The organism is Pseudoalteromonas sp. SR45-4, assembly GCF_014163535.1.
Lineage (GTDB): Bacteria > Pseudomonadota > Gammaproteobacteria > Enterobacterales > Alteromonadaceae > Pseudoalteromonas > Pseudoalteromonas nigrifaciens.
The window spans coordinates 115,343-173,013 of sequence record NZ_JACJDO010000002.1 but is presented as its reverse complement, the minus strand read 5'-3'; the positions used below and the strand labels follow the sequence as shown (position 1 = coordinate 173,013).

Annotated in this window: 54 protein-coding genes (1 of these 54 cut by a window edge); 17 read left to right on the top strand and 37 right to left on the bottom strand. The window is 37.7% G+C overall.

The window, feature by feature from the left end; genetic code table 11:
- Positions 1-66: 66 nt before the first annotated feature.
- A complete protein-coding gene (gene fabA, locus H5058_RS01950) occupies positions 67-582 on the bottom strand; it encodes a bifunctional 3-hydroxydecanoyl-ACP dehydratase/trans-2-decenoyl-ACP isomerase (protein ID WP_011328171.1) in 516 nt (171 codons plus the stop codon).
- A gap of 203 nt (positions 583-785) precedes the next feature.
- Here fabA and H5058_RS01945 point away from each other — a divergent pair, with 203 nt between their 5' ends.
- The 3 genes from H5058_RS01945 to H5058_RS01935 are packed head-to-tail and all read left to right on the top strand — an operon-like array spanning position 786 to position 2,894.
- The gene (locus tag H5058_RS01945; RefSeq protein WP_011328173.1) at positions 786-1,643 is read left to right on the top strand and encodes a 6-carboxytetrahydropterin synthase; all 858 of its coding nucleotides are present in this window, start codon (positions 786-788) and stop codon (positions 1,641-1,643) included.
- On the top strand, positions 1,636-2,454 hold the full coding sequence (locus H5058_RS01940; protein ID WP_182676700.1) for a M23 family metallopeptidase: 819 nt from the start codon (positions 1,636-1,638) through the stop codon (positions 2,452-2,454). The genes H5058_RS01945 and H5058_RS01940 overlap by 8 nt, the downstream gene beginning before the upstream one ends.
- 5 nt (positions 2,455-2,459) lie before the next feature.
- Positions 2,460-2,894, top strand: coding sequence for an acyl-CoA thioesterase (locus H5058_RS01935; protein WP_011328175.1), 435 nt, complete (start codon positions 2,460-2,462; stop codon positions 2,892-2,894).
- Between the two features lie 198 nt (positions 2,895-3,092).
- Here the strand turns inward: H5058_RS01935 and H5058_RS01930 are convergent, their stop codons facing one another.
- From H5058_RS01930 to H5058_RS01910, 5 genes are read right to left on the bottom strand one after another with little or no spacing between them, the layout of a single operon-like run.
- Entirely contained in the window at positions 3,093-4,415 is a 1,323-nt protein-coding gene (locus tag H5058_RS01930; RefSeq protein WP_041454421.1) for a Na+/H+ antiporter family protein, read from the bottom strand.
- A complete protein-coding gene (locus H5058_RS01925) occupies positions 4,412-6,394 on the bottom strand; it encodes a DUF3488 and transglutaminase-like domain-containing protein (protein WP_182676698.1) in 1,983 nt (660 codons plus the stop codon). The genes H5058_RS01930 and H5058_RS01925 overlap by 4 nt, the downstream gene beginning before the upstream one ends.
- Complete coding sequence (locus tag H5058_RS01920; RefSeq protein ID WP_182676695.1) at positions 6,391-7,380, bottom strand: DUF58 domain-containing protein; 990 nt, start codon at positions 7,378-7,380, stop codon at positions 6,391-6,393. Before H5058_RS01920 ends, H5058_RS01925 begins: the two co-directional genes overlap by 4 nt.
- 5 nt (positions 7,381-7,385) lie before the next feature.
- Positions 7,386-8,291: a MoxR family ATPase gene (locus H5058_RS01915; protein ID WP_182676693.1), complete on the bottom strand. Its 906-nt coding sequence runs from the start codon at positions 8,289-8,291 to the stop codon at positions 7,386-7,388.
- A gap of 13 nt (positions 8,292-8,304) precedes the next feature.
- Positions 8,305-8,688, bottom strand: coding sequence for a response regulator (locus H5058_RS01910; RefSeq protein WP_086994129.1), 384 nt, complete (start codon positions 8,686-8,688; stop codon positions 8,305-8,307).
- A gap of 425 nt (positions 8,689-9,113) precedes the next feature.
- Between H5058_RS01910 and H5058_RS01905 the strand changes: the two genes are divergently transcribed.
- Together H5058_RS01905 and H5058_RS01900 are read left to right on the top strand one after the other, a co-directional pair.
- Positions 9,114-9,857 carry a hypothetical protein gene (locus H5058_RS01905; protein WP_182676691.1) on the top strand — a complete coding sequence of 248 codons (744 nt, stop codon included), beginning with the start codon at positions 9,114-9,116 and terminating at the stop codon, positions 9,855-9,857.
- Positions 9,858-10,094: 237 nt separating this feature from the next.
- The gene (locus tag H5058_RS01900; protein ID WP_182676689.1) at positions 10,095-11,054 is read left to right on the top strand and encodes a sugar-binding transcriptional regulator; all 960 of its coding nucleotides are present in this window, start codon (positions 10,095-10,097) and stop codon (positions 11,052-11,054) included.
- Positions 11,055-12,711: 1,657 nt separating this feature from the next.
- Here the strand turns inward: H5058_RS01900 and H5058_RS01895 are convergent.
- The 4 genes from H5058_RS01895 to H5058_RS01880 all read right to left on the bottom strand — a co-directional run bounded on the left by H5058_RS01895 (position 12,712) and on the right by H5058_RS01880 (position 14,878).
- A complete protein-coding gene (locus H5058_RS01895; RefSeq protein ID WP_220485770.1) occupies positions 12,712-13,095 on the bottom strand; it encodes a DUF1090 domain-containing protein in 384 nt (127 codons plus the stop codon).
- A gap of 107 nt (positions 13,096-13,202) precedes the next feature.
- Positions 13,203-13,775, bottom strand: a complete 573-nt coding sequence (locus tag H5058_RS01890) for a tRNA-(ms[2]io[6]A)-hydroxylase (protein WP_011328238.1) — start codon at positions 13,773-13,775, stop codon at positions 13,203-13,205.
- Positions 13,776-13,862: 87 nt separating this feature from the next.
- Positions 13,863-14,495 (bottom strand): sulfotransferase, encoded by a 633-nt coding sequence (locus H5058_RS01885; RefSeq protein WP_182676687.1) that lies wholly within the window; start codon positions 14,493-14,495, stop codon positions 13,863-13,865.
- An 8-nt stretch (positions 14,496-14,503) separates the two neighbouring features.
- Positions 14,504-14,878, bottom strand: coding sequence for an MAPEG family protein (locus H5058_RS01880; RefSeq protein ID WP_182676685.1), 375 nt, complete (start codon positions 14,876-14,878; stop codon positions 14,504-14,506).
- 121 nt (positions 14,879-14,999) lie between these two features.
- Between H5058_RS01880 and H5058_RS01875 the strand changes: the two genes are divergently transcribed.
- Positions 15,000-16,346 (top strand): DUF2254 domain-containing protein, encoded by a 1,347-nt coding sequence (locus tag H5058_RS01875; protein ID WP_086996944.1) that lies wholly within the window; start codon positions 15,000-15,002, stop codon positions 16,344-16,346.
- Positions 16,347-16,355: 9 nt separating this feature from the next.
- Here H5058_RS01875 and H5058_RS01870 read toward each other — a convergent pair whose 3' ends face one another.
- From H5058_RS01870 to ggt, 3 genes are all read right to left on the bottom strand, one after another.
- Entirely contained in the window at positions 16,356-17,066 is a 711-nt protein-coding gene (locus H5058_RS01870; RefSeq protein WP_011328242.1) for an SIMPL domain-containing protein, read from the bottom strand.
- Between the two features lie 217 nt (positions 17,067-17,283).
- Positions 17,284-18,978 (bottom strand): NAD-dependent malic enzyme, encoded by a 1,695-nt coding sequence (locus H5058_RS01865; RefSeq protein ID WP_182676683.1) that lies wholly within the window; start codon positions 18,976-18,978, stop codon positions 17,284-17,286.
- Between the two features lie 151 nt (positions 18,979-19,129).
- A complete protein-coding gene (gene ggt, locus H5058_RS01860) occupies positions 19,130-20,908 on the bottom strand; it encodes a gamma-glutamyltransferase (RefSeq protein WP_089368318.1) in 1,779 nt (592 codons plus the stop codon).
- Positions 20,909-21,002: 94 nt separating this feature from the next.
- On the opposite strand from ggt, the gene rrtA reads away from it, so the two are divergent.
- Positions 21,003-21,587: a rhombosortase gene (gene rrtA / locus H5058_RS01855; protein WP_086996953.1), complete on the top strand. Its 585-nt coding sequence runs from the start codon at positions 21,003-21,005 to the stop codon at positions 21,585-21,587.
- Between the two features lie 54 nt (positions 21,588-21,641).
- On the opposite strand, the gene H5058_RS01850 is transcribed toward rrtA, so the two are convergent.
- The 7 genes from H5058_RS01850 to H5058_RS01820 form a co-directional block, all read right to left on the bottom strand.
- Positions 21,642-24,146: a prolyl oligopeptidase family serine peptidase gene (locus H5058_RS01850; RefSeq protein WP_179807046.1), complete on the bottom strand. Its 2,505-nt coding sequence runs from the start codon at positions 24,144-24,146 to the stop codon at positions 21,642-21,644.
- A gap of 102 nt (positions 24,147-24,248) precedes the next feature.
- A complete protein-coding gene (locus H5058_RS01845; RefSeq protein ID WP_179807045.1) occupies positions 24,249-25,421 on the bottom strand; it encodes an endonuclease/exonuclease/phosphatase family protein in 1,173 nt (390 codons plus the stop codon).
- Complete coding sequence (locus H5058_RS01840; RefSeq protein ID WP_011328248.1) at positions 25,421-26,347, bottom strand: YeiH family protein; 927 nt, start codon at positions 26,345-26,347, stop codon at positions 25,421-25,423. The genes H5058_RS01845 and H5058_RS01840 overlap by 1 nt, the downstream gene beginning before the upstream one ends.
- A gap of 6 nt (positions 26,348-26,353) precedes the next feature.
- Positions 26,354-26,578 (bottom strand): DUF2798 domain-containing protein, encoded by a 225-nt coding sequence (locus tag H5058_RS01835; protein WP_011328249.1) that lies wholly within the window; start codon positions 26,576-26,578, stop codon positions 26,354-26,356.
- A 57-nt stretch (positions 26,579-26,635) separates the two neighbouring features.
- Positions 26,636-27,784: a 5-(carboxyamino)imidazole ribonucleotide synthase gene (locus H5058_RS01830; RefSeq protein WP_182676681.1), complete on the bottom strand. Its 1,149-nt coding sequence runs from the start codon at positions 27,782-27,784 to the stop codon at positions 26,636-26,638.
- A 2-nt stretch (positions 27,785-27,786) separates the two neighbouring features.
- Positions 27,787-28,269, bottom strand: a complete 483-nt coding sequence (gene purE / locus H5058_RS01825) for a 5-(carboxyamino)imidazole ribonucleotide mutase (RefSeq protein ID WP_011328251.1) — start codon at positions 28,267-28,269, stop codon at positions 27,787-27,789.
- 151 nt (positions 28,270-28,420) lie between these two features.
- Positions 28,421-30,010 carry an ABC-F family ATPase gene (locus tag H5058_RS01820; RefSeq protein WP_080516828.1) on the bottom strand — a complete coding sequence of 530 codons (1,590 nt, stop codon included), beginning with the start codon at positions 30,008-30,010 and terminating at the stop codon, positions 28,421-28,423.
- 717 nt (positions 30,011-30,727) lie between these two features.
- Between H5058_RS01820 and H5058_RS01815 the strand changes: the two genes are divergently transcribed.
- Positions 30,728-31,939, top strand: coding sequence for a porin (locus H5058_RS01815; RefSeq protein ID WP_182676679.1), 1,212 nt, complete (start codon positions 30,728-30,730; stop codon positions 31,937-31,939).
- A gap of 334 nt (positions 31,940-32,273) precedes the next feature.
- Here the strand turns inward: H5058_RS01815 and H5058_RS01810 are convergent, their stop codons facing one another.
- Together H5058_RS01810 and H5058_RS01805 are read right to left on the bottom strand one after the other, a co-directional pair.
- Positions 32,274-32,444, bottom strand: coding sequence for a hypothetical protein (locus tag H5058_RS01810; protein WP_157696005.1), 171 nt, complete (start codon positions 32,442-32,444; stop codon positions 32,274-32,276).
- Between the two features lie 297 nt (positions 32,445-32,741).
- A complete protein-coding gene (locus H5058_RS01805) occupies positions 32,742-33,242 on the bottom strand; it encodes a GNAT family N-acetyltransferase (RefSeq protein ID WP_089368320.1) in 501 nt (166 codons plus the stop codon).
- Positions 33,243-33,393: 151 nt separating this feature from the next.
- Between H5058_RS01805 and H5058_RS01800 the strand changes: the two genes are divergently transcribed.
- Positions 33,394-33,597, top strand: a complete 204-nt coding sequence (locus H5058_RS01800) for a hypothetical protein (protein WP_011328256.1) — start codon at positions 33,394-33,396, stop codon at positions 33,595-33,597.
- Between the two features lie 89 nt (positions 33,598-33,686).
- Here the strand turns inward: H5058_RS01800 and H5058_RS01795 are convergent, their stop codons facing one another.
- Entirely contained in the window at positions 33,687-33,884 is a 198-nt protein-coding gene (locus H5058_RS01795) for a CPXCG motif-containing cysteine-rich protein (RefSeq protein WP_011328257.1), read from the bottom strand.
- Positions 33,885-34,332: 448 nt separating this feature from the next.
- Here H5058_RS01795 and H5058_RS01790 point away from each other — a divergent pair, with 448 nt between their 5' ends.
- Complete coding sequence (locus H5058_RS01790) at positions 34,333-34,854, top strand: TetR/AcrR family transcriptional regulator (protein WP_041454430.1); 522 nt, start codon at positions 34,333-34,335, stop codon at positions 34,852-34,854.
- Between the two features lie 772 nt (positions 34,855-35,626).
- Positions 35,627-36,226, top strand: a complete 600-nt coding sequence (gene msrA, locus H5058_RS01785) for a peptide-methionine (S)-S-oxide reductase MsrA (RefSeq protein WP_179807041.1) — start codon at positions 35,627-35,629, stop codon at positions 36,224-36,226.
- Positions 36,227-36,323: 97 nt separating this feature from the next.
- On the opposite strand, the gene H5058_RS01780 is transcribed toward msrA, so the two are convergent.
- Positions 36,324-38,435, bottom strand: coding sequence for a TonB-dependent siderophore receptor (locus tag H5058_RS01780; RefSeq protein ID WP_182676676.1), 2,112 nt, complete (start codon positions 38,433-38,435; stop codon positions 36,324-36,326).
- A 799-nt stretch (positions 38,436-39,234) separates the two neighbouring features.
- A complete protein-coding gene (locus H5058_RS01775) occupies positions 39,235-40,155 on the bottom strand; it encodes a transposase (protein ID WP_089368322.1) in 921 nt (306 codons plus the stop codon).
- Positions 40,156-40,523: 368 nt separating this feature from the next.
- On the opposite strand from H5058_RS01775, the gene H5058_RS01770 reads away from it, so the two are divergent.
- The 3 genes from H5058_RS01770 to H5058_RS01760 all read left to right on the top strand — a co-directional run bounded on the left by H5058_RS01770 (position 40,524) and on the right by H5058_RS01760 (position 44,302).
- Positions 40,524-41,717 carry an acetyl-CoA C-acyltransferase family protein gene (locus tag H5058_RS01770; RefSeq protein ID WP_182676674.1) on the top strand — a complete coding sequence of 398 codons (1,194 nt, stop codon included), beginning with the start codon at positions 40,524-40,526 and terminating at the stop codon, positions 41,715-41,717.
- A 367-nt stretch (positions 41,718-42,084) separates the two neighbouring features.
- Positions 42,085-42,714, top strand: a complete 630-nt coding sequence (locus H5058_RS01765) for a response regulator transcription factor (RefSeq protein WP_089368324.1) — start codon at positions 42,085-42,087, stop codon at positions 42,712-42,714.
- Positions 42,701-44,302, top strand: a complete 1,602-nt coding sequence (locus H5058_RS01760; protein ID WP_011328270.1) for an MASE1 domain-containing protein — start codon at positions 42,701-42,703, stop codon at positions 44,300-44,302. The genes H5058_RS01765 and H5058_RS01760 overlap by 14 nt, the downstream gene beginning before the upstream one ends.
- A gap of 28 nt (positions 44,303-44,330) precedes the next feature.
- On the opposite strand, the gene H5058_RS01755 is transcribed toward H5058_RS01760, so the two are convergent.
- The gene (locus tag H5058_RS01755) at positions 44,331-44,873 is read right to left on the bottom strand and encodes a hypothetical protein (protein ID WP_011328271.1); all 543 of its coding nucleotides are present in this window, start codon (positions 44,871-44,873) and stop codon (positions 44,331-44,333) included.
- Between the two features lie 227 nt (positions 44,874-45,100).
- On the opposite strand from H5058_RS01755, the gene H5058_RS01750 reads away from it, so the two are divergent.
- Positions 45,101-45,817, top strand: a complete 717-nt coding sequence (locus H5058_RS01750; protein WP_182676672.1) for a metal-dependent hydrolase — start codon at positions 45,101-45,103, stop codon at positions 45,815-45,817.
- Positions 45,818-46,116: 299 nt separating this feature from the next.
- On the opposite strand, the gene H5058_RS01745 is transcribed toward H5058_RS01750, so the two are convergent.
- The 4 genes from H5058_RS01745 to H5058_RS01730 form a co-directional block, all read right to left on the bottom strand.
- Positions 46,117-46,776 (bottom strand): hypothetical protein, encoded by a 660-nt coding sequence (locus H5058_RS01745; RefSeq protein WP_220485769.1) that lies wholly within the window; start codon positions 46,774-46,776, stop codon positions 46,117-46,119.
- Positions 46,763-47,341 carry a biosynthetic peptidoglycan transglycosylase gene (locus tag H5058_RS01740; RefSeq protein ID WP_182676670.1) on the bottom strand — a complete coding sequence of 193 codons (579 nt, stop codon included), beginning with the start codon at positions 47,339-47,341 and terminating at the stop codon, positions 46,763-46,765. Before H5058_RS01740 ends, H5058_RS01745 begins: the two co-directional genes overlap by 14 nt.
- A 119-nt stretch (positions 47,342-47,460) precedes the next feature.
- The gene (locus H5058_RS01735) at positions 47,461-49,194 is read right to left on the bottom strand and encodes an anti-phage dCTP deaminase (RefSeq protein WP_182676668.1); all 1,734 of its coding nucleotides are present in this window, start codon (positions 49,192-49,194) and stop codon (positions 47,461-47,463) included.
- Positions 49,195-49,478: 284 nt separating this feature from the next.
- Entirely contained in the window at positions 49,479-50,090 is a 612-nt protein-coding gene (locus H5058_RS01730; RefSeq protein ID WP_182676666.1) for an excalibur calcium-binding domain-containing protein, read from the bottom strand.
- A gap of 289 nt (positions 50,091-50,379) precedes the next feature.
- Here H5058_RS01730 and gloA point away from each other — a divergent pair, with 289 nt between their 5' ends.
- Positions 50,380-50,907, top strand: a complete 528-nt coding sequence (gene gloA / locus H5058_RS01725) for a lactoylglutathione lyase (protein ID WP_182676664.1) — start codon at positions 50,380-50,382, stop codon at positions 50,905-50,907.
- Between the two features lie 86 nt (positions 50,908-50,993).
- Here gloA and H5058_RS01720 read toward each other — a convergent pair whose 3' ends face one another.
- From H5058_RS01720 to bioB, 7 genes are all read right to left on the bottom strand, one after another.
- A complete protein-coding gene (locus H5058_RS01720; protein ID WP_182676662.1) occupies positions 50,994-51,656 on the bottom strand; it encodes an NADPH-dependent FMN reductase in 663 nt (220 codons plus the stop codon).
- 49 nt (positions 51,657-51,705) lie between these two features.
- Positions 51,706-52,158 (bottom strand): DUF302 domain-containing protein, encoded by a 453-nt coding sequence (locus tag H5058_RS01715; protein WP_182676660.1) that lies wholly within the window; start codon positions 52,156-52,158, stop codon positions 51,706-51,708.
- A gap of 116 nt (positions 52,159-52,274) precedes the next feature.
- Entirely contained in the window at positions 52,275-53,144 is an 870-nt protein-coding gene (gene htpX / locus H5058_RS01710) for a protease HtpX (protein WP_089368331.1), read from the bottom strand.
- Between the two features lie 154 nt (positions 53,145-53,298).
- The gene (bioD, locus tag H5058_RS01705; RefSeq protein WP_089368332.1) at positions 53,299-53,982 is read right to left on the bottom strand and encodes a dethiobiotin synthase; all 684 of its coding nucleotides are present in this window, start codon (positions 53,980-53,982) and stop codon (positions 53,299-53,301) included.
- Positions 53,983-54,019: 37 nt separating this feature from the next.
- Positions 54,020-54,916 (bottom strand): methyltransferase domain-containing protein, encoded by an 897-nt coding sequence (locus tag H5058_RS01700; protein WP_089368333.1) that lies wholly within the window; start codon positions 54,914-54,916, stop codon positions 54,020-54,022.
- The gene (locus tag H5058_RS01695) at positions 54,913-56,064 is read right to left on the bottom strand and encodes an 8-amino-7-oxononanoate synthase (RefSeq protein WP_182676658.1); all 1,152 of its coding nucleotides are present in this window, start codon (positions 56,062-56,064) and stop codon (positions 54,913-54,915) included. Before H5058_RS01695 ends, H5058_RS01700 begins: the two co-directional genes overlap by 4 nt.
- Positions 56,065-56,122: 58 nt before the next feature.
- Positions 56,123-57,163: a biotin synthase BioB gene (gene bioB / locus H5058_RS01690; protein ID WP_182676656.1), complete on the bottom strand. Its 1,041-nt coding sequence runs from the start codon at positions 57,161-57,163 to the stop codon at positions 56,123-56,125.
- Positions 57,164-57,262: 99 nt separating this feature from the next.
- On the opposite strand from bioB, the gene bioA reads away from it, so the two are divergent.
- Positions 57,263-57,671: the beginning of an adenosylmethionine--8-amino-7-oxononanoate transaminase gene (gene bioA, locus H5058_RS01685; RefSeq protein WP_182676654.1), read on the top strand. 893 nt of this gene lie beyond the right edge of the window; only the first 409 of its 1,302 coding nucleotides appear in the window; it begins with the start codon at positions 57,263-57,265; the stop codon falls past the right edge of the window.

Below are 57,671 nucleotides of genomic sequence, written 5' to 3'. Positions count from 1 at the left end.
AATTTAAGCAAAAATGCCTCCAAGTGGAGGCATTTTTGTATGTGTATTTTAATTATTAACAGTTAATTAAAATGCACTGGTGTCTTGAAATAGACCCACTTTTAAATCTTTCGCTTCGTAGATTACACGGCCATCTACTTCTACCGTGCCATCGGCAACACCCATAAATAATTTGCGTTTAATTACGCGTTTCATTACTAGGCGGTAGGTTACTTTTTTAGCGGTTGGTAAAATTTGGCCGGTAAATTTAACTTCACCCACACCTAGCGCACGGCCAAGACCTGGACCGCCAGACCAACCTAAGTAAAATCCAACTAACTGCCACATAGCGTCTAAACCTAAGCAACCGGGCATTACAGGGTCACCTTTAAAATGGCAGTCGAAAAACCATAAGCTAGGGTCAATATCTAGCTCAGCAACAATTTCGCCTTTACCGTGTATTCCGCCATCGGCAGTAATAGAGGTAATGCGGTCCATCATTAACATATTGTCGCTTGGTAAACGGCAGTTACCTTCACCAAACATTTTACCTTCACCACATAGGATCAAGTCTTCTTTTGTATAGCTATTTTTAGGTTCCATAACACTTATCTTCGCTTATAAATTGCCAACTACTTTAGCGTACACTTGTACGCTGAACAACTCGGATCAGTTAAAAAAGCTAAATTTAGCAGGTTTTTTAATCAATCGATTGGTGTAATTGATTTTAGCCTGATTAAACCGCGCAATTACAATCATAAATCATTATAATTACAGCTGACTTTTAACCTGTTTAAAGGAAATTTATGATCCTTTTTGTTAACTCACTAACAGTGATAGATTTTTCTTACTTGTGTAATAAACGCGGCGCAGTTGGCGAGAGCTGGATTGTTGATTTAACTTTGCATGGCAAACTAAACAATGAGTCTATGGTATTAGACTTTGGCTTAGTTAAAAAGCAAATTAAAGGCATTATAGATGAGTGTATTGATCATCGTTTAGCTGTACCTAATAATCTAAATGGCGTGGTTAGCGAATTTAGCGACCATAAAACATTAGATTGTACATTTGGTGATAACCACCATTTGGCGATGAGTGCTCCACATCAAGCTTATTGTATGATTAACGCAGATGAAGTAACTATTGCATCGGTTACAGATTTTTTAATAGCGACTATTTTGCCACAACTGCCAGATAATATAGAAAAAATTGAGCTGTCATTGAAGCCAGAGCATAATCAAAGCTATTATTACCATTACAGCCATGGCCTTAAAAAGCATGATGGTAATTGCCAACGTATTATTCATGGGCATCGTTCTCAAATTGGTATTAGTTTAGATGGTATTTCTATGCCTCGCCTGCAAAAAGAATGGTCACAAAAGTGGCAAGACATTTATCTAGCCACCGCTGAGGATCAAATTAAGGCAGACGAGTTACAACACGTTAGCGCAAAAGCTGGCGATGTATGTTTTGCATATACTTCAGCGCAAGGCTATTTTGAAATGGCTATTAGCGAATCGCGTTGCGATATTTTACCTAGCGATACCACGGTTGAATGCATTGCAGAATACTTAGCGGGTCAGGTAAAAGCACAATATCCTGAAAAAGCGGTAAAAATAACGGCCTACGAAGGAGTAGGCAAAGGGTCTATTAGCCATGCTTAAAACATTATTAGCAGCCGTGTTAATTTCCTCTACTAGCTTAAGTGCAATGGCACTTGAGCTAAAAGGGCAATTAACTCAAGGCGGTTTAGTAACCGGTAATATTAGCAACGCGCAGTCGGTTAGCTTTAACGACAAAACACTTAAGCTTTCGAGTAAGGGGGATTTTGTATTTGGCTTTGGCCGCGATGCACCAACAAATCACACACTTAAATGGGTTGATAAAGCTGGTGTTGAGCACAGTGAAAGCCTAGTAATTACTAAGCGCGACTATCAAATTGATAAAATTACCGGCGTTGCTAAAAAATATGTATCGCCGGCTAAAGAACTCAGCGCACGTATAAGTAAAGAGGCTGCTGCGATTAGAGCTGCGCGCCAGGTTAATTCTGACCTATTGTACTTTTTAGATCCTGTGCTAAAACCTGCACAAGGGCGTATATCTGGGGTGTATGGTAGCCAACGTTATTTTAATGGCGAGCCACGCAGACCACATTTTGGCTTAGATATAGCCAATAAAACGGGGACACCTGTGTATGCACCTATAAGTGGTACAGTGGTGTTTTCGCAGCCGGATATTTATTATTCAGGTGGCACACTTATTTTAGACCATGGCCACGGCGTTACCTCTACTTATATTCATTTAAGTAAGCTTGATGTAAAGCTCGGCGATAAAATTGAGCAAGGTAGTAAAATAGCTGAAATAGGTGCAACAGGGCGGGTAACAGGCCCGCATTTAGATTGGCGTTTTAACTGGCAAGGTGAACGCCTTGATCCGGCCTTATTAATGCAAAACAAATTAGCTAATAAAAAGTAGATACTATGACACAAGTAGAGCGCGATGCTATTATCGCGCAACGTATTAAAGATTCCACCACATCGGTAACTAAAACAGTGTTTCCGGGGCGAACTAATCACCACAACACTTTATTTGGTGGCGACGCTTTAGCTTGGATGGACGAGGTTGCTTTTATAGCGGCAACGCGTTTTTGCCGTAAGCCTTTAGTTACCATTTCATCAGATCGAGTAGACTTTAAAGAAGCTATTCCTGCAGGTACTTTTGCTGAACTTATAGCAAAGGTGGTGCATGTAGGTAATACCAGTTTAAAAGTTGATGTCGATATACTTCTAGAAACTATGCATAATGACAACAAGCATTCTGCTATTAGTGGCAGCTTTACCTTTGTTGCAGTAAATGATGATCACCGACCAACTCCTGTGGTTTGCGATAAAATGATTTATGGTTTTGACAAGTAAACATTAGAATAAAGTATTTTAATGTTATTAAAAATAAGCACTTTAAGTAGTGCTTATTTAAATACCAATAAAGAACACATCATACTAATTAATTGCAAAAGATATAGCTAAACAGCAGAGTCAATTTTAATAAAAATTATCAAGGTGGGAGGTCGATAACCTAATCTATTATTAGGTTATCGTTTTACACTACTTAGGTTAAAGCACCATGGCGGCTATCCAGCCAAATATTAATAACGGTATATTAAAGTGAATAAAGGTAGGCACTACTGAATCCCAAATGTGGTCGTGCTGGCCGTCAGCATTTAGCCCGGAAGTTGGCCCAAGTGTAGAGTCAGAAGCGGGGGAGCCTGCATCACCTAACGCACCGGCCGTACCCACTAAAGCAGCAGTGGCCATAACCGAAAAGCCCAGCTCTAAACATAAAGGAACAAATAAAGTAGCTATAATTGGTACGGTTGAAAATGAGCTACCTATACCCATGGTAATAAACAATCCAACTAATAAAATAACCGCTGCCGCAATGGGTTTATTCCCAGCAAATAACTCAGCGCCACTGTGTACTAAACTAGCCACATGACCTGTAGCTTGCATAACAGCTGCAAATCCTTGAGCAGAAATCATTATAAAACCAATCATTGCCATCATAGCGACGCCTTTACTAAATACGTCGCCATTATCTTCCCATTTAACGATACCGAAAACGCTAAAAATCATTACACCCACTAAGCCGCCTAAAATCATTGAACCGCTAGCGTTTTGCGCAATAAGTGAAGCAAGTACAGCAAACAGGCCAACTAACATTACCTTTTTTGGGTTTTCTACCGTGGTTTCTTTACTTTCTATGGTAAGCGGTAGCGCTGCGTAGTCGCGACGTTTTCTGTAACTAAAAAATATTGCAATTAATAAACCTGCAAACATGCCCAAAGCCGGAATTATCATTGCCATAGGCACTTGGGTATTTATTATTTCTAAACCGTTATCCACTAAATTTTTATGGAGTATTGAATATAAGTAAATACCACCAAAGCCATACGGTAGTACCATATAAGAAGTAGCTAAACCAAAAGTTAAAATACAAGCTATTGCACGTCTATCCAGCCTAAGTTTATTAAAAATTACCAGCAGCGGTGGAATAAGAATAGGAATAAAGGCGATATGAACCGGCACTAAGTTTTGCGATGAAATGGCGCAGATCATTATTATAAATAAAATAAAATAACTGAGCAGGGTTTCACTGCCACTTTTTTGTGCATTAACTTTAGCTAATAATTTTGCGGCTAAAATACGTGTTAAACCTGATTTAGAAATAGCCACTGCAAAAGCACCTAACATGGCATAACTTAGTGCTATTTCAGCACCTGCCGACAATCCCGAATTAAAGGCGTCTATACTTTCTTTTAAGCCCAAACCAGCGGTTAAACCAGCAACAAGGGCACTTATTATCATTGCAACAATAACATTTACGCGGACCAAGGTAAGCCCAAGCATTAATAAAACGCCTATAACAACCGCATTCATAGATTTCTCTGTTTCGTAGATTTAATTAATTTTATCAGATATTTTGCCTGAGTTTTACGTTCTTTATTAAATGGTTTTTTAGCATAACGTACTTGGTTAAATAACTGACTAAACTCGAGTAATTGTTGCTCAACATGCGGCGCTTGCGATGCTAAGTGTTGTAATTGTTGAGTAGGCGTTAAATGATCGGCTATCTTAAGTTTACGTTTTTTAGCCCAATTTATAAGTTGTTCAAACTCTTTAACCATAGGAGCTAATTTAGTAGCGGGCTTAGGCCAATTTAAATAAACAAAATAACTAACAAAAGTTAGCCCTAAAATAACAATTACAGCCAGCGGTACCAGCCAAATATTTTTGCTGCCAAAAATAGACTTTAAAAAGTCGTTTTGTTTTTCATCATCAAAACCAAGTACCCAGCTAGACCACCTATAATCTAAGTTTTCTAGCTCTAGCCTTAGCCAATTAATAGCTGCAAAGTTACTTAAACTAACTAAACCAAAGTCGAGATTGCTTTTAAACTCATTATTTAACTCAGTATTTTGTGAAAGCGATCCTGTAAGCCTATCGGGAGCAACCACCGCTGTGGCATCAAATATTTGCCAGCCTTCATTATCTAAATACACTTCTACCCATGCATGTGCATCATATTGGCGAACAGATAAAGTATTATTATCTGTATTAAGCTCACCACCTAAATAGCCACTGACAACTCTTGCCGGTATACCCGCACTTCTAAAAATATAAGCTGCGGCACTGGCATAGTGGCCACAAAACCCACGTTGTTGCTCAAACATAAACTGATCAATAGTATTGTTGCCGCTCATTGGCGTCGGGTTAAGCGTATAACTAAATTTTTCGTCTATAAAGTACTGTAGTAATGCATTGTAAAAATCACGGTCGCTGGTTAAGTTTTGTTTTAAATTATAGGCAAGGGCACTTGCTTTGTTATTGTCGTTATTTACTAAGTGTTTGTAGTGTTTAGTTTGCCACTGTAATAAAGGAGCATTTGTTAGTGCAGAGCTACTTGCTGTGTATTGCACACTTTTAGCTTGGTAATTTTTTTTACGCAGTAAGCCCAGTGAGTCACTCTCTACGTTATCGTTATTACTGGTTGCAAAGTTGAGCCCATATAACCACTTTTGACTCGAGGGCTCGGCAATAATCGAATAGTCGTATTTTGTTAAACTACTAACTTGTTGCGTTTTAGTTTGAGTTACGCTGTTATGCTTTAATAAATTGGAAGTGAGCCACGCATTTCCGTTAAACTCATCGTGTACTAAGGCACGCCAATACAGGGGAGCTTTAGGTGCTAGATCATTAAATTTAGCTCTAAAAACCAGTTCATCTGAATTAGATAACTTGGCAATATCAAACGGATCTATTTGCTCAGACAAACCAGTTTTAGCTAACTTTGGCCCAGGTAGTTGCCAAAATGCCGGCATTTTTGGTAAAAATATTAATAAAAATACCGCCAGTGGTAATGCCAATAATAGTAATTTACCGCTTTGTTTAGATGCGACTTTTAAATTATGTTTTGATTCTAACAAGCCCAGTACGGCAAAATTTAAAATGTACAAACTACTCACTACTAAAGTAGTTAAAATACTTTGGTTAAATAAATAAACCGCCGAAAGCGAAAAAAATGTCAGCGTAGTTATTACATGATAATGCTTTTTAGTTTTCGCCTGTAACAACTTAAATAAGCTTGAAAGCAACAACATAGCCACAAATAAAATAACCGTGTCGCTAAATCCCACACTAAAAAGCATTAACCCTAAAGCAAGTGCTGCTAAAGCGTTAGCCAACCAGGCATTAGGTTTAGTTTTATTACTTATGGTTACATAAAAGTTCCACGCACAAAGTAGCGCTAGTACACTAATAAATACAATTGGTAAGTGAGCAATAAAAAACACGACTAAGCAGCTGTATATAAAACACAGTGAATAATTTATTACTTTTATGTTTTTTATTGCCGTCACTTTGTATAACCATTAAATGTACTAAGTGATTCTAAACAAAGTGTTTTATGTTGCACACCTAGGTTGGTAGCTATTATTTTACTTGGTAGTTTTAGCATAAAGGGGGTGTTATTCTCTGTTGCTTCACATACTAAAAAGCACAGCTGGTTTAAGCGTTGCTCGGTATCGCCATGCATTAAATCAAAATCAAATAATGCATCAGCAGCTTTAAAATCAACAAACTCTTTAACTAATAACTGCTGTGTTTTAGCAAAATGTTTCCAAGAAATTCTTTGCAATCCCATTTCAGGCAAGTGCGGTATTAATGTTTCAAACTCTTCACTACCGAGTTGTTTGGCAATACCGTTTTCGGCTTGCTCGGCTAGACTATTTATCTGAGCGTCACTAAACACCTTTTCAAGTGAAGGGTAAATATAAACACTTGATTGTAGTTGAATGTAGCTCCAAACAGTGATCAAGCCAAAGGGATAATTACTGGCAATTTTTATTCGCTGTAGTGAGTAACATCCGCGTTTGTTATAGGGTAGTGGTAAGCTTAGCGTTTGGGCTGCATTGGTTATTTCATCATGATTAATTTGCGTTTGTTGATCGCCTTGATAAATTAGCATCACAGATTGGCAAATCGAGGGGCTTTGTACAGCAAACTGAACTTGTGGATTTTGTGGTGCAAAGCTCGAAAGTGAATTTTTAAAAGTAACAGTTAAGCCTTTTGCATTGCTGTAACCCAGTAGTACAGCAATAATCATTACCACAAACATTAAATAAGCCATGATCAAAATTAAGTTGTTTTGATAGTTAATCCCCATCACAAAATTTAAAATAGCTACACTAATAAAGTAGCAGCCAAGGGCTGATGGAAAAACATAAATAGTTTTGTGTTCAAGTGTAATTGACTGTTTTAAATGTTTATTTTTTAATAATTTATTAAATATGGCACGTTTAAATGACTTAAATAAAGCAGGGCGCTTAGCTTTTTTATTTGGCATAAATGCTATACCGGAACCATAACAGCTTTTAATATTTGCATAACTTGCGCTTCGCCCGACTCATTGTGTAACCCTAAACGGTGCTGACAAACACTGGCAAAAACTGCTTGCACATCTTCAGGCATAACATAGTCACGACCGTCAATATAAGCCCATGATTTAGCAGCTTTTGCTAATGCCATGCTAGCGCGTGGCGATAACGATGCAGCAAAATTATTACTTTCGCGTGTATAATTTACCAATTCAATAATATAATCAATTACAGGATTACTTAGTATAATATTGCTAATTTCAGTTTGAATTTGAGCTAATTGTTGCTCAGTAATACGTTGTGGTAGCTGGGTGTAGTCACGCTTTTGCATATTTAGTAACAGCCTTTTTTCGGCTTCTTTTGGCGGAAAACCAAGGCTAATACGCATTAAAAAACGATCTAGCTGCGACTCAGGTAAAGGGTAAGTACCTGATTGATGTAATGGATTTTGTGTAGCAATAACAAAAAATGGGGTAGGAAGAGAATACTTTTTACCATCAACAGTAACTTGTTGTTCTTCCATTGCCTCAAGTAAGGCGCTTTGTGTTTTAGGTCCCGCTCTGTTTATTTCGTCTGCTAAAACAACTTGGCTAAAAATAGGCCCTTTATGAAAGCTAAAACTGTGTTCATTACTATTAAATACATTAGTACCTAATATGTCGGCTGGGAGTAAGTCGCTGGTAAATTGTATCCGTTGATACGACAAGCCTAAAACGGCTGCTAAGGCATGCGATAACGTTGTTTTACCCATGCCAGGTAAATCTTCAATTAGTAAATGGCCTTCACTAAATAAGCAGGTGAGCGCGAGCTTTATTTGTTGTTTTTTACCAAAAATAACATTAGATAAATCATCGATAATTGCACTAACAGAACTTTGCATACTAACCTTATTATTATTCAATGAGCTCTAAACGCTTCATTACTGTATCTACTTTTTGTACATTAAACGGTTTTGCTATAACCCCTTTAGCACCAAGTTCCCACGTATTTTCTACATTTTCGAAACTGTTATGGCCAAAGCAAATAACAACATGAATATGCGGATAGCAATTATTTATATAAGTTAAAATATCACTACCTTCAGAGTCAGGTATTTCGACATCTAAAAATATAACCTTTGGGGACTTTTCGCTAAGCAGCGGTTTTGCACAATCAAAATCTTCACACTCAAGAATATCTTCATAACCAAGATCCGTTAAAATTTGGTTTAGATAGTCGCGACTGTTTTTTGTATCATCAATGATTAAAATAGGTTCTAGTGGGTGCACAAATTCCATATGTTGTTACTTCTATTGTTAATACCATTTGAGTACTTTCAATACTAAGCTAACCACCTCATAAGCTCAAGATAGTAACTAAAAAACAGTCATTAATAACTGATTTAAATAATTTTTGCTACTTTGTCGTTTTATTAAATAACCTCCGCGCATTACTTATCCTTTAATATTGTAAAAATTTACGTTGCAAGTGATTTACGTTTAATTAATAAAAAACAAATTAACAATTATGGTGTTTTAACCTACTGATATAATTGACTTATTATTGCAAGGTAACGCATTGTGAATTTTTTGTTATTTAAATAGTTGACGTACGAACTTCTTGCTGGGATTATGACCACAAGAAGGGCTTATGCCCATACTGTAATTTAGCACTATATAACTCAAGCCAAACGCAGAGCTTATACAACCAAAGAAGCATATTTATGAAAGCTAAACATGTATTAACACTAACGGCAGCAATAGCGACTTATAGTAGCCAGGTACACAGCAACGATTTTAATTTAGGGTTAGAATTTAAAACAAATCACTTATGGCATGGCTCAATTGTAACGCCAGGCCCAATGGTTGCTGGTGAATTAACTTATAAAACGGCGGATAATAAAATCACCTTAGGTTTATGGGGTGGGACCTCTTTTGATGGTGAGTATCAGGAGTTTACTTATTTTGCTTCTTATAAGTTTTCAGAGCAGCTGTTCATTGAAATTGTTAATCATGGTAACCACTCGTCGATTAATGATGTAGATATTTTTGACTATTCAAGCGATCCGGATAAAACCGGAAACTTTATTGATGTCGGTCTTGGTTACACCTTTGAGGGCGAAATGCCATTATCACTTTACTACTCAGTAATAGTTCAAGGGATAGATACCTATTTAGATGAAAGTTCAGGAAAAAACAAACAAGCTTACACTAACTATCTCGAAGCTAGCATGCCCGTGTGGAAGGGTAATGAATTAGATGAGCAAGTCTCTGTATTTATTGGTGGTGCTTTTTCTTTTTTAGATCAGCAAAACTTTTATGATGATAACGCTAATATAGTTAACTTAGGTTTTACTTACTCCAAGAGCTTACAAATACTAGAGTATAATTTTCCTATATCGGCAACAGCTATGTGGAACCCCGCGCAAAATAAAGGTGCATTACAGGTCGCATTTACGTTTTTATAATTTTTATAGCTGTGGCCATAACTTGCACTTAGCTGTAATAGAAAAAATATGTTGTGAGCAATTAGAAAGCGTTAACTTGATTTCTATTAGTGCAATAACATGAAAATTCGACACTTTTATTAAATGAATGGTATATTTAGAGGGCTAATAACAATTAAATAATTCGTTCAATTAACAAAAATATTTTGCTGTTAATCAATTTTAATAGTCTTTTTATTTTGATTTTAAGAGGTTTCAGTGGCCAAGCTATCTAATACAGAAATTAGAAAACTCGATGACGCAGCAAGAGCAGGGTGGTTGTATTATGTTGCAGGTAAAACACAAGACGAAATAGCTAAAAAGCTTAATACCTCACGCCAATCGGCACAAAGAATGGTAGCGCTATCTGTTAGCCAAGGATTAATAAAAGTAAGACTCGATCATCCTATTGCTAAATGTATGGATTTGGCTGAACAAATTAAAACACGTTTTGGTTTGCTCTCTTGTGATGTAGTCCCTAGTGATCCGTCAGAACCTTCATCTACATTAGGTTTGGCACAAGCTGGTGCGGCTGAAATAGAACGCCATTTAAAATCACCACAACCAAAAGTTATCGCAATGGGAACTGGGCGAGTTTTACGCGCATGCGTAGATGAGCTGCGAACACAAGATTGCCAACAACATAAAATAGTTGCCATGTTAGGCAATATGGCATTAGACGGATCGGCATCGCCATACGATGTAGTAGTAAGAATGGCGGAACATATAAATGCTAAATATTACCCAATGCCGTTACCTGTTTTGCCACGCACCATTGAGGAAAAGCTGCAACTGCATTCACAGCAGAATGTTGCTAGTAATTTAAAATTAGCCACGAATGCAGATGTTACATTTGTAGGCGTTGGTAATTTAGGATTAAATTCGCCACTTCATAAAGACGGTTTTGTAAGCCTTGACGAACTCCAAGAGTTACAACAGCAAGGTGCTGTAGGAGAAATGATAAGCTGGGTGTTTGATAAGAATGGTAAGTTATTAGATTGTAATGTTAATCAGCGAGTAGCAAGTACGCCATTAAAAGTTAATTCAGATAAACAAATTTTTGCCATAGCTGCCGGAGAAGAAAAAGTATTAGCCATTTTAGGTGCGCTAAGATCTAAAATGATTAGTGGGCTTATTACTAACGAATACACGGCCGAGCGTTTACTAAGTATTGAGTAACTTATATTTTAAATGGAATCCTGAAATATAATATTCCATGCATTAGATTACATACATTAGAAAATATTAATTAAATTTAAATGTACCAAACTGAGAATAACTAACTTAGATAAAAACCTCTTTAATGTCCGATACCGTCTAGTATTGGACATTGCAGGGCTAATAAAGAGAATATATAGCACTCCTTATTAATACACATATAACTACCTATAATTTATATTATGTTAAATAGGGTTTGCAATAAGCTATTCAGTATAACTATGTGTGTTGTAAGCCTTCTCGTTACGAGATTATTAAGTGTATTTTACGTTTTTAAGCAAATTCAATACAGCTGCTTTCCTACTACTACGAATACATAACTTTAAATATGGATGCTTTACTTACATGAGCCCTATAAAGCAAGTTTGTTATTTAAACATGTATTTGTATAAAACAACCCCGCTGATAATTTAGCGGTTAAAGTTCTCCTTGTTTATAAAGCGCACCTATCTATAACTAACCAGTCTGCAAGTATATTGTTATGCCTTTGCTATATTTTCAATTCAAAGAACGGAATTTTGCTGCTTACTATTTATGTGGCTTCTTATACTCTTTGTATATAAACACTAATGTTGCAATTATTATCTTATCTAGCTTAATGAATCAGCCCCCTTAAAGCATTACTTTTTTTGGCTATGCATAAATCACGAATTTAACTTAGGTAATATTCAGCTACTATTTCATACCTACACGTTACTTATAAATCTCTATATGCATATCCTTGCTCTCTGTATTATTTAACTTATTCTATAAATTTACTAGCAGCCTTACTGTGATTTTAACTAAGTGATAATTCAGTTAAATTTGCGCCATAACTTACTACATAATTAACGCCTATAAATAAGCTTAAGTCTTTAACCTAGTTAATCGCTTTATTTTATCCTCTATTCCAATAGCTAACTAACATTTCTATTTCAATCCCATGCTGTTTTATCACTCTTTATGAGTAACAATCCGGCCATAAAATTTGAATTGATATACCACATGCTTATACTTTGGCTATCAGTTGTAATAGTTTTTTATAAATAAACCTCAAAAAGATCTGGTTTATCACTGTTACACACATGGGTTTTACCTGTATTTACATAGCTAGTTTTACAAAATAACGCTATTAACAGTAATAAATCAGCTGGCTTAGTTCGTTTTATAAGCAGGTGCTTTAAATAGCCTATTATTTAGGGTTTTAATTTTCAGTTTTAGTTATATTTAGTTTAATTATTAGCCATTTAAATTATGTTAAATTGTGGTGTGATTATGTTTATCACAGTAATACGCTTGGTTATTCCCTGCTGATAGTGGTTTTAACTATGAACTTCTAAGTTGTTGAAAGACAGGTGGTATAAAGCAGAGTAATGGAAACGCGTTTCCCATAATGTTTGATTGCTATTTGTAGTATGACTTTTTAAGTATAATTTTAAGTGTATTTTAATTAGGCTAGTTTTAAAGATTGAAGTGCCCTGCACTGTATATAGTTATTGTTGCGTAATAATGTAATGAAATATGATGGTTAATCCGATAATATTCGCAGTACACTTGCTGTTAACGATAACCTAAAGCGTTAACATCAAGTAGCCACTGGTGATTTAATTAATTTTGCCAAGCTCATCTTTCAGATGTTTTAGTTTAAGCTTTCTGCTGTAATCTTTTTTTGATACTTACTAACTTTATCACTTTTACCTGCTTGTTTAGCATCTAGCAGATCTTCTTCATATTCAGCAATATCATTGTTAGCATCGTTTATTTTTTCTATTAAATCTTCTTTCAATATTTTTTCGTTGCAATTAGCTTTTGCTGCATGTAATGCTTTTTTCAACCCTTCAATCTTGTACTTATTACCATGTTCCTTCGCTATGGCAAGCTGGCTTTCTATCTCGCAAAATTTTTTTTCACAGCCAGTCAAATCACTACACGCTAATGATGCAGCAACCGGTGTGGATGACAGCATAAATAGAATACCTGCTGTTGTTGGTATTACTTTATATTTTGAAAATATATTAATCATCAGCTTTGTCCAAACATAATAATTATTAAATTATGCGTAATTGTTACAAACAAAAAAGCGCCAAATATAAATTTAGCGCTTTTAGAGTATGGCATTAACAGCTTAAATTAATGCAGTGCCGCAGTAAACGGAATGCTTTCACAAATTTTAGCTTCCGCTATTAGTAGCTCTTCTAGGCGTATGTCTACTTCTTCTTTATCAAAATACTCATACGCTAGTTCTACAAATAAGTTTTTATGTTTTTCTTCTGATTCGGCAATCGCAATGTAAAACTCTTTTTCTTTGCCCTCTGGTAACGCTTGCGCCACTAGTGAAAAACGTTCGTGCCCTCTCGCCTCAATAACCCCACCGACTAATAATCGATCCATTAAAAAACCGTCGCGGCCGTGTCTAAATAAAGCACGTATTTGTTTTATATAAGGGTCTTTTTTGTCATCACCTAAATTTACATCACGTGAAATTAAAATTTTCAGCACTTCTTTAAAATGAATCATTTCTTCAAGTGCTAAGTCTGCCATAGCTGTAACCAGTTTACGTTTATCGGGGTAATGCGACAGCATAGACATGGCCATACCCGATGCTTTTTTTTCGGCTGCGGCGTGGTCTTGTAAAAAAGTATCGAAGTCATCAAGTACAACTTCGGTCCATTCAAATGGAGTGTGGTATTTTAATTCAAACATGCTCTGTACTACTTATAACAAGGTGTAAAATAATGCGCAGATTTTAGCGTATATTAGGTAAAAAATCATGCTCCTAAGCCTGTAAAGTTAAACCTTGTAGCGTAACAGTTTATCTATGCGCCCTTTTGCTGTTGATTCAACTTTTAGCGGATGTTTTATATCGTTCCAGGCAGTAACTTTGCCGCCCATATTCATTTTTTCAAAATCTGTTTTATTACTTTTAATCGCTAAAAAATCACAGAGCATTTTGTAGCTTTGCGGTTTTGCTATATTTATTGATAAAAAGCGTTGCTCTTGGTGTTTAAAATAATTTCTAGCGTCATTGATATGCGTGTTATAACAATGCGTTAAGTAACTATCATCGTTTATATTATCAATTGTTAAATTAATAAATGTATTTAAATAACAATGCTTTATATGAATATTAAAGCCACCATCAGTGCGTGTTAAATTAGTATGCATACGTAATAATAATTGCTTTATTGATGGTAGCCATACGTTAAGCTCACGCTCTAAATAAATAAATTTTGCATCCGGATAATACTTATCGAGAGCTTTATAATCATTAAAAATTGGCGTATCGGCAATTGCATGGGCGTTATCAAAACAATTGTTTGTGTAAGCAGTATGCGCTGTTGGTATACCAAACTCTAAAAAAGCATGGCAAACACTTGTAGTGCCTGTACGCGGTAAACCAATAATAAATATTTTGTTATTCATAATTAAATTTAACTAAAGCGGGTTAATAAAATAACTAAAGCACTTATAAGCATAGTTAAAAATGTAGCTATAACACCAATTTGGCGGTACTTTAGGTTTTTTTCTACTATGCCAAAATTATGAAAAACGCAGCCTATAAGTAGCATTGCACCAAGTGCATGGCAATAATGACTCGCTAACCCCTGATATTCTGCTAATAAAAGCAAAATAATAGCAAACGGTACATATTCCATAAAATTACCATGGGCACGAATTGCCCGTTGCAACTGTGGATTTTCGCCTTCACCAAGTGATATTTGCGCTGCCCTGCGCACGTTTATTACGTTAAAACTTAAGTAAATATAGTAAAATGCAAGTAATGCAGCGTATGTTGAAATGATCACAGTATTATCCTAATATTTTTGGCAATAATAACACACAAGTTAACCTTCATTATCAGAAGTTTAGTTTACAACTATGCTAAAGTATTAATAATACTCTTATACAATAAAGCATAAGGATTTTATGTTTGTACCTCGCAAAGTAGCCGACAGTTATCGAGAAATGATAAATAGTATTGGCTTTTACCCTTCTTTACTTTCAATTGCATTTTTAACCTTTGCGGTTATTACGATGTCGGTTGAATATATGCCCATTATTGAAAAGCTAAAGTCGTTTATATCTGTAGTATTAGTCGATAGCGCCGAAAATGCGCGAACTGTTTTAAGTACCTTAGCCGGCAGTATTATTTCGTTAACTGTGTTTAGTTTTTCAATGGTAATGGTGGTATTAAACTCAGCCAGTGCCAGTTTATCGCCGCGTGTAGTACCTGGATTAATAACCCGGAAATCTCACCAACTGGTATTAGGTTTTTATTTAGGCAGTATTATTTACTCAGTAATTATGCTCATAAATATTAATAAACTCGAGAATGGCGCCATGGCTATACCGGCACTTGGGGTATTATTTGCGCTTATTTTTGGTTTGATTTCGTTAGGGCTATTCGTATTTTTTATTCACTCTATATCTCGCGCTATTCAAGTAGATAATGTTTTAAATGGTTTATTTAGCCAAACAAAAAGTGAAATTAAAACCATTATTAAAAGTCAGCAAGAAGCGCCGCTTAAAAATCTTCCCGACTTTACTGATTGGCATTCTATAAATAGTCAAACTGAAGGCTACTACAAAGGAGTGCACACCGATAAGCTTTGCGCCTTATTATCTGCAGAAGAAATTGAGCTTTATATCACTGTTAAACAAGGTTATTTTACAGTTAAAGGTTATCCATTTTTAAAGTGTAATAAAGATATTTCAAGTAATGATGAGTTAATTGCTAAAATTTTAAGCTGTTTTATTTTTTATATAGAAGAGTATATTAGCGACCATTACCGTTATGGTTTAACGCAAATATCAGAAATAGCCGTTAAAGCGATGAGCCCAGGCATAAACGATCCGGGTACAGCAGTTAAAGCCATTGATATGTTAAGTATTTTATTAATTAAACGACTTTCAATAAGTGATATTAATTACAGCTTTAAACACAGCAAAGATACGCCATTATTATATATACACGAAACCCGCTTTGATGAATTACTGCATGATAATTTTACCCCGCTACGTAATTACGCTAAAGGCGATGCGTACGTAATGACTAATGTGTTAGAAGCATTTAAAAATATTTTATTTGTTGCTCACGAAAATTCAGCGGCGAGGGAAAGTTTATTTAATTATTTAAATGCTATTGTTGATGACATTAACGAGCACGTAACGAATGAGTACGACAGGCAGGAAATTAATAATATGCTTAAATCAATTGCCCGTATTAGTAAGCAACAAGGTGATACATTACTGGCACGTTTTAAGCGCCAGTAATGTATAAACTTAATCTATATAATAAACTGCATAACTAGATGCAGTTATAATGATTTCACCTGCATGATAGGCATCGGGTACATAATTACTCGGTGTACTATCTGAGAGCATCACTTTTTCGGCGCGCATATAAGGGGCTGATTGCACATTTAATGGCTGCATAGATGCGCTATATAAGCCTTTTAACTCTACGCCAAACTCACTGCTAAACTCTTTAGCTGCATCGCGAGTATCTTTTATAGCCAGTTTTTGCGCTTTTTTGTAGAGTTCATCGTAATTGCTTGCTAAAAAACGCGTATGGTTAATTTCGTTAATACCATTGTTTACTAAGTTTTGTAGTAACTCGGGATATTTATTAATGGCATTAAGCTTAACCGTTAAAGATCTGCTAACCCTAAAACCTTTAAATTGCTGCTCACCGCTTTCACGATTATATTGGCTTTCTCGGTTTATTGATATTTGCCCGGCATTAATATCTGCATCACTTACACCTAATGCTGTTACTAATTTTATTGCCTTAGCCATGGTTATATCGGTTTTATTTTTTGCAGCAATTAAATCTTTATCTATTTCGGTAATGCCAACATTTAATAATACATGATCTGGCATGGTGGTAATTGTTGCCTCACCTTTAACATAAATATGCGGTGTATCGGGTGTGGCCGCAGCAAATGCATTAAAGCTCAGTGCTGCACCTAAAAATAAAGTAAACGTTTTCATAAGTGAATCCTTTTATATTAACCGTAACAACTGGTTATATTACTAACTTTATTAAATTCGCAATCCTTTATTGGTCACTAATTTAATACAAAAAGTATTTACAGCTTGCTATATATTAAGCTTATTAAACACTTTAAGTGGTTAATTACAGATGAACAAGTACAAAAAACAGGCCGTAGCCTGTTTTTTAATTATTACTAAATACTAAGTTGCAGCTTTAAATGCTACTGCGCTTATAGTTACGGTACTTAGGTAACCAGTAGTTTTTATCGATAGCAGCCCATAGTGCGTCGTCAGAAATATCAAGAGCAACGCCCTCTTCAATCGCTTTTTTGCCTACAGCAAATGCAATACGTTTACTTAGGGTTTCAATTTCTGTAAGTGCCGGCAATAAACTCCCTTTACCTGTGTTTGCACGCGGCGATGATTCAGCCAGCATTTCGCTAGAAACACTTAACATAGCATCTGTAATACGCGTTGCTTTTGCAGCTATAACCCCTAAACCAATTCCCGGGAAAATATAACTGTTGTTACACTGCGGAATTGAGAAAAGCTCACCATTATATTCAACTGGGGCAAATGGGCTACCTGAAGCAACAAGTGCTTTACCTTCGGTCCAGTTAATAATATCTATTGGGTGTGCTTCTACCTGTTTTGACGGGTTACTTAATGGGAAAATAATAGGTTGTGCACAACCTGAATACATAGCGCGTATTACTTGTTCGGTAAATAAACCAGGTTGGCCCGAAACACCAATTAAAATATCGGGTTTAGAGCAATGCATTACATCAAGTAATGACGCAAATTCGCCGCTGTACGTCCATTCACTCAAACGAGCTTGTGGTTGCGCTAAAACTTGCTGAAAGTCGCGTAGACCTTCCATACCTTCCGATAACAAGCCAAAGCGGTCAACCATAAATACCTGGCTGCGTGCTTGCGCTTCGCTAATACCTTCAAAAACCATTTGGCTTACAATTTGCTCAGCAATACCACAACCCGCAGAGCCAGCACCAACAAATACTACTTTTTGATCTGCTAGGCGTTCGTTTTTAACTCTACACGCAGCAAGCAATGAGCCAACAGTTACTGCAGCTGTGCCTTGAATGTCGTCATTAAAACTACAAATTTCATTGCGGTAACGTTTCAGCAGTGGCATCGCATTTGGCTGAGCAAAGTCTTCAAACTGTAGTAATACATTTGGCCAGCGACGCTTGATTGCTTTAATAAATAAGTCTAAAAACTCATCGTACTCATCTTGAGTAATACGCTTATGACGCGCACCCATATACATAGGATCGTTTAATAGCTTCTCGTTATTTGTACCCACATCTAGCATTACCGGTAATGTATACGCAGGGCTAATGCCACCACATGCGGTATACAAAGATAGCTTACCAATAGGAATACCCATGCCACCAATACCTTGGTCACCTAAGCCTAAAATGCGTTCACCATCGGTTACCACAATTACTTTTACTTTACCTTTGGTGGCATTGCGTAAAATGTCGTCTATTTGAAAACGATTTTCATATGAAATAAATAATCCACGTGCGCTGCGATATATATCTGAGAATTTTTCACAGGCATCACCCACTGTTGGGGTGTAAATTATTGGCATCATTTCTTCAATATGATCACGCACTAAACGATAATAAAGTGTTTCGTTATTATCTTGAATTGCACGTAAATAAATATGCTTATTAAGATTGTCGGTAAAACTAGAATACTGCTGGTAACAACGCTCTACCTGCTCTTCGATTGTTTCATAACGAGGAGGCAGTAAACCCGCAATATTAAAGTTTTCGCGTTCTTTTTGGCTAAATGCACTGCCTTTATTGAGTAATGGCGTTTCAAGAAGGCCGGGGCCAGAATGATGAATATAAAGATAATTTGGATCGGTATTTGTAGTCATATTTCCAAGCTTTACTTAGTCTTAAGTTATGATCTGCCATTATCGGTGTTAAAGGCTAAATTGCAATGCTATTTAACCTTGTCAGACCATTGAGAATATATAAATGCGCTAATTTTAAACACTAGCTTAGCGCATTTGTATTATACATAATTTAGAATTTTAAAGTGGCGCTTTTATCAGTTAAATCAGACAAAGCCACCCCTTCACGGCGAGGATCGGCGCCGCCTATTAATGTGTTGTTTTTTACTTCAACTGCATGTAAACCAGAGTTTAAATCTAAAATTCTAACATTATGACCACGCTTGCTAAGTGCTGGCGCTAATGCTTCAAGCGCAGTGCCTTTTTCAAGGCTAGTGTAGTCGTTACGATTAGTAGTACGTGGTAGATTAATTGCTTCTTGAACAGATAAATCCCAATCAAGCACGCCAATTACCACTTGTGCAACGTAACTAATAATACGGCTTCCGCCAGGAGATCCGACAACCAAACGTAAACTTCCATCTTTATTAAATACCATTACTGGCGACATAGAGCTGCGCGGGCGCTTGCCAGCTTCAACTCGGTTTGCTACAAGCTGGCCGTTTTTACGCGGCGATAATGAAAAGTCAGTCAGCTGATTATTTAAAATAAAACCATTTACCATTACCGTTGAGCCAAAAGCCATTTCGATTGAACTGGTCATAGAGACCGCATTGCCTTGGCTATCTACAATCGACACATGGCTGGTTGATGGCAATTCGAACGAGTCGTCTTTGGCATAACTTAAGTAATCAACTGGGTTACCAGCAACGGCTGTTATATCTTGCTCGGTAATTAGTTTTGCACGTGTGGCTATATAGTCTTTATTTAATAATTCCTTGGTAGGTACTTGGGTAAAATCGGGATCGCCCATGTAAACATCCCTATCGGCAAACGCAATTCTTGATGCTTGGCTAAAGTAATGCAGTGCTTGCTCACCATTTACTGGCAGTGCGCCCATGTTTTTATGCTCTAATAAGCCAAGCATTTGCAGCACAGCTACCCCGCCGCTACTGGGTGGTGCCATAGAACATACATTATAAACACGATACTCAATACATACCGCCTCGCGCTCTTTGCTAGTGTAATTAGCCAGATCTTGCTCATTTAATTTGCCAGGCGCTATTTTAGAGTGCTGTACCGCATTAACCATTTGTTTGGCATTAGCGCCCTTATAAAATGCATCAATACCATTACTAGCAATCTCTTTGTATAAATTAGCTAATGGCTGGTTTTTTTTGATGCTACCTATCGCAATTAATTTACCGTTTGGGAAAAAGTAGTCGTTAATTACTGGCATGCTCATTACGCCAGGGTTTAATTGGCGCTGCAGTAAACCGTGTAATCGCGGCGAAACCTCAAAGCCTTGCTCTGCAAGCTCAATGGCTGGTTTAAATAAATCAGCCCAAGGTAGTTTACCGTATTGTTTATGTGCGTTAGCAAAGGCATGTAAAACCCCTGGCACACCTACTGAGCGTCCACCTACTATGGCTTCAATCCACTTCACGGCTTTGCCATGCTTATCTAAAAACAATGTTTCGTCGGCGTTTTCTGGTGCTGTTTCACGGCCATCAAAACTGGTTAATTTGTTGTTTACTTTGTTGTAGTACAGCATAAAGGTGCCGCCACCAATACCTGAAGATTGTGGTTCTACTAAAGTCAGTACCAGTTGCGTTGCTATTGCAGCATCAACAGCGCTGCCGCCTTGCGCTAATATTTGCTGCCCAGCACGAGATGCATACGGGTTAGCTGCAACCACCATATAATTATTGCCGCTCACGGCTTGTTTATGTACTAAGCCGGTTGCGGCTTCTGGCTCGCGCGTTTCAATTTGAGTAAGGGGTTGTGCAAATAAAGGAAAAGACGTTGCACATAATGTAATAGCAAGTAATGTGTGATGTTTAAAGTTCATAAAGAGTAAATAACCTAAATTATCAGGAGTTAATTGGCATCTTAAAATTAAACAGGCACAATATGCAAAAATTAATACTAAAAATTACAATTAAATGCTTAATTTACCAGTGCAACCTCGTTATTTACTCCCTCCTTTATTTTTAATGCTGCTAAGCGTTACTTTTGCTACTTTTGATTTAAATGACTTACTCGAATTTAATCGCGATTTAGTTAATCAGGGCGAATTGTGGCGAGTTTTTAGCAGCCAATTTGTTCATGCTAACTGGGCACATTTGGCGCTAAACTGCGGCGGTATTATTTTAATTTGGTTACTACATGGCGAACATACGTCGCCTAAACGCTACGCTATTAATATTAGCTTATTGGCTCTGTGGTGCGGCTTAGGTGTTTACTGGTTTTGCCCCAGTATTTATATTTACACTGGGCTAAGCGCACTGTTACATGGCGTTATTATTTGGGGCGCAGTTAAAGATACAACACTTGAGCTTAAGTCGGGCTATTTATTGTTTATTGGGGTGTGGCTTAAAATAATATTTGAGCAGCTAAATGGCCCTAATGCCGATATTGGTAAGCTTATAAACTCAACCGTTGCAATTGACGCGCACTTAATTGGTGCTATTGGTGGTACTTTATTAGCTGCACCTTTATTAGTTAACTACATTAAAAACAAAAACTAAATATAAAAAACGCCACTTAAAAGTGGCGTTTTAGGTGTAACTTGTTATTAATCGTTACAGGGTTTCTTTAAACAGTTTATAAATACGGCGATATTCATCTAACCAGCTCGATGGCTGCACAAAACCGTGCGGCTCTACCGGAAAAATAGCCGTTTCAAAGTTTTCTTTTTCAAGCTCAATTAAACGCTGTACTAATCTAACCGTATCTTGAAAAAACACGTTGTCGTCAACCATAGGCGCATTAATTAATAAGCGTTTGTTTAAACCCTCAGCATAGTAAATAGGCGAACTGCGCTCATATGCAATTGGATCAACATCCGGATGGTTTAATATATTTGCCGTGTACGGCGCATTATAATGAGCCCAATCGGTAACGGGGCGAAGTGCAGCGCCCGCTTGAAACAATTCTGGCGCGGTAAATAACGCCATAAAGGTCATAAAGCCGCCATAAGAGCCGCCATACGTACCTACAGCTTGCGTATTTACGTTGGCATTTTCTGCCATCCATTTAACCCCATCAGCTAAATCTTGGGTTTCGGGTGTACCCATTTGACGATAAATTGCCGTACGCCAATCACGTCCATAACCTTTAGATGCGCGGTAATCCATATCCATTACTACATAACCTTCGTCAGCTAATAACGAATGAAACATAAACTCACGAAAATACCCAGACCAGCCCAAGTGCGAGTTTTGTAAGTAACCTGCACCGTGGTTAAAAATAACCGCTTTACGCTTTTTACCCACTTCGCCCTCTACATAATCAGCCGGATAGTACACTTTTGCGTAAATAGGTTGATCAGTATGGCTAGATGGCACTGCAATTATTTTAGGGGCCGTTAGCTTTTTAGCTAAAAACTCATCCGAAACCGTATGTGTTAACCGGGTAACCTGTGTGTTTGCTTTTGCATCAGCCACATACAACTCAGTTGGTAACATAATTGTTGAGTGCTTTAACAGCAGCTTGGTTTGATCAGGGCTAAGTGTATAGTCGGTCATACCGTTAAGGTCGGTTACTTGCTCGTTTTTACCGGTTAGTGGATTTACACGATAAATTTCGTATAGGCCTGGGTGTTCAACGTTAGCTTTATAATAAATAGCACTGTTATCGTCGGTAAGCGTAAGGTTAGATACTTCAAACTTACCTGTTGTTAGCGCTGTTGCTTTACCATTTAACGGCTTTTTATAAAGCTGACTGTAACCCGACTGCTCTGATAAATAATATAAGGTGTTAGAGTTGTGTAGCCAGCCAAAATCGTTAAAAGCATAGGCTATCCAAGCGTCGTCATGTAAACGATGTTGCGACACTAACTTATTATTTTTAAAATCGACGGTTGCTAACCAGCGATCTTTGTTATCCCACGCTTCTAGCATTATTGCTACGTTTGAGCCGTCGTCGTTCCAAATTATAGGGCTTTGATCCCAGCCCCAATCGCTAATTAAATTTATACCACGCGGCGCTTTTTTAGACTTATACGTTTTACCATCACGGGCATAGTTTTCTTTTTTAACCGCTGCTAATACGTCTTCATCAAAGCCCGGTAGGGTATCAAAGCTTAAGGTATTTTGACTTTTATCGTTTAAATTAATGTATACCAGCTCTGAGGTTTGCGACTTTTCGTCAGCTACTCGGCGGCGCGCTTTTTTAGGTTCAATGCGGGCATCATCGGTAATATAATTTGGCATTATATCGCTATCATCGCGCCAATCTCTTTGCTCTTGCACTACCACTAATAAAGCATCACCATTTGGCGATAACTGCACGTCTTTTACACTATTACCTTTGCCTAAATAAAACTCAGTATTAGCAATTGAGCTATTTTGCTGCTTAAGCTGTGCTTTGCGTGCTTGTTTATCTTTATTGTTTTTATGCGTTAGCGCTATGTAATCAATAAGTTTGTGCTGCTCTTTAGCAATATAACTGCTTGGCTCTGTAATGCCCTGGGGCTTATCTGCCAGTTTTAAATTAGCAATTTCAGTGGTTAAGCCTGAGCTTAAGTCAACTTTAAAAAATGTATTACCTTGACGATAAGCTAAGCTGCCATCATTTAAAAATTGTGGTTTAGATTCAGTGCTAGAGGTATGCGTTACTTGTTGAATTGCACCTGTTGTAACGCTTTTTACAAATATATTACCCTCAAATACATAGGCTTGCAGGGCTTTATTTTTTGAATAAACAGCTTTATTTGCACCTACAGTGTGCAGTTTATTAAGTGCTATTTGCTCTGCGCTTTGGCTTGTAATTGATTGGCTAAATAAGTTACGTAACTCATTACCTTGCTCTTTACGTGCATAAATAATGGTAGCAGAATCACTGCCCCAAAATGCGCGCTCTGGTTGACGTCCAAGCCAATCGGGATGGGCCATAGCTTGCTCTAACGTTATTTTAGTAGAGCCCATATCGGCGGGGGTATTAACAACGGCAGCAACAGGAGACGTTGTTACATTATTTTGCGTAGCTGTTGAAGATGATGCAGTTGCTTGACACCCTGCTAAAAAAACACTTGAGGCAACAGCCAGTGCTATTAATGTTTTGGACGATGAGATATTAAAAATCATAGTGCTTCTTAACGGTAATTATAATTAAGCCGTATTTAAGCAGAAGCACTTTGGTGATTGCAATTTTTTAAGACAAACGCCGGTGTAACTGAGTTAGGTTGCTTATTCTAAGCGTAAATCTAGCCAAACTAGTCGATGATCACTCGACGCATTTCTGTCTTTAATTAAGCGGTATAGCTGGCTATTTTTAGTTGGCCAAAATACCCCACCATCAATAATTTTTAACCCATAATGCGATGGCAAAACATAGTCAACCCGTGCTTGCCAACTTGCACTGTAATTTTTAGCATGGCTGTGCTGTGGATATTGCTCTTTTGCGCCAGCACTTTGCGGTATAAAACTGGCGTTTACAAGCGGATGCTTAAGTAGCTGATCTGTAGTTATAGTTCGCTGTTTATCACCCTCAGGGGCGGCATTTAAGTCACCTAAAATAACAAACCGAGACTGAGCATTTAAACCGCCTTTTTTACCTTTATCGTCATAAATATAATCGGCATTATTAATGTAGTCTGCAACTAACCTTACTTCATCATGGTTACGCTTACCGTTTCTGTCCTCTAAGCCATCAAAAACCGGCGGGGTTGGGTGCGATGCAAGTATGTGTACCGTTTTATTATTAACTGATATGGGTAAATCCCAAAAAGATTTTGAGCTCAAACGAATGTTTTGCCATTCTTGCTCGTTATACCAGTTTTTGCCTGTGGTTGGATCGATAGGCATTTGCGCATTAGGCATATCTTTATATTTAAAAGTTTGCAGCGTTCGTACTTTATCTAAATCGATTGGATAACGAGATAAAACGGCCATACCGTAATGGCCTTCAAAAAAACCAAAACCGTGAGCGTCGCCCATTATTCCTATTTTTTTACCGTCGTTATCTAAATCAAACTCAGTGGCTAAACCGGTATTAACCGGCGCAATATAAAAATAAGGATAGTCTATTGCCGCTTGATTATTTTGACTCACGTTTAAATAATGGCTTTTAAAGTACGCTATACCCTGCTCTTTTGGCACATAGTCAAACTCGTTTAATAGTATTATATCGGGGCGAACACGTTGAATTATTTCGGCAATATTTTTAATTTGTGAATGCTCTGCTTTAAGCGCGCTAACCAAAGAATCGCTTTTTACAGGGGTTTTTCTTGGTGTATAGTTAGTTGCATCCATACTTACATTAAAGGTGGCAACACGCAGTTGCGCCGCTGCAACGTAGTTGCTTAGCAGTAAACAAAACAACGTACTACCCAAAGTAATACTACTTAAATTACCTTTCATTATATCAACCCATCTAAAATTAATAATAAAATAACACTACTTACCACTATCCATAATAAAATTGCCATTATAAAGGGCTTAAGTCCGGCTTGTTTTAGTACTGCTAATGATAGGCCACTACCAATTAAAAATAATGTAACTATAAGCAATTGTTTAGCAACTATATTAATAACGCTCCATACAGGTGAAAACTGTGGCAAATAAGTATTAATAAGTGCGGCGAGTACAAAGCCAACAATAAATAGTGGAATACTGGCTTTTTCATCTGAGCGTAAAAACACCCCAGCAAGCGCAGTATAAGGAATGATCCACATAGCGCGGGTTAATTTTACTGTGGTGGCAATGCTTAGTGCCACAGCGCCATAAGTAGCGGATGCACCTACAACACTGCTGGTATCGTGAATAGCTAAAGCAGCCCACATGCCAAATTGCTGCTCGGTTAAATTAAAATAATGGCCAATGGCCGGAAACAACAGTAAGCCCACGCCATTGAGCATAAATACTACGCCAAGTGCCACAGCCACTTCATGATCTTTTGCTTTAATTACCGGTGCCATAGCTGCAATAGCACTGCCACCACAAATAGCAGTGCCAAATGAAATTAATACGCCGGTATTGCGGTTAAGTTTAAATACTTGGGTAAGTATTTCACCTAAGCCAATTATTGCGGTAATACTCACAATAGTGAGCACTAAAGAGCTGCTACCCACTTCAATTACCTGATTAAAGTCAACGGCAAAACCAAGCCCGACCACCGCTGCTTTTAACATCCACTTACTGGCTTTTTGCGAAAGCTCGGCAAACGGATTACCTAATGTCATAGCAAAAGCAGCGCCTATTACCAGTGCACTACCAGCGCCAATAAAAGGAGTGATACATAATGCTAAAAGAATTAAAAACAATGGCTTTTTGAGTGTTAATGGCATGCTGTATTACGCTCGAATTATTTTATCAGTTAACTTGTGTACTAAAGGTGCAACTAGAATAACTGTAGGAAATGCGATAGAAAATGCAAATACCCATGCTTTGAGCCATATAGTTATAATATTATCGACCATTCCCACGTTAAATAATGAGATCACAAAAGACATAAAGCCCGACATTAATAGTGCCATTAAAAATGCAAACACAACATTGCGGTATTTAGGGTTAAACATAGGTGTAGCCTTTGGCGTTAAGCAATAAATTGAGATGTCCCAATTTATTGCTTATTTTTAGTTGAGTATCAAAGATGTACTCGTGGCTAAAATACCTGGGTAGGCTTGTTCTGGTAAACACTCGCTAAGTTCAGTTAAGCGTTCACCTAGTTGATGTAGACTTTGAGCTGAGACATTAATATGACCCATTTTACGCCCTGGTTTTACTGTTTTACCGTACCAATGACTAGTTACATCAGTCACTTCTAAAACTGCAGTAGGAATACTGGCTTGGCCAAGCACATTTATCATCGCAGTGGCGTGTTTAAGCTCAGTATTACCCAGAGGCAGCCCTGCAACCGCACGCATATGGTTTTCAAACTGCGAGCAATGGCAACCTTGCTGTGTCCAGTGGCCTGAGTTGTGTACACGCGGGGCAATTTCGTTTACCAGTAAAGTGCCTTTAACGTCAAAAAACTCAATTGCCAATACACCCACATAATTAAGCTCATTCGCTAATTTAGTAAAGGCATCAATAGCTTGCTGCTCTACATGGCTATTATTTAAACCTGCTACCGATAAGGTTAATACACCATTGGTGTGCTGGTTTTCGGTTAACGGATAAATTGCAACATTACCGTGTTTATCGCGTGCACCAATAATAGATACTTCACGATCGAACGGAATCATTTTTTCAGCAATAATAGTATGAGGTGCATGTGCTGTGCCTGAGGCAATAAAATCAGACATTTGAGCCCAAATTTCATCAATTTGATCGTCAGACTTTAATCGCCATTGGCCTTTACCATCGTAGCCTGCTTGACAGGTTTTAATAACTAAAGGTTTACCTAGGTTTTTAACCGCAAGCTCAAGGTGCGCTTTTTCAGTAATAAGTTGATACGGTGCGCACGCTACAGTTGTTTTATCTAGTAGTGCTTTTTCGATTTGGCGATCGCCACCGGTTTTAATGGCCGCTTTACCCGGATAAAACTTATTGCTATTACAACAAAGTGTTAATACATCGTCAGGTATATGCTCAAACTCAGCAGTAATTGCATCTGCGTTTGCTATGGCTTGCTCTAATGTGGTTGAGTAAACTTCGCCTGTGAGTGGGTGCACAATTTTTTGGCTGCCTACATCGTACGCAACCACGTTTAAATTAAGTGGCGCGCCAGCAAGGCTCATCATGCGTGCTAATTGCCCTGCACCTAAAATTAAAATAGTCATTATTACTCTGCAGGATTAGGGTTAGCTAAAATAGTGTCGGTTTGTTCTTTACGAAACGCTTCAATTTTTGCGAATATTTCAGGATTTTGACACCCTAAAATTTGTGCTGCAAGTAAACCTGCATTAGCAGCGCCAGGCTCACCAATAGCTAATGTCCCTACCGCAACACCTTTAGGCATTTGGCAAATAGAAAGTAGCGAATCAATACCATTAAGCGCTTTTGATTTAACTGGCACACCAAGTACTGGTAATGAGGTAAATGCAGCTGCCATACCCGGCAAATGGGCCGCGCCGCCTGCGCCTGCAATTATAACTTTAATACCACGGTCGCTTGCTGAGCTTGCGTAATCAGCAAGGAGTTGAGGAGTTCGGTGGGCAGAAACTACTTTTGTTTCGTACTCAATGCCAAATTTTTCTAGCATGAGCGCCGCATGTTCCATGGTTGGCCAATCTGATTTAGAACCCATAATAATGCCAACTTTCATAAATACTCCTCAGTAATATACTATTTTAACTAGCGGACTTATGTCCGCTTTTATGGCGGGTATTATACCCAAAAGTCATTAAATTGCGACTAACAAAAACAAAAAAAGCCATGTTAAACATGGCTTTTTAAAGTTAGCAGTAAAGCGCTATTTACGCCTCTTTACTTGCTAGGTACTCAGCGTAGGTACCTCTAAAGTCAATAACCTTACCGTCTTTAACTTCCCAGATACGCGTAGCAACCGATGATACAAATTGGCGATCGTGAGACACAAACAATAAAGTACCTTCGTAGGCTTCAAGTGCTAAGTTAAGTGCTTCAATAGATTCCATATCCATGTGGTTGGTTGGCTCATCCATTAGTAATATATTTGGTTTATGCATCATAATTTTACCAAATAACATACGGCCTTGCTCACCACCCGATATTACTTTAACCGACTTTTTAATATCGTTTTGAGAGAACAACATACGGCCTAAAAAGCTGCGCACCACTTGCTCGTCGTCGCCTTCTTGCTGCCATTGCTCCATCCACTCAAATAAGTTCATATCGGTGGCAAATTCATCTGCATGATCTTGCGCGTAATAACCAATATTGGCATTTTCAGACCACTTAAACTCACCCGACTTAGGCGCTAAACGCCCAGCAAAGGTATTTAACAGTGTTGTTTTACCTACACCGTTTTCGCCAATAATAGCAATGCGTTCACCTACTTCTACTAAACCTTCAAGGCCAGAGAACAAAGTGTTGTCGCCAAAACCTTGGCTAAGGTTAGTCATTTCTAGCGCATTACGGAATAATTGTTTTTCTTGATCGAAACGAATAAATGGCGTTTGACGTGATGACGCTTTAACTTCATCTAACTGAATTTTGTCGATACGTTTAGCACGCGACGTTGCTTGCTTAGCTTTTGACGCATTAGCAGAAAAACGTGATACAAATTGTTGAAGTTCAGCAATTTGGTTTTTCTTTTTGGCGTTTTCACTTAACAGACGCTCACGTGCTTGCGTTGCAGCAAACATGTATTCGTCGTAGTTACCTGAATAAATACGCAGCTCACCGTAATCAATATCGGCCATGTGGGTACAAACCGAGTTTAAAAAGTGGCGGTCATGCGAAATTATTATCATGGTGCAATCGCGTTGGTTCAATACATCTTCTAACCACTTGATTGTATAAATATCCAAGTTATTAGTAGGTTCATCGAGTAGCATTATTTCAGGATCTGAAAACAGTACCTGTGCTAAAAGTACACGCAATTTAAAACCTGGCGCAATTTCTGACATAGGGCCATAGTGTTGCTCAGTAGCAATACCTACACCTAATAACAACTCACCCGCTTTAGATTCTGCAGAGTAACCGTCCATTTCGGCAAATTCAGTTTCCAAATCGGCTACTTTCATGCCATCCGCTTCGCTCATTTCAGCTAAAGAGTAAATGCGGTCGCGTTCTTGTTTAATTTCCCATAACTGCTTGTGACCCATGATCACAGTATCAATTACAGAATACTCTTCGTACGCAAACTGGTCTTGGTTTAGTTTAGCAACTCGTTCATTTGGATCAGTGCTAACGTTACCCGAAGACGGCTCAAGCTCACCACTTAGAATTTTCATAAATGTTGATTTACCGCAACCATTAGCACCGATCAAACCGTAACGGTTGCCGTCGCCAAATTTTGCTGAGATGTTTTCAAATAATGGTTTAGCACCAAATTGCATGGTGATGTTAGCTGTACTAATAATAGCGCTACCCTCCAAGGGAGACATGATGTATTTTAATTGCGCGCAGTTTAAACCAAATTCATCGTTTTTTCTATGAAAGTTTAAAGGCTAAATACGCAAATAAGAGCCTGCTTTAATAACTATAATTAAGTTGTAAAATATTACTTAACGCACACTAGGTAACGCACCTTACAAAGCGATTAAATTGCCGCATAATTAAACAAATTTCAATTTTGAAAAGTTAGCACCTCCTTATATTTGTATCCAAAAACAACATCAGTCAGCAATTGATATTGCTGCTGGTGCGTATTTAATTAATAAATTTTTGCTGACTGAATTTCATTCGCCGTTGTTAACATCTGCAAAATTATTTAATACAACTGTTTAACCTGTTTGTTAGCTTGTTTGTCGCATTTAGTTTTTATTAAAAATATTTTTGTATATATTGATGATATAAAAGCCACTTAGAGCTTTTGCACTACCCTTCACTTTTTAGCCAACTTGAAAAAAATTCACCTTTATTTTTTTAATTTCTAATACCAAACAACTACCCAGCAACTCAAAGCATTAAAAAAAGCAACACCACAAAAACAAAATTAACGCTTGGTGAATATTTGCCATTTATTTTGTTTATTGCGGGTGATTATTTTTCACTTTTGAGCATATTATTGCTTTGTTAGTCTCCAATCCCACAGATATACCCCAATAAAAAAGCATCAAATTTACACAAGGCAACAAATGATAAATAACAAGTTAGCAACTCTACTAAGCGTAAGTATTTTAGCGGCTCCAGCTGTATCAGCAGTAGAAGTTTATAAAGACGATAAAAATGCTGTCTCTATTGGTGGTTATATTGACGTTCGTGCGATCAATACCCAAAACCAAACTGAAATAGTAAATGGTGCCTCGCGTATTAACTTTGCTTTTAAACGCCAATTAAAAAATGATTGGGAAGCACTGGCCTTAATTGAATGGGGTGTAAACCCTGTTGGTAACAGTGATATTGTTTATAATAACCGTTTTGAATCTATTCAAGATGAGTTTTTATATAACCGCTTAGGTTATGCCGGCTTATCGCATGATAAATATGGTCAAATTACCATTGGTAAACAATGGGGTTCGTGGTTCGATGTTGTTTACGCCACCAACTACAGCTATGTGTGGGATGGTAACGCTGCAGGTGTTTACACATATAATAAAGACGATGGCGCAGTAAATGGTACCGGTCGCGGTGATAAAACGCTGCAATATCGCAATACTTACAACGACTTTGAATTTAGCGTACAAACGCAGCTAAAAAACAGTGAGTTTTACACTTGTGATGTAAGCAATATTACAGAAGCACAGTGCCAAACAAAATGGGAAGCTGGCGATGCGACAGCACAAAAAGTAGAGTTTAATTACACTTTTGGTGGCACAGTAACTTATAACGTAACCAATATGCTTACGTTAACTGCCGGCATTAACCGCGGTGAGTTTGACTTACACTTTGGCGATGGCACAACTCGCTCAGTAGAAGATATAATTTATGGCGCTGGTATTATTTGGGGTAACATTAACGCACCAGGTTTATACGCTGCCGCTAACATTAATAAAAACGAAAACCATGATACCGACAATTTGGGTCGCTTAATTAAAGAAGCAGTTGGTATAGAAACATTTGTATCTTACCGTTTCGATAATGACTTTAGACCATTTATTGCATACAACCTTTTTGATGCTGGCGACGATTACGTAATTCAACCTAACTTTAACGCCGATCCTAACGATGTATTTAAGCGTCAATTTGCCGTTATTGGTGTTCATTACTTACTTGACGACAATACCCAGCTTTACATAGAAGCACGTAAAGATTTTGGTGACTTTGAAAGTGCTAATAAAGAACAACAAGCACTTATGGAACAATCGGAAGATGACGGCATCGCAATTGGTTTTAGGTATATACTTTAAAGCCTAACATAGTTTTATAAAGGCCTTGTTATAGAGCATAACAAGGCCTTTTTTATTGGTTTTAAGTTTATAGCATCACTCAGCCATGCTGCTTTGAATGTCTATTTTGGCGCTTAAAACTATATTTACAAATGTTGTACTTACGTCATTTTTTAAATTGAATTTGTAGTGGACTTTGCGTACTTACATTCTCTAGCGTTATAAAATGACATCCTCACTGTAAAATTTCTTGTGCACAATACAGTCCTATCACCCCACTCCTAAACATTACAATCTCGGTTACTAATGTTTGCATATGCCTAGGTTTGCTAACACTATTTGGCGAAAACCCGACTTATTTACTTTCACATTTATGGCCTTGATTAACAAGAGCAACTAGCTTATCTGGATAGACCGTATGGCTAATAAATTCATTGCTAATTGTGCTTCTTAGTAATGGCCTTGAAAACGCTATATCAATTTGCTCTGTAGCTGTCATTTCAAATAACGTTACGTGCACTTGCATATAGTAGGTTGTATAAGTGCGGACCAAAGCCACCATAAAGGTTAAACACGCCGAACTCAAATGTGCAATTTAAGTGAACCGGATAAGTCGTCAGGATCTCAGATATTGTAATTTGAAATAAATATCTGCGCTTAGCATTTACTACTGCCCTGCTACTTTATAAATTTAACACCTTTGCTAAGGTATTACTCCCTCACAGCAAGTGTGATGTGTTCTTTACTGTGCTTAATTATAAATAATTACAGTAATTACGGAAGTAACGTTTAGATTTAAACAGGCTATTGTAGCACGTTAACTCTATAATAATTTATACCAAAGTGAACTGTTATCACTATTTTGTACACCACACTTTAGCGTAAATCCTAGCTTTATTAGCAAAGCGTGTGAACGTTGGTTGTGTGTACTTACCTCAGCATACAAATGTTTTAATTGTAATGCAGGCATTACTGCCATAAAACCTAAAAGCACTTCTTGCATAATTCCTTGTTGCCAAAAATCTGGGTGTAGCTCAAAACCTATAAAAGCAGTTTGCTTGTCTGTATTTATTTTGTATAAACCACACGAGCCTAACAATTGGCCATTGCTGTTATGCTCAATTGCTAAGCGCAATACACCCCCTTCGTAATAGCCGCTAATATCGTTTTGTATTAATTGCTTTACCTGTTGCTGGCTAAGCGGTGTTTGGTAATCGTTATATTGAGACACTAAAGGATGATTTAAAATGCCAAACAAAGCTGCGCCATGTTTGTGAGTTATTAAACGCAAGGTAACTCGCGGTAGTGTTATTGTTTTAAACATGCAATTACCAAAATTATAAATTTTTGAGCTACCTACTACTTAAATACAATATTTGTAAAAATAGCTATTAAGCAATAAATAGCACTTTATATAACAGTATTATTAACTTACCATACTGCATTAACAAGCAATATATTGAGAGTAATTAGCCATGAGTGACGATTTTAAAGTAATACAGCCCACTACCACGGTTTATTGCCCTGAGCGCGGCGAAGGTTGGACCCTAACGGGGATTACTAATATTAACGAGTTCACTTCGGTGATGTTTGACGGCACGCGCTACACCCTTCCCGCTCGCGAAATTATAGAGCAGTTATTGCCAAACCAATTAGCAAGAGAGCAGCAAAATAAATAACGACTTTTTAGCTTACATAAAAAACCAAAAGGCTGCTTTGATAAAAAGCAGCCTTTTGGTTTTAAATTAAATCTGCGAGATTATAAAAGTTAAAATGCATCATCTTCACTGTATACATTAACACCAAGCTCAGCATCAGCATCTTCAAAAACTTTAAAAATAATTGGCTTACAACACACCTGGCAGTCTTCAATATACTGTTGGTCTAAATCTGCAGCATCTAGTAAAACGTCAATTGTTTCGCCGCAATAAGGGCAGCCAATCGATTTTTCGGTTAATTGATTCATTTACACACCAACCATTATAAATAAAGTTATTTTAGTTAAAATGCAGCTATTAAACAACATATCCTAAGTATTACACTGTGCTAATTTTTATAGCATTTACGCGAGTAAATATTATCGCTTATAACCAAGCTATTGGTTTATTTTAATGCGCTTAAATAAGGCAATAAACTCTAACTTGAGAGTTAGATAAACAAACTAGAACCTGTAGAATGAACAAATACATGTTTGCTATAATAATAACAATGCAGATTATTAATTGAGCATGCTCACAATAAAAATGAGCGCACTCAATTACTATTTACTTAATTTAGTAAGTAGCGAATAGTCAATAAGCATTTGCAAGCTTAAAATAGGGTACTCAGTTGTTTTTAATGCAGTTTTATAAACACTTATTTTGCACTTACAAACATTACTTAATAAAACTAGTAGAGAGCAATACACAAATATAATGGATAAAAAACAGAGAACACGTAATAAAATTTTAGCATCTGCTTGGGAGTTATTTTTATTACAAGGTTACGAGCATACCTCAACCCGAGAAATTGCAACAGCTGCTGGTGTGGCTGTGGGCACTGTATTTAGTCATTTCGAAAATAAAATAGACTTATTGATTGCCGGAATGCAGCAACAAATTACCGCTATAATTAATCAAGCTCGCGCATCCGATAAACAACACTCTCCTAGATTAAAGCTGCGTCATTATGCACATCCCCTGTATTATTTTTATTGTGAAAACAGTGAATTTAGTAAAATACTTATCAGTAATGTTATTTGGCAAGCAACCTTTTTTAGTGAGCAAGTAAGCCTGTTTAAACAGTTATTATTTCAGCAGCAAACTCAAATTGATGACGTAAAAGCAAGCGTAATGATTGACTGCTACTTTATGACTTTAATTAGCGGGTTAAACGAGCAATCTCCCAATGCCGATGCTATGTTAAGGCAACTTACCCAAAAAATAGCTTTGCTATAAACAGAGCACTATATAATTACTGGTAACTAAAACGGAGCATCGCTATGCGGTTAGCGCTATTGCTAAACTATACTCACCACAACAAAGCATGATGTGTTCTTTTGCTCATAACTTTGTCCATTAAAGCTAATAGCATTCAGTATAAATAAAATAAGCTCTGAATAAGGTGTTTAATACACTAGCCATTTCTTATTAAACTCCTATTCTGCACTTTAATAAGTACAGGTAATATTATACACCTCCAAGCAATACTGTATATAAACACAGTTACCTACAATGTTGTAACCCAGCTAAGTAAACCGGCACCATTAAAAGTTAAAACTTTATATATAACAACCTATTATAAAACTGAATTTATACATAAAGTTTATTATATAAAAACAAACACTGTACGCACACAGTCAACGCCATTTGTGCTAAATATCTCACTTCCCTACTTTTTAAATACATACCTCCACCAGCGGTATTGGCAGTTAACATTTTATAAGCTTGTGTACTAAGCACCTACCCGCTATCTTTTTGCTAATGCCTAGTTGTGAACCATCGGCAATAAGCATTTTATTAGTTTTACTGTTCTTAAAATTTGCTAACAAGCTTTGCGTTAGTCTCAAAAATAGGGTTTAGGCTTTAAAGTGGGTTTTATTAAAGTGGCCTCATTCACTAAAGCGCGTTGCGGCTTACAAATAAAAATGAAATACGTTTTACTAATAGCGGGTCTAGTAACTATACCAATATATTTATTTATACATTCATCAAACAGATGCGAGATTTTATGAAAAGAATATTAGCCTTAGCGTTAACATCATCCGTTATATTTTATGCATCGCTCGCCCATGCAAACAAAACCGAAAAAGCCGTTTTAGCCGGAGGTTGCTTTTGGTGTATGGAAAGTGATTTTGAAAAGCTAGCAGGTGTAACCGATGTAATATCGGGTTTTACGGGAGGTAAACTTAAAAACCCAACTTATAACGGCAATCATCGTGGTCATTATGAAGCTGTAGAAATTACTTACGATCCTGCAATAGTTAGCTATAAAGCTATACTCGAGCATTACTGGGTAAACATTGATCCCTTTGATGCTAAAGGCCAATTTTGCGATAAAGGGCCAAGTTACCTAAGCGCTATTTTTGTAGCTAACGAGCAAGAGCGCAAATTAGCAGAGCAATCTAAACAAGCAGTGAGCAAACAGTTCCCAAATAAAACCGTGGTTACCCCTATACTAAACACCAGTACCTTTTACCCAATTAAAGGCGATGAAAGTTACCATCAAGATTATTATAAAAACAATCCTATTCGCTACAATACCTATCGCTGGCGTTGTGGGCGCGACAACCGCCTAGAAGAAATTTGGGGCGATAAAGCAAGCCATTAAAGTACCCACAATAAAATACCTTACTCAATACTAGATTAACTAACAGGCTGCTTATATTAACCAGCCTGTTATACGTTTTTAAAATACGTGTAAGGTATTAAAACTTAAACGAGGCAGAAAATCTAACACTACGAGGCGTGCCTGGTTGCACCCAAGCGTCTGAAAATGAGCTGATATAATAAGTTTCATTAAATAAGTTATCTAGCTCCCCTGTTAGCGTTATTGAGTCTGATACGGCGTAACGCATAAATGCCCGAGCAGTTATATAACTTGGCAGTGTAAAGTCGGTACCAAAAAAGCCATTTCGATCTCCCACATAAAGTAAACCACCACCCAATTTTAGTGCTTTTCCATTCACTTCTGTCGACTTTACCAACTGTAAACTCAATTGATGCTGAGGAATATTTAACAGCGAGCTGCCTGCAGCTATATTTAGGCCAAAGTTGCTATCGTAAAATGAATTTTTGGTTGTTGCATCAACATAAGCATAAGACGCCCACAGGTTTAAGTTATTCGTTAGTTGACCATTTATATCAATTTCAAACCCTTTACTTTGCGCCTCCCCAATAGCGGCACTGGTAAATGCTGTTGGATCGTCTACTACCAACATATTTTGTTGCTCAACTTTAAATAAGGCTAAGGTGCCCACCAGCGCACCGTTATTTAAACTAACCTTAACGCCTACTTCCTTTGAAGTTGTTTGGTTTGGTTTAAAGCCGTTTCCCTGGGCGTCGGTACCCGAAAGCGGACGAAAGTTTTCACCATAAGCCGCATAAGCCGATATAAAGTCAGACACCGCATACACAGCCCCTAATTGCGGACTAATACGCGATTCTGTTTGTTTATACCCTGTATTAGTTAAACGATTATTAAGTGTTTGCTTAAAATCGTCTAAACGCGCGCCAAGACGTATATCTAGCTTATTGGTTAAACTTATTTGATCTTGTATAAATACGCCCAATGATTGCTGAATTTCAATACGAACAGTATGAGTGGTGGGTGCAGGTAGCGCATAAGCACCATACTCTGGGTTATATACATTAATATATTGATCGCCCTTTACCTGTAGTAAAAACTGATCGTTTTCAAATTTATCGGTATCAGCCCCTATAGTTAAACGATGCTCAAACCCTGCAAAATTAATATCGCCAGTAACTTCGCCGCGTAAAACCTTATAGTTTGCACTGTAATCTCGATAACGCCTAAAGCGATTAACCTCATCATTCACTACACCTGCAAAACCAGTTTCAGTGGCAAAACCGGTTAACTTAGTATCACGGTAATTAGCAGCAATTAATACACTCCAGTCGTCATTAATATCATGCTTAAGTTCAAGCTGATGGCCAACTACTTGTGCTATAATAGGGCCATCACCCGGCTCACCTAAAAATCGGTTTGCAGGAATAACCCCAAGCTCACCATTTATTGCTAACACTCCTCTATCAAAAGGTATTGTTTGCTTACTGTATTCAAGTTCGTAAATCAGTTCACTATTGTCGTTAATATACCAAGCTACTGATGGGCTAACGCCTTGTTTGGTTTTTTTAATGGTGTCTCTAAAGCTATTTGAATCTTCATAAAAACCGATCAGTCTAATTGCAACATCATCAGAAACCCCAGTGGTGTAATCTATATCAGCCCTATAGGTATCCTCACTTGCAACAGCAAGTTTTAGTTCGCCTGCGGTATCAAATGTTGGCCGTTTAGTTATTAAGTTAACCACTCCGCCAGGTTCTCCCCGGCCAAATAACGCAGCACGCGGCCCTTTTAGCACCTCAACCGAGGCAATACTTGACAGATCTCGCGTACCACCCAAGCCCCAGCCTATATTAAAGCCATTAACTAAGTAGTTACTCGAGAGGTTTTCATCTCCTGTAAAACCACGTAAAGCAAAATTATTTAACAGGCCACCAAAGTTATTTTGCCTAGCAACCGAAGCAGATAGATCCAATGCTTGGTTTAAATCCCATGCGCCAGCATTTTCAAGCGTTGCTAAATCGATTGTTTGCTCAGCTTGTGGTGTTTCTAAAGGCGTAAAGTTACTGCTGTATACATGACGCGAGCCTATCACTGCAACCCTCTCTATAGCTGTATTAGCCTGATTAAATAGCGGTGGTTGCTCAAAGGCTGAGCTTGTTTGGCTGGTAAATAAGAAAACTAAACAAGCAGATAAATAAGTAAGCTTACGCTCTTTAAAATTGGTGTTCATTGTTAACCTTGTTAATTACATAACTAAAATTGAATTGCAGCCTAAAGCAGTAACTAGTGCTTAGTACTTATAGGCTGTTTGCAAAGCTTGGCATGTGAGGTAATGCCGCTTTTGTTGGATTACGTTTAAAGCATTGACGTTTATAAACGTGCTGTAGCTTATAAACTGGTTATACAAATTTACGGCCATAGCCGTGTGATTAGAATTAATTAACTTACAAAATGACATGCCTAGCGTGATCATCACCAGCGGCGTGTAATTAATACTAAATACCCAGGTACGTGCTCATATAAGCATTCGTGCGGTACGTATGATTTAAGGTGTAGCCGTAGGCTAAAATAAATTCGGTGTGTTTGGTTAAGTGCTGTTGCTGCAAAGCGGCTTTATATTAAAGATAATACTGGGCGCCGTTTTTCGATAAAAGTTCAAAAAATTCAATAGATTAAATTGGCTTGTTCACCCTTGCTATTATCCATACTATATTGAGTAAACTAAAGCTGGCAGTCTTATACCATAAACGGTGTTTATTGCAATATTGGCATGAAGTTATTTATTATTAAAAATGAGACAGGCATATTAAAAAGGGATTAAAATGGGACAGGCACATATTACCTGGTTTATTTAACCTCAAAGTTCGTCATCGTTATTTACTAATTCCCTCTCACTTCTACGCTCTATTAGTTTATATAATTTAAGTTATTAGTAGATATATGTTTAGTAGGGATATCAGGCAGGTAAAGTTAGTTTCAAAGGTGGTTTGTTAAAGTTGTTGTTTAAGTTATCGCTGAAGGTGTGGCGCTCACCCTGCACCTTTGTACCATTTAACATCGTTATTCGCGGCTTGCTGCTTTAATCGTTGTTTACTCCCTGCAAAGTTTGAATATTTATGCCTAAATCGTTGAATCGATTCAAGCCATTGTGCTTCTTCTATATTCAGAGTAACTAGCACTTTAGGAATTGCTTTATTTATATATCCTTTTTTGTTTGGAGAAATTTGACGACCACTCCAATCTACTAATTCTAGGTAATCTAGTAACGCAAAAGGTATAGTGTGTTTTATGTTGTTAGCGCAAAATGGCTTTAGCTGACTTGGTTGACTTTGATCTTGAACACTATCTTTTTGCTTTGAGGGGTTATTTGTTTGAACCGTATTTTTAGTAAAGGCTGTCAATTGCGCTATACGTTCTTGAATAGAAGTAAAATCACTGTCTTCTAACGTACCGGCCATGTTTGCTCTAATAGGATTTAAATCGACATAGGCCATGCAACTAAGCAATGCGGTTTCATCTAATAATGCTTGTGATTTATAGCGCCCTTCCCAGTACTTACCTGTGCAGCTATCTTCCTTATTTGCTTCACGGGCAATGTATTCATTTAGGTTTTTCATATACCAGCTTATGTCGTAAAGTCTTTCTCGCCATTTAGCTATAATTTCATTAAAGCAAACTAAACTCGCATTATCTAACGGCTCGCCTTTTAAGTAACTATCCACCAAAGCGTGGCCATTATAAAGCCTATACCAGCGTTCAATTACTTCACTATCTGCCCAATCTAGTGCCTGCTTTCTATTAACATTTACAACTAAGTGATAGTGATTACTCATAATTGCGTAAGCTGCAATCTCTATGGCAAACACACTACTTAACAACTTTATACGCTCTACTAGCCACTCTCTGCGGTGATCAAAGTTTTTACCTGTGTATTTATCATCACCACACAAAAAAGCTCGCCTAACGCATCTAGCTATTAAGTGATAATAAGATGTTGATGCCAAATCAATGAGATTTTTTCTTGCGCGTGTCATAAAATACAAAACCAATAACCACTGGATATAATAACAGTAGTAGCTAATGTGAGTTTTGCAAATACTTTGTGCCTGTCCTTTTAAATCTTTTAAATCCTCTTTTTAAATCTCTTTAAAGCAAAAACATAAAATGATTAACAAAGTTATATATCAATTCAACGCCTGCAGCTTTAGTTTATTTTAAAATTATGTTTTGATGAATTAAAGTCAACCTTTATCCTTTTGCTCTTTTAATATCATTTAGAACAAAGTGGATACAAGCAAAAAAATAATAAGAGAACACAATGACACAATTTAATAACAATAGCGTAGTAATATTAAGCGCAGTACGCACTGCTATCGGTGGCTTTGGTGGCAGCCTTAAAAACTTCACTCCCGCTCAGTTAGGCACTATGTGCGCCAAAGAAGCATTAGCCAGAGCCAATATTTCACCAAAGCAAGTTGGTTCATGTGTGGTAGGTAAAGTGATACATAACGGTCCTAAAGACGCGTATTTGTCGCGAGTTATTGGGCTAAATGCAGGGTTACCAATTAGCAGTCACGCGGTAACACTCAACCGCTTGTGTGGTTCGGGTTTAGAAGCCATTATACAAGCAGCACAACAAATTCAATTAGGTGATGTAAACGCAGCTTTAGCAGGCGGAGCAGAAAGCATGAGTAGCTCAGGCTATACTCTAGCAAGTAATCGTTGGGGCCAAAAAATGGGTGATAGTACAGTAGTTGATGAGCTAACTACCACATTACAAGACCCATGGGACAACACACCTATGGGCGTTACCGCTGAAAGCATTGCAGAAAAATATAGCATTAGCCGCAAGCAACAAGACGCTTACGCAGCACAAAGCCATCATAAAGCGGCTAAAGCCATTACCGCAGGCTATTTTAAACAGCAAATAATGCCCATCGAAATTAAATCTCGTAACGGTAATCAAGTTTTTGATACTGACGAGCATGTTCGTGCTGACACAACGGTCGAAAAACTCGCCACCTTAAAACCCTACTTTAAACAAAATGGTACAGTCACCGCAGCCACCTCATCAGGTATTAATGATGGCGCAGCCATGTTAGTGCTTATGTCGGAGCAAAAGGCCAATGAACAAAGCTTAAAACCACTCGGTCGCCTAGTCGGTTATGCCAGAGCAGGTGTTGAGCCTTCATTAATGGGCACAGGGCCTATTCCTGCTGTGCAACAGGTGTTTGAAAAAACTGGATTAACTATTGATGACATGGACGTAGTAGAATCAAACGAAGCCTTTGCCGCACAGGCATTATGCGTAGGCAATGAGTTAAACTTTCCTGAGCATAAAGTAAACCCCAATGGCGGAGCTATAGCACTTGGCCACCCTGTTGGCGCAACCGGTGCTATTTTATCGACCAAATGCCTGTACGAACTGAAACGCATTAACGGTAAATACGGCTTGGTCACTATGTGTATTGGTGGCGGACAAGGTATAGCTGCTATTTTTGAAGCGCTTTAGTTATAAAAGATTTTAAAAGAAATAGCGGCTAAAAATAAGCCGTTTTAATTTAGTAAAAATAAAGTTTTGATTAGTAAAGGACATGATTATTAAAGGACAGGCATAAACCTGTTAATTGCTTTATGCCTGTCCCTTTTTATTTTCCTAGTTAAAATGAGTTTATTAGCAAATAGCCTGGGGTATAGAATCATTCATATTCCTAACCCACCTAGGAAAATGGCTTAGAAAATATCAGGGTTTAATTTACGGCACTGTTAATTATTTTATGCCTGTCCCTTTATTTTTCTACCTAATTACCCTTTCTAAGATTTTTTCCTAGCCAATACTTACCTATTACCATGTATAATAATTTTAAAGGGAGATATAAATGCACATTGGTATCATAGAAGATCATCAACTAGTAAGAGATAGCTTTAAAAAGCTACTCGAATTACAGCCAGATTGGAAAGTAATAATAGAAGCTTGCAGCGTAAATGAAGCAAAGCTTGCGGTTGAACTAGAACAACCCGATATATTTATAGTGGATATATCGCTTAACGGTAAAGAAACCGGGCTTACTTTTTTATCTTACCTTTTTGAGCATTTTCCTAACATTAAAACCATTGTTGCCTCCATGCATGACCACGAACCCTATGTGAGTAACGCTTTGCGACTTGGCGCGTTAGGTTATGTGTCAAAACGCTCGGCTTCTGAAGAATTAATAGATGCGGTTAAGTCTGTAGCTTTGGGTAAGCGCTATATAAGCGAAGATGTAAACTTTGCCCTAACCACAGAAAGTAGCGCACTTACGCTACTAACAAATCGAGAAATAGAGGCCTTACCATTATTTTCTAAGGGGCTTAATGCCAAGCAAGTAGCACAAGCATTAGGAATAATGCCTAAAACTGCTCATGTCCATAAGGCAAATATATACACTAAGCTTAACGTTACAACTTCATTCGAGCTGTTAAAAATTGCAATAGATGTAGGAGTAATACAACTAGATGAGCTTACTTAGCCTATCCCCCTCGTTTAGTTTTTTTATTACTACAGCTTTTAAACAAGTAACCAAGCAGTTACTTGTTGGGCTTGTTTATTTTGTTATATTTGCTGCAACTTTTTGGCTCAGCAAAAATCTAGAAACAGTCCCCGAAAGCAGCGCAATTTTTATTCCTGCGGGCATTAAAATTGCCTTCTTTTTACTTTTACCTACAAAGTATTGGCTAACTTTATGGGTAACATCTCGTCTTCTTGCTGCCTTTGTGGGTGCTTTTAATAATGAAGTTTTAGCTCTTGCACAATGGGATTTTAATTTATTTCATGGTTTTTGGCAGGAGCTTTGCTTTGTTGCGCTTATTTATATTTTAAAAAACAGCCGTTGGCCGCCCAGTATTAACGATAGCCAAGGTATACTTTCGTTAATATTACTGGCTGTTGCTAGTACATCTATTAAATGGTTTGTATTTGCTAGTGCGTTTGAATTTACCAATATACTGGTTGCTACAGAATTATTACAGTACCAGTTAAATATGTGCCTTGGGGATATTACCGGCACACTATTAGTCACTCCGCTAATGATGCTAATTTTTAGCGTGAGGCATAAATTAAATAAATCGCTATTACTAAAAATGATGCATTTAGGGGCTGCTTTATTGTGCCTTTTATTAATTGTAATTTTTGTATATGCACTACGCCCCGACACCTACCCGCTACTAAGGCTCGCCTCGTTATTACCCATTATTTGGTTTTCGTATAGGTTTGGCTCTTTGGGCGCTGTAACCAGTGCCACGTTAATTAATAGCTTAATTATACTCGAGGCAAGCTTTACTCATGCCCCTGAAAACACTTATATAAGCCAGTTATTCATTTTAGCAAATGCAATTACCAGTATGGTTTTAGGCGCTGCAATTACTGAACTAAAACGTAAAAATAATGAGTTATATAAAACGAACCTAGAACTCAGAAAGCAGTTAACTAAAAACACACACCTTGCGGCTAAAATGGTTAGCGTACAAGAAAATGAGCGAAAACATCTTTCTCAAGAGTTACACGACGAGTTGGGTCAAAATCTCACTGCTTTAAAAACTGACTTATCTATTTTGTCTCACATGAGTAATAAAGATACTCAGTCGTTTGTTAAAAGCTTAAAAACGAATGCCAATACCATGTACGATTCGGTATACCAATTAATGCATTACCTTCGCCCACGCGAATTAGACGAACTTGGCTTAAATAAGGCAATAACAGCCGGGCGACTAAAAAGTTTACTGCATAAGGCAAAAATTAATTTTCAGGCCGACTTTAAAATTCATAAAGCCCTGTCAAAAGATCATGAAATAGCTATTTATCGAATATGCCAAGAAGCTGTAACTAACTGTGTTAAGCATAGTAATGCCAGCAAAATGCATATAGAACTCGTAACCGATAATAATTTTATTACACTAACCATTAGTGATAATGGCAGTTTAGCAACACCTGCTAACAACTCGGGTAATTATGGTTTAGCTTTTATTGAAGAGCGCGCAATGGCATTGGGCGGAACTTTTGAAGTGTGTGTAAAAAATGGCTTTACCATTAAGGTAAAGCTTCCTTTTTACTTTGATTAGTTAGCACATTGCTTAATTTGTAAATTGCTTAGCAAATAAAAACTTGTTTAGTATAAAACTTTTGCCTTAATTGGCCTGCTTCTATATGTTCGGGATTAACTTGTATTTCAGCTTGGTTACCTATTAGCTGCAGTAGCATACCTTGTGCTATTTGGCTGTTGCCAAGCCTTGACTTTACCACCACTTGCTTGCCTATAGCGCCTTGTAATCGTGGCTTTGGCAAACTAGGTTTGCTAATTGGTTTTAACCCTTCCGACTTTGCAAATAAGTTTACGCAGTGCTGCTTAGCTGCAACTATCAAATCGTCTTTACCTTTAACCACGTCAACATTATTTAATAAATGGATAAATGCTTGATTAGCTCTATCAAACTCTGTAGACACATCAGTTAAACCCCGTATAGCTGCCCATTTTCGAATGACTATATATTTACCCTTTTTAATACGCGCTAAACTAATTGAGGCACCTGTCATTTTGCTATACCACTCAATACGATAGCAAAATGAGCCTAGGCTATGTAAAAACACCGTAATATTGCCAAATTCCTTTGTGCTTGCTTCAATTAAACTCATTTTACTTCCCTAACGTCCTAGTTAAATTGAGTTTATTAGCAAATAGCCTGGTATAAAATCATCCATATTCCTAATCCATCTAAGAAAATGGCTTAGAAAATACAAGTGGATTAATTTACGGCACTGTTAATTATTTTATGCCTGTCCCTTTATTTGTCTTAAAGAACATTGAACAATAAACTTTTCAATTGTTAGAATGCCCACCTATTTCCCCATCAAGAGACACAATGGCAAACTTCAATACTCATCTTAATACTGCGCTAATCATCACAGGCTTAGCCTCAGCCACCTTATTATCTGCAGGACATATTAATTTAAAGGGCGCGCTTTGGTTATGGTTTTTAGGCTCAATCGGCGGTTTATTACCAGATATAGATTCAGATAACTCCACATCACTCGACACTGTTTTTAACTTATTTGCACTGAGCGCTGTATTACTGGTACTGCATTACATAACCACTGAGCTAATTATTAAAATTAGTTTTATCGAGTTAATTGTCGTGCCGTTATTGGTTTACGGATTTATGAAATATATTATTAGACCACTTTTTGAATGGATCACAGTACATAGAGGCAGTTGCCACTCTTTACTATTTATACTGCTATGCGCGCTATTAACAACACAAGTAACATGGGAACTGAATGATCAATCAACCCCACAAGCAGCCACCTTTGCCTGGTTAACGGGTGGGTTTATTTTACTCGGAGGATTAATTCATTTATTGCTGGATGAAATTTACAGTGTAGATTTAAATAATGTCACAATTAAACGCTCTTTCGGGACCGCTCTAAAAATAGCTGACTTCGATAATAAATTAATTACATTATCATCGATTGTTGCCATTGCAGGTTTAATCTATGTTGCCCCTCCTACAAAACAAACTATCACAGCGTTAAGTGATTGGTCTCACTTTAGATTTCAATCTTTAAAAATTAGATTTTAAGCCCTCTATACGCATAATAATACGCATAGCGAAATCAAGTGAATAACATTGACACCCACCCTAGTTTTTCAAAGTGATTAGCGTGGGTGTCATCATAATTTTATTCTTTGTGTTTGCTTCAATAAAACTCATTTCACCTAGGGAAACAGTTTATAAAATACCAGGATTTAATAAACTGTTGATTATTTTATGCCTGTCCCTTTATTTTTGCCATGTCCCTTTATTTTTGTTTATTTTTTTCTGCAGCGAAACGTAGCCAACTGTTACGTGTCCTTGTTGATTTTCTTGTTAGTTTTCGATTACTGAAAGCCTAAAGATATTTGCTGCACGTAGCTTGCCCATGATTTGTAACACCTTACAGATGCATGGCTAAAATTAGGCGCTTCAGACGTGACATCTAGCTTTTCTTTAAGAAGGTACATAGTTTGTGCGATATTCCTAACATAACAATATTTATCATGATTTGGAACTATATTAGAGTCTATGAAACCTCTCGCTATATTTTTAGGCCCTCTATGTAAATTACCTTTCCAAAATCCATTTTCTCTATCATTTGAAGCACTGATGACTCCACTTTCAAAATCATAAGACCATTCATTAAAATCACTTTTTAAGTGCTCAAAAAGCTCATTTGAAATAATGAAAATATCTAAATCAGAACCGTCCCCAAATGGCTTCCCCATTTTATGAGGTGCTAATGACTGTCCTAATCTTGCACTGCCAGTAACATTCAATTCTTTTGGATCAATATTTAGCCTTGAGCCAACCCATGAACGAATAGATTCATAAATTCCGGGGCAATCTTTAAATGCGAATGGAATACCCTCTGACAACCACTGCCTTGCGATGGCTTGTCTTGCTGATTCTCCGCCATTCTTTGCAACTTCTGATATTAATTTTGCTTCTGGATAGGGAGATACCACATCCCTTAAATAGCTTGATATTTTAAATGGTTCCATTGTGCTCTTTAGAATTGAATTGGTTAAATCGATTGATAATATGTTTAGCTCGTATATCAATAGCTCTAAGCTTCATATTTTTATTAAATCTCGGCTCGGGATATTTTAGTCTTGCAACTATCGAAGCTGCTTCATAATTAGATAGAGCACTTTTATCCAGATCTAAAATTTTACAAGTTTGTTCAAGTCCATGCATATTCCATCCAAAATATGCAATATTTAGATAAAGTTTTAATATTTCTTTTCTTTCAAGAGATAAGGTTAATCGTGTGGCTAAATAAATTTCTTTAAATTTACGTTGAGGGCTTATTTCATAGCGTTTAGTAATTGTTCTCACTAATTGCATTGCTATTGTAGAGCCACCTTCTCGTCGGTTACAAAATGCGGTTCTCCAAAATGCTCTAACTAAGCCAATTGGATCAACACCAAAGTGTAACCAGAAACGGTGATCTTCTCCTGCAACTAGCAACTCTAATAAGTTATCAGAAAACACTATTCCCGTATTTTCTGCTCTTATTTCATCAATACTCTTTATGAGCTGATTCCATTCATATTTAAACTTCATTTATGACTGACCACTATCCCAAGAAAACTAACGCCACAATAAGCGGACTAAAATTGTGGGTTATAATGTGTAGCGGATCTAAACGTAACCCACTGTTTTAATTTCGTTTAATTACCTTTTTATAAAGATTGCATATGAGCTAATTCATCTTTAATTGGTATGATTTGTTCATATAACCGATGATATGCCTTACCAACAGCACCACGAAATTGAACAAGTGTTGGAGGGTTTTCACCAATATTCATAATATGGTCTTGTGCAATACCAGGGTAAGGATCAATAAATATCACCTCCGACATGCCTAATTGATATGCTTTTTTAGCACAAAGTTCACAAGGGCTTGCCGTAGTATATAACTTTCCACCTTCGATACCTGAGCTACCATATTTAGCCAGCTGTAAAAAAGCATTTTCTTCTGCATGTAATGCTCTTGTATGTACTTGATTACTTTTTTTATCTAAGCTGTTATGAATATCTTTAAAGCAATACGATAGATTATGCCCCTCGAATATTTTAGTTCTTCCATTTATTTCTTTTATTTTTAATAACTGCTCGTTAGCTTTAAGTCGGAATTTTTGATTAGTTCTCTCGTAATTACTATATGTTTTAGGATCAAACTCTTCAATTAAACCATCTAATGAACGCATAGAACATGGCACTTGTCCTTTTGCCACATCATTCCACCCGACGGCTTTAATTGAATTATTAGAATCGGTTACTACAGCTCCTACCTGCCTAGAGATACAACCAGAATTCATCTTCATAGTATACGCAACTTGCATTACCCGCTCCATTGCCGAAGGAGGTATTAAGCCAGGGTGTTGCATTAAAGCAACGTACCAAACAATTTGTGCTTTTAAAATATTATTATTATCAAATTCATTTTTAGGGTTAAAAATGTGAATGTCAGAAATTTCTATACATTTTTTAACATTTTGGGTTGTAAACTCTACAAAATCACCTTGTGACTTCCCTGATTCAATCTTTTCTATTGCATCAATTTGATCGGCAGAAAATTTATGTAATTTTTGCATATACTTACTACGGTGTTCATCTGGTGCATTTATTGAAACTAGGTGAAATGCGGCATACCTATCTTTGAAGAATTTTGCTTCGTAAGGATTTCTTATGGCATCTATGACAATATATGCTTTATCTTTAGTAGCCACGCGAATCATTTTAATAGTTCTATTTATAGTCTCTGGTAAATTAAATACACAGGTTGGATTGAACTCTGCTTTTTCAAACGCGTTTTGTACTACGCCTGTTTTTCTTATTGAGTTCCCTCCTGCTTGATAAGTCGATACATATAAACCTAGACTTAATTCATCTAATTCCTTTTTAAAATCACGAGTAAATTTTCTTATTAATTTTAAAATTCGGATGAAATCTTTAGCCTTCTCTTTAGTTACTAGAAAGTCTTCAGAGTGATCTAACAAACTCAAAATTAAATCTTTATGATTGGTTACTAACCTATTCTTGCTGAAAACACCACTCTTTAGCTTTTCATACAAAATATTTTCATCTAAGGAATTTTTATTATAACTACAAATAAACTTTGCTAGATGTTCTGCAGATAACGTCAAAAAATATATAGAAATTAAATCACTAACTTTTATTGAGTAAAAATTATGCCAATGCTGCTCCGCATAATTTTTAACGATTTTATAGCGCTTGGCATCTAAACCCTCATAGAAGTTATTTAGATTTTCTACAGAAGGAAAACTCGGTGACTTATTTTCTAATATATTTGCCGCTGTTGTGCAACCTGATCCTGTTCTTCCTGTCAAACCTACTAATATGAATTGGCTATTTTCCATAAATAACTGACTGATAAATTGTTCGTTTTTCATATTTCTCTCGTTGATTAAGACTAAAAATTAGAATTGCTTTATAACAGCTTATTGAACACCACTTTTGGGGGTTATAACCCCTAAAACGGCATATATTACGTTGCTCGATAACCAAACAACTTACTTATAAACAAGTAGTTACAATTGCTATTTTGTAACCTTTGTTATTTAACCCTAAAACGACTTTTAATAATGTTATGGGACAAAACCTACAACACTGTATTTATATACAGCGTTAAATTAAATCTATTTTTTATAAAAACGCATCTGCAATCATCACCTATTTAAAACCTTGAATCATTTTCACAAGGTACCCCGTCGTTATCGCCATCCATTTTTGTATTCGGGCAGTTATTAATAAAGAATACAGCTTCGGCTCGTGAGGTCATTTGGCTACAGTGTTGCCTGCCATCACATGTAAAGTTTTGGGTGCTTTTAGGAATAACTATCTTTGGGTATTTTTCATCAAAGGTGGCTAAATCGGCATTGGTAATAACGGGGGTGTTGTTTTTATTGCCTGTATGAGTGTTTGCGAAGTACCTATTGTATGCGCTAAAACCTATGCTTAATATAATTACCAGCGCAACAAGGTTAGCTAAAGTGCTCGACTTCTTTTTTGCTTTACTCATTTTAAAGGGTTTATTAAAAGTAGCTGTTTTTTCTAGTTTGGTTTCTACTTTGCTTTCGATTACGCCTTCAATGCGGCAGTTTACGGCTTTGCTTTTACCATTGGGATCAGTAGCTACCTCAAAATAGATGGTGTCGCCTACTTTGGGTTTGCGGTTCATGTGTTTAAGCGAAGATATGTGTATAAAGGTGTCGTGTGCAACGCTGCTAGATTTAATAAAGCCATAGCCTCGGTTGTCGTTCCACGACGTTAACAATCCTTTGTTCATTGGTGTTCCTGATTTTTATACTTTTTATTAGTTATTTGTTTTTTATTTGTTACTTATGCAAACTATACGTTTCTAAAAGTGTTCGGTAAACTTATTTTAAGTTATTTTAAAATTAAACTACTTATAGCCATTAGCTTGGCGGTATTTTAATTAACTAATTATTGAATAGTGATTGAATAACGAATGAATTACATGAGGTGGTTTTAATTTGCGGTGCTGTTGATTATGATGGCGCTAGAAATACTTAATAAGTCAGTTGTGCTTTAAATTTTTTAGTAAGGATCATCTTATGTCTAGCTATAACGAATCTCCAGAGCAAGTTACTAAAGCAACCGAAGGTTATGTAATGCAGCAAACTATGCTGCGAATTAAAGACCCAAAACCTTCATTAGCATTTTATGAAAACGTATTAGGTATGAAGTTGTTGGGCAAATATGACTTTCCTGGTATGAAGTTTACCCTGTACTTTTTAGGTTACGAGCAACAACTGCCTGAGGGCGATGATAAAACCAAAGCTGAATGGGTGTTTCGCCGCCCTGCACTAATTGAGCTTACCCATAATTGGGGCACAGAAAACGACGATAGCTTTGCAGGCTATGTAAGTGGTAACGAAGAGCCAAAAGGCTTTGGCCATATTGGTATTAGCGTACCCGATGTATACGCCGCGTGCGAACGTTTTACAAAATACGATGTGGAGTTTGTAAAAAAACCAGACGATGGCTCGATGAAAGGTTTGGCGTTTATTAAAGACCCCGACGGCTATTGGATTGAAATACTCTCGGCCGAGGGCATTACCGAAATTATTATGTCTCAGTAATAACTAGACTGTATGTATGTTTTAAATTATAAAGCCAGCAGCTAAGCTGGCTTTATTGTTTGTAGGCGTTGTTAATTAAACTTAGTTTATTTAGGAGCGTTTCGCTGTGAGGGATCTTTATTAAAGCTGCTTAATACTTCAGTTGGGTTTTGAGTTAGTTTTTGCTGTTGAGCAGCCTCTGCCCACCAGGCTAATTGGGTAAATGTACGTGAGAAGTAATTAAACCAAGAGTCTTGTTCACTTTGATCATTGAACGAGCCATATTCAGTCATTACCTCTTGCGCTTTTGGTACATGGATCATTGCTGATACGGGTAAGCAGCCTAATTCACTTAAAAAGTTACGCATACCCATTGCGGCGCGCATACCACCCCATTGCCCAGCAGAGTAAGTAACAATAGCGCTGGGTTTGTACGAAAACAGTGAGCTGCCAAAATGGTTTAATAAGTTGGCCAGTGCTGGGCTCATAGAATGGTTGTACTCTGGGCTGATCATAATGTAGCCATCGGCTGCGGCAATTTTGTCGGCTAGGGTATTTAGCTGCTCGGGAGCTTTACTTTTTGGATAAGCAAAGTGTGGTTTAAATACCGGTTCGAGCGGGTAATCTAGCGCGTCGATTAGCTCTATTTCGTGTGTACTAAATTGGCTTTGCAAACACGCTATACATGCTTGAGCTACGCGCTCGCCAAGCCTTGCTGGTTTAGGTGGTGTGCTATTGCGTACTGTGCCTAAAAATACTAAAAACTTCATGTATATTCCCTCGTTGTTTAAATTACTTTTTTAGGATTGCTAATTAAGCTCAGGGCTGTATAGCCTGTGCAGCAAGCTCTGCAAGTACATTGGTAAGCTTTGTAGCAACAGCGCATTGCCCTGCACCATGGCGCTTAACTAAATAGCTAGGATCGTTGTAGCTCAACCATACTTTTGCATTGGCGTCTTGCCAAACAAGTGCTTTAAGCGGTAAATCAATCCCCATTGTTTGCGCGCACTGCATTAAAGGAGTACCGCCTTGTGGATTACCAAATATAATAACTTCGGTATAGCCAAGCTGCTGCCCTACTTTTTTAGCCCCTGCGGCGTGATCAATACGTGCAAAAATTGTTAGTCCTTTATTTTTAGCCAGTAGCTCAAACTTATTCATAGTGGCTTTGGCGCTTTGCTGGCTTTGTAGTGTTATTAGGCCGTTTGTTGCTTTAGCCGGAAAAAACACAAAAAGTAACGCAAATACAAAAGTGGTGCTTAATAGTTTCATGTATAAACTCTGGTTTGGTTAAACATATGAGCAACCAACTTAGCATGTAATTTAGCCACAAAAAAGCCAGCGGTTAAGCTGGCTTGGTATATATGCAATAACTTTGCGCTAAAACATTATTTACGCAGTGCGTCTATACGGGCGTCAAGCGGTGGGTGCGACGAAAACAACTCAGCCATACCTTTACCACTGGCAATACCAAACGCCATCATTGAGCCTTCTAGTTGCGAAGGATGATTTTGCTTTAATCGCTCAAGGGCTGAACGCATTTTGTCTGCGCCTACTAGTTTGGCAGCGCCGCTGTCGGCAGCAAACTCACGTTGGCGGCTGTAATAAGCCACTATAACGCTGGCTAAAATGCCAAAAATTACTTGAAACAACATATCGAACAGGAAGTAGGTCCAGCTGTTGCCGCCCTCTTGTTCATCGTTGTTACTGTTTATAAAGTTATCTACTATGCCTGCTAGCACTTTAGCGGCAAATATAACAAAGGTGTTTACCACGCCTTGTATAAGTGTAAGCGTTACCATGTCGCCATTAGCAATATGCGATACTTCGTGGGCAAGTACGGCTTCGGCTTGATCTTGGCTCATGCTGTGTAATAAACCTGTGCTTACTGCCACTAGTGAGTTGTTTTTACTTGGGCCGGTGGCAAATGCGTTCATTTCTGGGCTGTCGTAAATGGCCACTTCTGGCATTTTAATGCCGGCTTTTTGCGCTTGTGCTGCAACCGTAGTTACTAGCCAATGTTCGGTTTCGTTACGTGGTTGGGTAATAACATGTGCGCCGGTTGATTTTTTAGCCATCCATTTCGACATAAATAACGAAATAAACGAGCCACCAAAACCAAACACAGTGGCAATCATTAGCATACCGCCTAAGCTACGGTTGCTTAGTCCAAATACACTCATCACTATTGAAAGCACTACACCTAATACCAACATAACCGCGAGGTTTGTTAGTAAAAATAAAAAAACACGTTTCATACTTGTCCTCAAAAAATAATATCGATTGCGGTACTATTAATATGTTTAGTGCGTTTGGCACTAAATTGATTAAAAGCAATCACTGCGTTATGACACAGTATGTCACAACGTCAGCGCTATTCTGTGACAAACTATGTCGTAAAACAAGTGTTTTTTATGTGTTTAGTGCGAAATTTTCTAGCAATGTTTTATATATTTGTAATTTAGGGGTTTGCTCACTGTATGGGCTTATTGCCAGTATAGGGAAGGGTAAACGTAATTTAAGTGAATCAAGATTAGCTTGGTACTCGTCCATGTTTGGCTCAACCTGATTTGCAATCCAGCCAATGCAATTTATACCCATACTTTGCATATGTGCAGCCGTAAGTAGCGCATGATTTAAGCAGCCTAACTTTATACCTACTACCAATATTACCGGCAGTTGCTCTGCTTTAACCCAATTGTATAAATAATCTGTGTTGCTTATAGGCAGCGCCCAGCCACCAGCACCTTCGGTAAGTATATAATCGGCACCTTGCTGTTTTACGTTTTTATACGCGCTGCTTAGCTTATCTGCAGTAATAGTAACCCCTGCTTGCTCGGCGGCTATGTGCGGGGCAATAGCAGGTGCAAAGGCAAACGGATTAATTATATCGTACTTGGCACTTACCGTTGCGCTTTCCATTAATATTAGTGCATCGGCATTTACTAGCTGATCAAACGCCATTTCGCAGCCAGACGCGAGCGGTTTAAAACCAATTGCTTGCTTTTTATGTTGGGCAAGTAGCTTTAGTAATAAACTGGTAACGTGGGTTTTTCCGGCGTCGGTGTCGGTGCCGGTAATAAAAAATTCTTTCATGGCGTTATTTACCTTTGCTGTTTTATTTAACTGGTTTTTATTTAACTGTTTTTTTGCAAAGTGCTAATAGCATAACGTGATACGACACGTGCGCTTTATTATTTTTAAGCGGATATGCGCTGCATACCTGCTGCAAAGCGTGCTTAGTTAACAAGCCTCTGCGCGTATTACTGTGATTTTGCGCTGTAGCACCTATGGCCTTAATAGAGCGAATGGCATTTAATGGCGATGTAAACTCATCGCTATACAGGGCTTTTTGTATTGTATTAATAGTAAACCCAGACTTTTGGACTGATTGGTTTATATACTGTTCGCTATTAAAGGTATTTATATGGCTGTTGTTATCAAGTGCGCTAAATGCGGTTTTTATCTCGTTAAGCGAGCCTTCAATAACGCAGCTAATATAGGCTTGCCCGCCTGGTTTGAGCGCAGTATAAAGCGATTTTAATAATTGAGCAAAATCGGCCGACCATTGCACTGCAAAGTTACTGTAAATAATATCAATACTATTGGCTTGCAGCGGTAGATTATCCATATCGGCGCATAGCCGTGGCGTATTTAGTGCGCTGCTTTGTAGCATGTTTAAACTAAGATCCATGGCAATAACGCTGCCAAATAATGTTTGCAAAGTATGTGTATTAACTAATGGCCCTGCGCCTAAGTCGATACACAGTTTGGCTTTATTACTGCTATTTGCATTCGCTTTTATAAGTTTAAATAAATCATCTGCGGCTTGTTTTTGCACATTAGCATGGTGGTTATAACTGCTGGCTGCTTTTGAAAATTTACTCTGCGCCCCTTTTTTAAGGCTACAGCTTGGTAATAATATAGGCCCTGCTGATAATGATTGTATATTTAACGGCTGCCTATTTGGCTCTGTATTTAATGGCTGTGTAGTTATAGAAGCAGCATTTAAAAATGTTTGAGCAATCATACTAATGCACCTACTAAGCTATTAACTAAATGGTTAATGTCGTGCTTTGTATGCGCTGCGCTGAGTGTAATTCGCAAACGTGCGGTGTTATGAGCAACGGTTGGCGGGCGAATAGCAGTAAGCCAAACACCGTATTCTTTAAGTTTACTAGCCACGTTTAAGGTGTGCTCGGCGCAGCCTAAAACAATGGGCTGAATAGCGGTACTTGACTCCATTACGGCAATATTATGTTGTTTAGCAAGTTGCTTAAAGTAGCTAATATTTGCCTTTAATTTAGCGCGTTTATCATCTGCGGTTTTAATCGCTTTAATACGTGCAAGAGTAAGCCCTGCAATAAGCGGCGACATAGCCGTGGAGTAAGTGTAATCGCGATTAAATTGCAGCATGTAATCAATAAAATGTTTACTGCCTAATACACACGCGCCGCTACTGGCTACCGCTTTGCCAAAAGTAATAACCAGTAACTCAGGTAGTTGCTCGGTATTAAGCGCCTCGCAGCTTCCTAATCCGGTTTTACCTAATACGCCAAAACCATGAGCGTCGTCTATCATTAGCCAAGCATTGTGCTGTTTGGCTAACGCCAGTAGCTCGCTAAGTGGCGCTTTGTCGCCATCCATCGAAAATACACCTTCGCTTATAATTAGCTTATGTTTGGCTGTTGATTTTTCTAAGCGGGCGCGTAAATGGTTCATGTCGTTATGATTAAAACGGATTAAAGCGGCGTTAGCATGCAGTGCGCCGTCTATTAGGCTGGCATGATTAAGCTTATCTTGAAAAACAGCACTGTGCTGCGCTACGGTTTTATCTTGAAACAGCGCTTTTATTACACTGCTATTAGCACTAAAGCCCGAGCTAAACAGCATAGCGGCTTCGTAACCTAACTGTGCGCATAAATACTGCTCTAGTGCGTGTTGCTGAACTTGATAACCGGTAACTAACGCTGAGCTGTGACTCCCTAATGCCGGTAATTCATTTAAAGCAATTGCGTTATCGCCAAAGCCTAAGTAGTCGTTACTGGCAAAATTAAGATAGGTTTTGTTATTAATAGTAATTTTGCGCGCCGTAGCATGCTGTACTTGGTGGCGTTTACGCAGTAGCGCATCGTGCAAGCAAGCTTGCAGATGCGTATTTATAAATTCAAATGACATTTGGCTGTGTTTACCTAGGCTTAGTTATAGCTTAGTTATTACTTAGTTATAATTATGGTTATGCTTCGTAAAATAACTTAGACGTTGCTTTGTCGGCCACTTGCGATGAAAGCGACGCGGCTACGGCTTCATCTGAATAGTCGTGACGAGTTTCTGGGTTCATCCCTAACTTTTTAATTAAGGCCATATCGGCATCGGCATCTGGGTTTTCGGTGGTAAGCAGTTTGTCGCCATAAAATATAGAGTTAGCACCTGCAAAAAAGCACATTGACTGCATTTGCTCGTTCATGGCGTTGCGCCCTGCCGACAAACGCACATAGCTTTGCGGCATCATAATGCGCGCGGTTGCAATTGTGCGTATAAACTCAAAATGATCTAAGTCATCTACGTTTTCAAGCGGTGTGCCTTTAACTTTAACCAGCATATTAATGGGTACGCTTTCTGGTTGTTGATCTAAGTTGGCCAGTTGCATTAATAAGCCATAGCGATCGGCTGCTTGCTCGCCCATACCTACAATACCGCCCGAACATACTTTCATACCCGCGTCGCGTACATTGCCTATGGTATCTAGGCGGTCTTGAAAAGTTCGGGTAGATATAATTTGCTCGTAATACTCAGGTGAGGTGTCAAGGTTATGGTTGTAGTAGTCAAGCCCAGCATTGCGTAGTTCGTGGGCTTTTTCGTTATTAAGCATGCCTAGGGTCATACAGGTTTCTAGGCCAAGCTCTTTTACTTCTTTAACCATTTGCGAAATATACGGCATGTCTCTGTCTTTTGGATCTGACCACGCGGCACCCATACAAAAACGAGTTGCGCCTTTTTGCTTGGCTAAACGCGCTTGTTCTACTACTTTTTCTACCTCGATTAGGCGTTCGCGTTCTAAATCGGTTCGGTAATGCCCAGACTGCGGGCAATATTTACAATCTTCTGGGCAGGCACCGGTTTTAATCGATAATAAAGTAGAAATTTGCACTTCATTTGGGTTGAAATTAGCACGATGAACCGATGCGGCTTTAAATAGTAAATCGTTAAATGGCATTTCAAATATTGCTTTAACTTCACTGTGGGTCCAGTTGTGACGAACAGGTGCAAGTTCCATAGTTTTCTACTCTCTTTATTTTTTCATAACGGTGATATTGGCTTAGTCTACTTCTTGAAGTACCATTGTCAACGAACCAAAGCCAACTTAAGTTTACATATGATTAAAAAGAGTACGATTGACCTAAATTTTGATCGCCAGCATATTTGGCACCCTTATACCTCTATGACCAAGCCTATAATGGTTTACCCTGTCACCCACGCAAATCATAATATTATTGAGCTTGAAACAGGCGAGCAACTCATTGATGGCATGGCCTCATGGTGGAGCGCTATACATGGCTATAACCACCCAGTTTTAAATAACGCCATGATTGAGCAAATTAACTCTATGAGCCACATTATGTTTGGCGGATTTACCCATAAACCCGCTGTAGAGCTGTGTAAAAAGCTAGTAAGCATTACCCCTGCTAGCTTAACTAAGGTATTTTTAGCCGATAGCGGCTCGGTAAGTGTTGAAGTAGCTATAAAAATGGCGCTGCAGTATTGGCTTAGCCAAGGCATTTCTA

Bases quoted from the DNA above. Each gene is read 5' to 3' on its own strand.
- fabA (WP_011328171.1), bottom strand. From the start codon at position 582: ATGGAACCTAAAAATAGCTATACAAAAGAAGACTTGATCCTATGTGGT.
- H5058_RS01945 (WP_011328173.1), top strand. From the start codon at position 786: ATGATCCTTTTTGTTAACTCACTAACAGTGATAGATTTTTCTTACTTG.
- H5058_RS01940 (WP_182676700.1), top strand. From the start codon at position 1,636: ATGCTTAAAACATTATTAGCAGCCGTGTTAATTTCCTCTACTAGCTTA.
- H5058_RS01935 (WP_011328175.1), top strand. From the start codon at position 2,460: ATGACACAAGTAGAGCGCGATGCTATTATCGCGCAACGTATTAAAGAT.
- H5058_RS01930 (WP_041454421.1), bottom strand. From the start codon at position 4,415: ATGAATGCGGTTGTTATAGGCGTTTTATTAATGCTTGGGCTTACCTTG.
- H5058_RS01920 (WP_182676695.1), bottom strand. From the start codon at position 7,380: ATGCCAAATAAAAAAGCTAAGCGCCCTGCTTTATTTAAGTCATTTAAA.
- H5058_RS01915 (WP_182676693.1), bottom strand. From the start codon at position 8,291: ATGCAAAGTTCTGTTAGTGCAATTATCGATGATTTATCTAATGTTATT.
- H5058_RS01910 (WP_086994129.1), bottom strand. From the start codon at position 8,688: ATGGAATTTGTGCACCCACTAGAACCTATTTTAATCATTGATGATACA.
- H5058_RS01905 (WP_182676691.1), top strand. From the start codon at position 9,114: ATGAAAGCTAAACATGTATTAACACTAACGGCAGCAATAGCGACTTAT.
- H5058_RS01895 (WP_220485770.1), bottom strand. From the start codon at position 13,095: ATGATTAATATATTTTCAAAATATAAAGTAATACCAACAACAGCAGGT.
- H5058_RS01890 (WP_011328238.1), bottom strand. From the start codon at position 13,775: ATGTTTGAATTAAAATACCACACTCCATTTGAATGGACCGAAGTTGTA.
- H5058_RS01885 (WP_182676687.1), bottom strand. From the start codon at position 14,495: ATGAATAACAAAATATTTATTATTGGTTTACCGCGTACAGGCACTACA.
- H5058_RS01875 (WP_086996944.1), top strand. From the start codon at position 15,000: ATGTTTGTACCTCGCAAAGTAGCCGACAGTTATCGAGAAATGATAAAT.
- H5058_RS01870 (WP_011328242.1), bottom strand. From the start codon at position 17,066: ATGAAAACGTTTACTTTATTTTTAGGTGCAGCACTGAGCTTTAATGCA.
- H5058_RS01865 (WP_182676683.1), bottom strand. From the start codon at position 18,978: ATGACTACAAATACCGATCCAAATTATCTTTATATTCATCATTCTGGC.
- ggt (WP_089368318.1), bottom strand. From the start codon at position 20,908: ATGAACTTTAAACATCACACATTACTTGCTATTACATTATGTGCAACG.
- rrtA (WP_086996953.1), top strand. From the start codon at position 21,003: ATGCTTAATTTACCAGTGCAACCTCGTTATTTACTCCCTCCTTTATTT.
- H5058_RS01850 (WP_179807046.1), bottom strand. From the start codon at position 24,146: ATGATTTTTAATATCTCATCGTCCAAAACATTAATAGCACTGGCTGTT.
- H5058_RS01845 (WP_179807045.1), bottom strand. From the start codon at position 25,421: ATGAAAGGTAATTTAAGTAGTATTACTTTGGGTAGTACGTTGTTTTGT.
- H5058_RS01840 (WP_011328248.1), bottom strand. From the start codon at position 26,347: ATGCCATTAACACTCAAAAAGCCATTGTTTTTAATTCTTTTAGCATTA.
- H5058_RS01835 (WP_011328249.1), bottom strand. From the start codon at position 26,578: ATGTTTAACCCTAAATACCGCAATGTTGTGTTTGCATTTTTAATGGCA.
- H5058_RS01830 (WP_182676681.1), bottom strand. From the start codon at position 27,784: ATGACTATTTTAATTTTAGGTGCAGGGCAATTAGCACGCATGATGAGC.
- purE (WP_011328251.1), bottom strand. From the start codon at position 28,269: ATGAAAGTTGGCATTATTATGGGTTCTAAATCAGATTGGCCAACCATG.
- H5058_RS01815 (WP_182676679.1), top strand. From the start codon at position 30,728: ATGATAAATAACAAGTTAGCAACTCTACTAAGCGTAAGTATTTTAGCG.
- H5058_RS01810 (WP_157696005.1), bottom strand. From the start codon at position 32,444: ATGCAAGTGCACGTAACGTTATTTGAAATGACAGCTACAGAGCAAATT.
- H5058_RS01805 (WP_089368320.1), bottom strand. From the start codon at position 33,242: ATGTTTAAAACAATAACACTACCGCGAGTTACCTTGCGTTTAATAACT.
- H5058_RS01800 (WP_011328256.1), top strand. From the start codon at position 33,394: ATGAGTGACGATTTTAAAGTAATACAGCCCACTACCACGGTTTATTGC.
- H5058_RS01795 (WP_011328257.1), bottom strand. From the start codon at position 33,884: ATGAATCAATTAACCGAAAAATCGATTGGCTGCCCTTATTGCGGCGAA.
- H5058_RS01790 (WP_041454430.1), top strand. From the start codon at position 34,333: ATGGATAAAAAACAGAGAACACGTAATAAAATTTTAGCATCTGCTTGG.
- msrA (WP_179807041.1), top strand. From the start codon at position 35,627: ATGAAAAGAATATTAGCCTTAGCGTTAACATCATCCGTTATATTTTAT.
- H5058_RS01780 (WP_182676676.1), bottom strand. From the start codon at position 38,435: ATGAACACCAATTTTAAAGAGCGTAAGCTTACTTATTTATCTGCTTGT.
- H5058_RS01770 (WP_182676674.1), top strand. From the start codon at position 40,524: ATGACACAATTTAATAACAATAGCGTAGTAATATTAAGCGCAGTACGC.
- H5058_RS01765 (WP_089368324.1), top strand. From the start codon at position 42,085: ATGCACATTGGTATCATAGAAGATCATCAACTAGTAAGAGATAGCTTT.
- H5058_RS01760 (WP_011328270.1), top strand. From the start codon at position 42,701: ATGAGCTTACTTAGCCTATCCCCCTCGTTTAGTTTTTTTATTACTACA.
- H5058_RS01755 (WP_011328271.1), bottom strand. From the start codon at position 44,873: ATGAGTTTAATTGAAGCAAGCACAAAGGAATTTGGCAATATTACGGTG.
- H5058_RS01750 (WP_182676672.1), top strand. From the start codon at position 45,101: ATGGCAAACTTCAATACTCATCTTAATACTGCGCTAATCATCACAGGC.
- H5058_RS01745 (WP_220485769.1), bottom strand. From the start codon at position 46,776: ATGGAACCATTTAAAATATCAAGCTATTTAAGGGATGTGGTATCTCCC.
- H5058_RS01740 (WP_182676670.1), bottom strand. From the start codon at position 47,341: ATGAAGTTTAAATATGAATGGAATCAGCTCATAAAGAGTATTGATGAA.
- H5058_RS01735 (WP_182676668.1), bottom strand. From the start codon at position 49,194: ATGAAAAACGAACAATTTATCAGTCAGTTATTTATGGAAAATAGCCAA.
- H5058_RS01730 (WP_182676666.1), bottom strand. From the start codon at position 50,090: ATGAACAAAGGATTGTTAACGTCGTGGAACGACAACCGAGGCTATGGC.
- gloA (WP_182676664.1), top strand. From the start codon at position 50,380: ATGTCTAGCTATAACGAATCTCCAGAGCAAGTTACTAAAGCAACCGAA.
- H5058_RS01720 (WP_182676662.1), bottom strand. From the start codon at position 51,656: ATGAAGTTTTTAGTATTTTTAGGCACAGTACGCAATAGCACACCACCT.
- H5058_RS01715 (WP_182676660.1), bottom strand. From the start codon at position 52,158: ATGAAACTATTAAGCACCACTTTTGTATTTGCGTTACTTTTTGTGTTT.
- htpX (WP_089368331.1), bottom strand. From the start codon at position 53,144: ATGAAACGTGTTTTTTTATTTTTACTAACAAACCTCGCGGTTATGTTG.
- bioD (WP_089368332.1), bottom strand. From the start codon at position 53,982: ATGAAAGAATTTTTTATTACCGGCACCGACACCGACGCCGGAAAAACC.
- H5058_RS01700 (WP_089368333.1), bottom strand. From the start codon at position 54,916: ATGATTGCTCAAACATTTTTAAATGCTGCTTCTATAACTACACAGCCA.
- H5058_RS01695 (WP_182676658.1), bottom strand. From the start codon at position 56,064: ATGTCATTTGAATTTATAAATACGCATCTGCAAGCTTGCTTGCACGAT.
- bioB (WP_182676656.1), bottom strand. From the start codon at position 57,163: ATGGAACTTGCACCTGTTCGTCACAACTGGACCCACAGTGAAGTTAAA.